Below are 57,671 nucleotides of genomic sequence, written 5' to 3' on the forward strand. Positions count from 1 at the left end.
GGTATGTCAGTTGAAATATCTTTGACTGACACACCGCATTCGCGAGCAAGCCCGCTCCCACATTTAGTTTTGTATTACCAGGTCAAGATCCAGTAACGCCGAACCCAGGCACTTGCCATGGGCATCCAGCGCCAGCGAACGGGTCACCCCTCCCCGCAAGATCCCCGGCAACACAAAGTTCAACGCCTGCACATTCGGCAGCTCATAACGCCGCACCTCGGCCCCTTGCTCCAGCAAACCGGCAAAAAACGCGGCCACGCGCTCTGCGGTGAGCTGTTCACACAGCAACGGATAATCCTGCGCCCGATACGCAATGATCGAAATGTTCGACGTATCGCCCTTATCCCCGGTGCGGGAATGGGCCAGCATCTGCAACTTCATGCTTGGATCCTCGGGTTGACCACATCACGCGGTAGCAACAGCGACGCCACCGCCACCACCTGCCGCACACTCTTACTCGCGCCGCCACCGCCGGATGGGCCATTGGTGTAGAGGGTTTCCACTTCGTTGCCAACCCGCACGGCTTCATGGCGGTCTTCACAGCGGGCCGCCACCCGCAAGCGCACTTCCCAGGGTTCCACACTGCTGCGCGGGCCGTGGAGCGAGTCCATGCCGATCAGTTCGGCGCGCACGTCCTGCATCCGCACGCCCATCAGTTCCAGGCGCTTGAGGACGACAGCCCGCGCCAACTGCGCCCGTGCGACGGCACCAGGGCCGCCGTAGGACATCTGCCCCTCGCCAATCCAACCATCCAAATAACCCACACTGACCTTCAACTGCGCGGGGCGCGCTTGGCCGTCCGCACCGTGGGCACGTACACGATCAATGCCTTCTTCGATAAAGCCCACGCGGGAAAAGTCCGCCGTCACATCCGGGGTCAAATACGCCGCCGGGTCATGCACTTCGTAGATCAGTTGTTCGGTGCAGGTGGCACGGCTGACCCGCCCACCCGAGCCGGCCACCTTGGTGATAACGGCCTCGCCCTCAGCATCGATCTCAGCCAGCGGGAAACCCAGGCGCGCCAAGTCATCCACATCCTTGAAGCCCGGATCGGCAAAATAACCGCCGCTGACTTGTCCAGCACATTCGAGCAAATGCCCCACCAACGTACCGCGCCCCAAGCGCTGCCAATCGTCGGTGGCCCAGCCAAACTCAAACATCTGCGGCGCCAGGAACAGCGACGGGTCGGCCACGCGCCCGGTGATCACTACATCGGCATCGGCGCGCAAGGCGTCGAGAATGCCATCAACCCCCATATAGGCATTCGCGGAGATCAACCGTTGCCCCAGGGAGCCCACGGTCTGGCCGTTATCCAACAAAAACTCGGGTTCTAGCACCGTCAACACGTCGTCGCCCACCACGGCGACCACCTTGAGTTCCAGGCCCAACTCGCTGGCAATACGCCGCACTTCGGCGGCTGCCGCCACCGGGTTAGCCGCGCCCATATTAGTGATCACCCGCAAACGGCGCTGGCCCTTGGCTCCCACAAACGGCAACACCCGGCGCATGCGCTCACTGAGCAGTGGGTCATAACCTCCCTGTGGATCAGTGATACGCGCCTGTTGCGCCAAAGCTATCGTGCGTTCAGCCAAGCATTCGAACACCAGGTAATCCAAATCGCCCTGTTCGGCCAGTTCCACAGCAGGTTCGATACGGTCGCCGGAATAGCCGGCGCCAGAACCGATGCGCAAGGTTTTCATCTCAAATCACTCCCAACAGCAACGCAGTCAGGGTCATCAACACCGACGCGGCAAACAGAAACGGAATGGTGAAGCGCTGGTGATCGGCGAGCTCGATCTTGCACAGGCCCACCAACAGGAAGGTCGCGGGGGTCAGCGGGCTGACCGGGAAACCGGTGGTGTGTACACCCAGTAATGAGGCCTGGGCCACTTGCAGCGGGTCGACGCCCAGGGCTTTGCCCACTTCGGCGATCACCGGCATCACGCCGAAATAGTAGGAATCGGGGTCAAACAGCATGCTCAGCGGCATGGAAATAAAGCCCACCACCGCTGGGATCAACTTGCCGTGGCCGGCGGGAATCTGCGCCACCGCCACTTCGGCAATCGCCTTGAGCATGCCGGTGCCTTGCATGATGCCGGTGAACACCCCGGCGGCGAGCAGGATGCTGGCCATGGTCAACGCGGTTTTGGCGTGGGCATCGATACGGGCACGCTGGGCGTCCACGTTGGGGTAGTTGATGCACAACGCCACCACGGTGCCGAGCATAAACATCACCACCGGGTCGACCCAGCCGGCGATCATCACCACCATTACCAGCACGGTCAGAATCAGGTTGACCCAGAACAGCCGTGGGCGGCGCAGCTTGATGTCGTCATCACTCAGTACCCGTTGCGGCATCGCATCCACGGTCGAGCCGGCGCCCAGGCCCAGGCGTTTTTCTTCGCGCCGGCCCAGCCACCAGGCGCAGGCAAACACGAAGATCAGGCCAACGATCTGCACCGGAATCAATGGCTGGAACAGGTCGGCCACCGGTACATGCAGGGCGGCAGACGAACGTAGCACCGGGCCGGTCCAAGGCAGGAAATTAACCCCGGCGGCCATCGCGCAGACACAGGCAAGGATGCGTTTGTCGATGCCCAACCGCGTATACAGCGGCAGCATCGCCGGCACCGTCACCAGAAAGGTCACTGCGCCGGAGCCATCCAGGTGCACCAGCAGCGCCAGGGTCGCGGTGCCCACAACAATGCGTGTAGGACGCGTCCCTACCGTGCGCAGGATGCGATCAATGATGGGGTCGAGCATGCCGGCATCGGTCATGATCCCGAAAAACAGGATGGCAAAGACAAACATGCCCACCACCGGGGCGACGTTCTTGATGCCGGTAATGATGAAGGCACTGGTTTGCAGGCCGAACCCGCCGAGCAGCGCGGCGATGATCGGCAAGGCGATCAGGGCCACCAGTGGCGAGAGGCGTTTGCTCATGACGGCAGCGAGCAGGCACAGGATGGTAATGACACCCAGGGTAGCGAGCATGGGTTACTCCAGAGCGGCCTTGTAGGCCGGTTATTGTTTTCCCTGGAGTATTGGAAGCGGGTTAGTCTTTGTAAATTGGAATATTCACCGGTTAGTGTTCGGAAAAACAAAATGAAAAACAGTATCCAACACATTCAGGCGTTTCTGGCGGTAGCCCGTACGGGCAGTTTCACCAAGGCAGCCAGCGAGCTGCACCTGTCACCTTCCGCGCTGACGGTGCAGGTACAACAACTGGAAGACTGGCTCGGCGTCGCGCTCCTCGACCGCAGCCCACGCCATGTGAGCATCACCGCCGCTGGCCAGGACGCCCGTGGCCCCATGGAAAAACTGCTGCTGGACCTGGACAACATCGTCACCGGCTCCCGCGACCTGGCCGCGTTGCGCCGGGGCGTGGTCACTGTCGCCGCCCTGCCCTCCGTCTGCGCCGGTAGCCTGCCGCCCGTGCTGCGCCTGTTTCGTGAACGTTTTGCCGGCATCGAGGTGCGCCTGCATGACCTGGTGGCCCATCGCATTCATGCCCAAGTACGTTCCGGCGAGGTGGATTTCGGCATCGGCGTACGCGCACGCCTCAGTCATGGCCTGGAGTTTGTGCCGGTGCTCAATGATCGCCTGTGTGCCTTTGTGCCGCTGGATCATCCCCTTACCCGCCATCGCCAACTGACATTGGAACAATTGGCAGACCAACCGATCATCCTCACCGGCCGTGACAGCAGCGTGCGTGAACAAGTGGATGCGTTGTTCGATGAAACGCGGCTGACGAGGAACCCAGGGATGGAGGCCAACTACATGTCGACGGTGTTGGCGTTGGTGCGCCAGGGGTTGGGGATCAGCGTGCTGCCGGAGTCGGCGGCGGACAGTTTGAAGGGGTTGCAGCGGATCACGATTGATCATCCGGGGGTGAACCGCGAGATTGGGTTGATCAGCCGTAGCGGGATGGGGCTGAGCCCGGCGGCGCAGCGCTGCTTCGATCTGCTCAGTGAAGAACTCTCTGACACTGCACAGAGCTAAATGTGGGAGCGGGCTTGCTCGCGAAAGCAGTGTATCAGACACGTACAAGTTGACTGATACACCGCATTCGCGAGCAAGCCCGCTCCCACATTTTGAATCAGGTTATCAATCCAGCATCGGCACATGCTTGGGATGGCTAGCCACCCGTGCCAACCACGCCTGCACCGCCGGGTACGGCGCCAGATCAAACCCACCCTCATGGGCCACATGGGTATAGGCATACAACGCAATATCGGCAATCGAATACTGCTCACCCACCAGGTACGGCGTGGCCTGCAACTGGCGCTCCATCACCTTCAACGCCTTGTAGCCGCGCTTATGGCAGGTTTTGTATTCCTCTAGGCGATCTTCCGGCATGTTCAGGTAGAACTGGATAAACCGCGCCACTGCGATGTACGGCTCATGGCTGTACTGCTCGAAGAACTGCCATTGCAGCACTTGGGTGCGCAAGCGCGGCTCAGTCGGCAAGAACTCGCTGCCATCGGCCAGGAAGTTGAGGATCGCGTTTGATTCCCACAGGCAAGTGCCGTCTTCCAACTCCAGTACCGGGATCTTGCCGTTGGGGTTCTTGGCCAGGAATTCGGCGGTCTGGGTGTCGCCGTTGAGGATGTCCACATCAACCCATTGGTAGGGCATGCCCAACAGGTTGAGCATCAATTTGATCTTGTAGCAGTTGCCCGATTTGTAATCGCCATAAACCTTGTACATGGGGCTCCCCTTATGCCGCTTGCGCGTGCTGTGCTTGACGGACCACCGTGGCCAGGCGCTTGAGGCCTTCGTCCAGGCGGGCCGGGTCGATGTGGCTGAAATTGAGGCGCAACGAACCCAGGTGTTGGTCCGGCTCGGAAAAGAATGGTTCACCGGGCATGAACGCGACGTCTTGATCGAGCGATGGAGCCAACAAGGTGCGGGTGTCCAGCGGCTGTTTCAAGGTCAGCCAGAAGAATAATCCGCCCTGGGGTACTTGCCAGTCGGCCAGTTCGCTGAAATGACGCTGCAGCGCGCATTGGAAAGCGTCGCGCCGCTCACGGTAAAAACTGCGCAGCTCGACCAGGTGCTGCTGGTATTTTTGCGTGCCGATCCACTGCATTGCCTGCCATTGACCGACACGGTTGGTGTGCAGGTCGGCCGATTGCTTGAGCTTGAGCAGGTGCGGGAACAGGTCGGGGCTGGCGATCAGGTAGCCGACACGCAAGCCTGGCAACAAGGTCTTGGAGACGGTGCCGGTGTAGATCCAACTGGCTTTTTTCAGGCGCCCGGCAATGGGTTGGGCGCTGGCGCCGTCGAAGGTCAATTCGCGGTAGGGCTCGTCTTCGATCAAGGTCACGCCGAACTCATCGAGCAAGGCGGCGACGGCTTCGCGCTTGGCTTCGCTGTAGCGCACCGCAGAGGGGTTCTGGAACGTGGGGATCAGGTAGATGAACGCCGGGCGGTGGCGTTCCAGGTTGGTACGCAACGCGGCCAGGTCCGGGCCGTCAGCTTCCAGTTGCACGGTGAGGCACTCGGCGCCGAACAGTTGGAATATCTGCAAGGCGGCAAGATAAGTCGGGCCTTCCAGCAGGATCTGCGTGCCTTTGTCGATATACAACTTGGCCGCCAGGTCCAGGGTTTGCTGGGAGCCACTGACCACCAGCACCTGGCTGGCCTGGCACGGCACGCCCAGGGCGCGGGCCTCGGCAGCGAGCAACTCGCGCAGTTGTGGTTCGCCTTCGCTCATGCCGTATTGGCCGATGTTCAGCGGCATGTCATCCCAGTTCAGCGCCGGCAACATGGCTTCGGCCGGCAGGCCGCCGGCGAACGACATCACTTGCGGACGCTGGGCTGCCGCGAGGATTTCACGGATCAAAGAGCTTTTGAGGCGCGTAACACGTTCAGAGAAGGCCATGGGGTCACCGGTAGCAAAGACTGTGGGAAATACGTCAAACTGGTTGACCGAAATTACGACAACTTCCACGGATACGTCAACATGCTTGACCTTAAAAACCAGACCGCTCAGCAACAAGCCATGGAAGCGTTCTTCTTCGGTTACCAGGCGTTTACCGCCAAAGCCGACGAAATGCTTGAGCGCCGCGGCCTGAGCCGGGTGCACCAGCGCATCGTATTTTTTATCGCGCGCTACCCGGCCCTGAGCGTGAAGCAACTGCTGGAATTGCTTGGCGTGAGCAAGCAGGCACTGAACATGCCGCTGCGCCAATTGCAGGAAATGCACCTGGTGAACAGCGTTGCGTCCGAGACCGACAAGCGCAAACGCCTGCTGGAGCTGAGCGAAGAAGGCCTGCGTTTCGAGCAGTCGCTGCGTCGTGAACAGGTGAAGTTGCTGCAACGGGCGTTCAGCGAGGCCGGTGAAGAAGCGGTGGCCGGATGGCTGGCCGTTAACCAGGCCCTCTGCGAAAAACTGTAGGAGCGAGCTTGCTCGCGAAACACCTGAGGGCGCCGCGGGGTGTCAGGTTTAGCGCGTTATCGTTAACGATTTTCGCGAGCAAGCTCGCTCCTACATCGCGCACATATGAGAAAACATTATTTGCTTTATTTGTATACAAAAGCATAATTCGCCTCGTGCGAGTTCCTGACCTATTGGTCAACAAAACCCGCCAGTACCTCACGGCGCCCACGTGCCGGCCATAACAATAAAATGCTTGAGGAGTACTCGCTGTGGATAGCCGCAAATCCGAAGCCTCACCCCTGGACCTCCAACCCACCCGCAACGGCTGGCTGGAACGCCTGTTCAAACTCAGCTTGCACGGCACCACAGTGAAGACCGAGCTGATCGCCGGCCTCACCACCTTCATCACCATGGCCTACATCATCTTCGTCAACCCCAACATCATGGCCGACGCCGGCATCGACCACGGCGCGGCGTTCGTCGCCACCTGCATCGCCGCCGCGCTCGGTTGCCTGCTGATGGGCCTGTATGCCAACTGGCCGGTGGGCCTGGCGCCGGGCATGGGCTTGAATGCGTTTTTCACCTACACCGTGGTCGGCACCATGGGCTACACCTGGGAAACCGCGCTGGGTGCGGTGTTTATCTCGGGCGTGCTGTTCATGGGCCTGACGCTGTCGCGGGTGCGTGAATGGTTGCTCAACAGCATTCCGGTGAGCCTGCGCCATGCCATGGGTGCAGGGGTTGGTTTGTTTCTCGGCGTGATTGGCTTGAAAACCGCCGGCATCATCGTCGACAGTCCGGCCACGCTGATCAAGCTCGGTTCGCTGCATGAGCCGGCGCCGCTGCTGGCGGCGGTGTGCTTTTTGCTGATCGCCATCCTCAGCTACCACCGCGTATTCGGCGCAATCCTCATCAGCATCATCGCCGTGACCCTCGTCGGTTGGAGCCTGGACTTGGTGCATTACAACGGGATTATGTCGACCCCGCCCAGCCTGGCGCCGACCTGGATGGCGATGGATGTGAAAGGTGTATTCAATGTCAGCATGATAAGTGTTGTTTTTGCCTTTCTTTTTGTACACATGTTCGACACCGCAGGTACACTGATGGGCGTCGCACAACGGGCCGGGCTGGTGAATGCCGATGGCAAGATCGATAACCTGTCCCGTGCGTTGAAGGCTGACAGCGCTTCGAGCGTATTCGGCGCAATGGTCGGTGTACCTCCCGTGACAAGCTACGTGGAAAGCGCCGCCGGTGTTGCGGCGGGTGGCCGTACCGGGCTGACCGCCGTAACCGTGGGCGTGCTGTTTGTGGCCGCGATGTTTTTTGCACCGTTGGCCGGCATGATCCCGGCGTACGCCACGGCCGGTGCGTTGATCTACGTCGCGATGCTGATGATGGCGAGCATGGCCCACATCAATTGGGATGAGGCCACCGACAGCATTCCGGCGATCGTGACCGCAATCATGATGCCGCTGACCTTCTCGGTCGCCGACGGTATCGCCCTGGGCTTTATCACCTATGTGGCGCTCAAGGCGGGTACCGGCAAGTACCGCGAGATCTCTGTGAGCCTGTGGGTGCTGTGCGCGATCTTTATCGCCAAATTCATATTTCTATAAAAACGGAGCACATGATGAACCTGGAAACCTGGCTACTGTTCAGCGGCGCTGCACTGATCGTTATCCTGATCCCTGGCCCGTTGTCGCTGTTGATGATCAGCAACAGCCTCAATTACGGCCTGCGTCGCTCGTATCCAGCGTTTCTCGGTGGGGTGTTTGCCTCGATCTGTTTGCTCAGCGCCTCGACCCTGGGCCTGGGCGCTCTGCTGCTGGCGTCGGAACAGCTGTTCAGCGCCTTGAAGGTGGTGGGCGCGGCGTACCTGTTCTACCTGGCCTGGCAAAGCTGGCAGCAATCGCGGCAACCGGCCAAGGCGGCAGAAGTGCCCTACAGCGCGCCGACTCCGCGTTTTCGTGCACTGTTCGGCCGGGCGTTTGTGCTGGGCGCCAGCAACCCCAAGGACATCCTGTTTTTTGCCGCCTTCCTGCCGCAATTTCTCCACAGTGAGCAGGCATTCTTGCCGCAACTGCTGATCATGATCGCCACCTGGACCATCCTCGACCTGCTGTGCAAATTGTTCTATGGCTTGAGTGCCCACGGCGCTGCGCGTTACCTGCGCAGCGGCAAGGGCCAGGGTTGGTTCAATCGGGTAAGCGCGGCACTTTTTGCGGGCGCCGGCGGCGCGGCCTTGCTACGGATTTAAGGCTGCCGAACTTGACGAAATACACGGTGGGAGCCGCGGTAGGTGTCCATTGGATGCCCGCCACGATTTTCACCAGCCGGCCTTCGTCCATGGCGTGTTTGATCGGTGCAAACTCACTGGCATATTTCCACGCGCCGATTCGATAGGTGAACCACTCATCGCTCAGTTGCATCCCGCGCGCCGCCTGCAGTTTGACCTTGGCGGTACGGGCCCAACGCATCAACACGTAATACAAGTTGTCGGATTGCGGATGGGTACAACTGAAATCCACGGCGGCGCCCGAGCCCGCTCGCTTTTCCAGGCTGCGCACGACAAAACCCTGCTGCACCAATATGTCCCGCACGGCATGCTGCATCACGCGGGAGCGCTCGCTCAGGTTGTACTGGGTGGGATCACGCAGCGACGTCTCGGGGAGCTGGCGCAACGTAAAGTCCACGCGATCGAAGCCTGGCGTTGTGGGCTCATGGCCGATGTAAATGCTGGCGGTGGCGTTACTGTGATGAGGGCGCAGCAACTTCAGCAAGTCATCGGTCTGCCCAATAGCTGCAGGCTCCAGCCACTTTTCCAGGGTCGCCTTGAGGTGCAGCAGGTGTGTGGCGGTGAGAGGGCGGCTGCGGTCAGACAGTTCAAGCAGTCGCTCGATCAGGAACGTACGGCTATTGGCGGTCATCGACGGGAAGGCCCTGGCCAGCGAAACGCGCAATGACTCGCTGAACAACGGTCGGTGAAACGTCCAGGGACCATGGCCTGCAAAGGTCGCCGGTATGGGTTGATCGAACATGCCGGCTTCCAGCCAGAAGGCCAGATCCAGTGACGCGGCGTGCTCCAGGGGGCGGTCGCGGATGATGAAAATCAGATCGTGCGAAGACACATCCGAACCCTCGGGCAACACGCGGTAGTGGCGCCCCCCGTGCTGTACCACCCGATAGCGCTGCACAGGCGGCGGCACGGACACCTCATAGATGCCACGCTCCGGAATCGCCTCCAGCAACGTCATCGGCGTGTCGATGGCCCACGACTGAAAAGCCTGGGACGGGAGGACGGTTTGACGCATCCGCTGCTCCAGCGCAACGCGCGAAGGCGGCGCCCAATCAGTGCCGCCCACCGCTGGAAACGGTCGCCAAATGGCGGAACTCGGCCCAGGCTGCGGCGAGGGCGGCGGGGCATCCGCGCCCAGCGACCACTCGCGATCTTCGTGGATCGACAACACCAGTTCCCCCTCGGCTTCGCCGCCTGGGTTTTTAACCCGCAGCGACGGCTCATCCCCGCGTCGATACACCGGGTAGTGATGGTCACCGTCAACCACAAACAGCTCAGCGTTTTTCACGTAAACGCCCTTCTCTCCCGGCCCTTTCAAGGGGATGGCATCCACGGTGGAAAACGGTTTCCTGAAGCGCTCCAACAACGCCGCAGGGCGCGGCGCCGGCGGTAATCGAGACAAGTGCACGCCGCGACGATGCAACTGATTCAAGCCTCTGCGCAATCCACCGGACCTGCCGCTCCTGGCGGCGGGAATAAACGAAGTCAACACATCGACAAACGCCATCAGCGTCAAAAACGCGACATCCACTGCATCTTCGGGCCTGCCGCTTAGGTGGTAGCGGCGGGCGGCCAGCAGCATTTCATACAAGCTGATGCCCACGCCGATCACCGGGATAAACGATAAAAGGCCGCGTACCGTGGCATCCCATTGCTCACCCAGGCGTTGCTCACGGTACTGCGCCAGCGTCGCACCGGAAGTGGCCCGGGCGTGCGCACGCTGTTGCACCTCAAGCATGCGCGCATGGGCAAACAGGGCCTGCGCATCGCAGTGGGACGTGGGGACAATGTCCAGCCAGGCCGTGGGTTCGGCGTCGATTTGCTCCTTGATCTGCGCTTCGATGGCAGCCAAGTCGGCGGCGGGCAAGGTGTGCTTGATCTTGAAGCTGCGTACAAACCGACGGATCGCCTCGTACACCTTGAGCACGGCATAACCGGTGACTTGCGCGGGTACGACTCGGGACAAACGCATCGGCGTTTTTTTCGCCAGCAGGCCCTGCCCTGGATAACTGGATAAGGCGTCATCCTCCCAGCCCGGCGCGACCCGCTGCGCCAGCGCCTTGATGTTTTCGGCCGAGGCACCGGCCCGGTTCAAGGCGGCCCTGGCCAATTCCAGGCTGGCGTGTTCGGCCAACACTGGATGGTCCAGCGCGGCGGGCCAGTACACCAGGCAGCGCCGCGAGACTTGATCGCTGATGATCAGCACGCCAGCCAGGTGCCGGTCGTGCGCCATCGTGTGTCCGCACAGGCGTACAAAGCCCAGGCTGAGCTGATGACCGTGCAGGTTCAGGTCGGCTTGCGAGCGGGCGGCCATGGCCGTGGTGAACAGGCTTTGGCCAAGCGCGGAGAGCCCTTGCCTGGCCGCCGAATACACCTGCACCTGTGCCAGTTGCTGTGTGGCTCGGTCGATCAGCGGGCGGGAAAGCTCGCGGGAGGCAGGATGAAACGCACGTCGGATCAACGCGTTGTACTGGCCACCAATGTCCAGCGCCGACAAGGTTTTGACCAGGTAACGTGGGGTCAAACGGTCTTTCCAGGCCGGCATCAGGTAGCGTGCCCGGTTGAATCGCCATTCGGTCCAGGGCGCCTGGGGATCAAGATTATGCAGGGCCAGCTCCAGCAGGCTGAACGTTGTGCGTTCAGGGCTGGGGGACATTTTGACGTGACGGTCACCCGGCGCGCACTGGCTCGACCAGCCACAAAACTGCGCGCCGACATCATCGGGCATGTTCAGCAAAGGCTGGTCGATATCCAGTTGCGGGTAGAAGCCATCCTGTGTGAGCTGCGCAATCAGCACGTTGCGTGCAAACCCATACAGCTGCGGCAGCACTTGCCAGAGGCGGCTCTCCAGGGCCCTGGCACTGGACAGATAGCGGCGTTGCAGGCGTGTGTAGATTTCTCGCTGGACCACCGTGGCCGTTGCAAGCCAAGCCGGCTGGGTTTTCGCCCGCGCCGCCGCGAAGCGTACAAAGTCCAGGTTGCTCAGGGCCACGGTGCGTGCCTCGTTGGTCGGCACCTGCAAGCGTTCACGCAACTCTTCGGCCAGCAACAGGCGACCCAACGTCGGGTCACGCACTTCGCTGAACACGCGGGCGGGCTGATCCAACAGCTTATTCAGGCGCGCGTGGTGCTCGATCACCTCCTTGAGATCTTCATACAACACATCATGGTCAACGACGCTGTAGTCCACCTGCACCGACCTGGCCAGGGCAAACCGTGCGGCGGCGCGCACATCACGGCCGATACAGCGCCACAACACCGAACCGTCACGGCTGGCGAAGCTGGCCCGCAGGCTCCGGGACAAGTCATCCAGGGACTCAAACACCACCAACCCGCCGAAGCTGCCACCGACCACCAGGACGACAGGCTGGGCCTGGCTCGGTTCGGCCCGGGCACGCACAGTGGTAACCACAAAGGCCCCCATCAGGCGGTAACGGGTATGCGCGCCGTTACCCACGGCGACCTGCAACACACGGGAATCGCTGCTGCCACGTTGCGCCGCCAAAGGTTGGTTGAGCACCTCCAGCAGCCGCTCCAGGTGCGTCTGCTGGATCAACTTGAGCCGGTGCTCAAGCTGCGCCTCCAAACGCCAAGCCCGGCGCTGGGCGTTCAATACCTGCGTTGCGCGTTTGCGCTGAGCGTCGCCGCGTTCGCGCCAGAAACCCACCTCAAATAACCGCTGCGGCGCACCGTCGGCCAAGCGGCTGATGATCTCGGCGTGGCCTTGGCGCTCTTTTTCAAGCTGTACAAACGCCTGATAAGCCTCACTCTCCTGAGTCGGGTCGTTGCGCAACCACAGCGCCGCCAAGCCGGTTTCATAGCGTTGTACTTGCTGCTGACAATGATTGCGCGGCAGATCGGGGGACAGGCTGGCCAACAGAATTTGCGCCTGGCGCCGTTGCCGGTCCCACGCCAGCAGCTCATCCAGGCTGGACGCGAACGGCAGGCCATTGCCCAGGCGTCTGCGACCCTTTTCGATAAACCGCAGTAACCGCGCGCCCCGCTGGCTCGGCAACGGCGCCCCTTGAGCCGGCGGTTCAGCGTAGTTGAGCGACAGCACACTGGCCCATTCGTTATGCCATTGGCCGTCCAACACGGCGTTTGCGCTGTGGGCCAGGGCGTCTTGCGTGAGCGTTGCGCCAAGCTGCACTGCCGGGCGCCCCTGACGCTGGTACGGCAAGTACTGCCATAACTCACTCAACAAAGACGCCTGCACGCGCGCGGGCAACTCGGCCTGCATCTGGTGCCAGGAACAGAACTCATGAAGGGTGCGCTGCAATCCCGGCAGGTAAATGACCTGCACCCCATCCGACGCGCCTTCCCGGTAGAGATGCAACGCCCCCGGAATCGCTAGCTCCCCGACGCCCACATGGGGCCATGCCACGCTCCTTACCTGCAACGTGGCCCAGGCCCCACCGGCACGGTGACGCGCCGCGACGCTGGGCGCATCCACCAGTTGCCTGGCCATGGCGTAGCCGGCATCCGACAGCTCAAACACCTGGTGCGCCAGGAAAGCCTGGTCGGCGAACAAGTCCTTGTGCAGTTCCACCCAGCGCTCCCGACGCGACAGCCAGGAGCCATGGGCCAAGTGCTGCCAATAGTCCGTCATGGCCTGGTTGATGCGCGTCGCCAAACTTAGTTGGCTGACGCGTGCCAGCACCTGCGTGGCATTGAACGGCAGTGCGCGGCCGGGGTCGTCCTTGAGGCTCAAGGCAGTGAAGTGATGGAGGTTCAGTGGCACGCCCGGGTCGCTGAACAGCGCCAGGGCCCTGTCGGTCAAGCTGTTGACGATGCGGGCCGGCTGGGGCGGTGGCGGTTCGCTGAACAGCAGGGTCTCGGGGTCGAGGGCGAAAGCCTCAAGCAAGGCGTGGCGAATCACCGACAAAATCCGTGGCGCCCGCCCTGCCAGGTTTCCCAACTGCTTTGTGGCTTGAGTGCGGCGGGCGTGAGCGGCATGCAACTGGTTAAGCGTGCGTGAGGGATAAGGTGCGGTATTGATGCGCCGTGTCAACTGTGCGCGAATTGCTGCCAGTCGCTCGTCCCGGGTGACGGCAGGGTCGTCGAAATCAAAGGCTGACGGAATAGGATCTGGCGTGTCTGGGCTCATGGCGGCATCTTCAGGGCTGAAAACCCGAGCCTAGGTACTCACGCTTTTACCCGTGCGCTACATAGTTGCCAGACGAAAAAAAGCCCGCAGTGTGGGCGGGCAAAAAACCAACGAAGAGCTTTGGGGGTGTGAAGCGAGGTGACGCTAGCTACCGCGATAGGTGGAGTAGCTGTAGGGCGAAATCAGTAGGGGCACATGGTAGTGATCCTGTTCGGCGCTGATGCCGAAACGCAGCACCACCACATCGAGAAAGGCAGGTTCCGGCAACTGCACGCCACGGGCGCGGTAGTAGTCGCCGGCGCTGAATTGCAGCTGGTACACGCCGCTGCGGTAATCATCGCCTTGCAGCAGTGGCGCGTCGCAACGGCCGTCGCTGTTGGTCAGGGTGGTGGCAACCAGTTCCAGCTGCGCGCCTTCGACGCGGTACAGCTCAACCTTGATTGCGCTGCCAGGGCAGCCGTGCGCGGCGTCCAAAACGTGTGTGGTCAAACGTCCCATGGCGTCTACGCGCCTCCCGAAGTCAGTAGAAGAGAGATCCGCACTTTTTCAGGGCAGTGAAAAAGCCGGCGATGGCTGATTAAGACACTTTTTAAAAAAATTGTACACAATAAAAATCACAAACCTTTTGATCACCTCAGCCATATTGCTTGATCAGGCGGTTGACCTGTAATCCTTGCTTTTAAACGACCTTTTGTCCATTAGCTGACCAACCAGGCAAGTTTCTTGCTACACCCTTTGCACAGAGGCCTGCAGAAAAAATGCAGAAATGTAGGCTTACAAAGTTCGCGATAAGTTGTATACAATCACTCATCGCTAACACGACGAACAAGAAGGAAGACTGCAGTGAGCGCTGACTACCCACGCGACCTGATCGGTTACGGCAGTAACCCTCCTCACCCCCACTGGCCGGGCAAGGCGCGCATTGCGCTGTCTTTTGTACTCAACTACGAAGAAGGTGGCGAACGCAATATCCTGCACGGCGACAAAGAGTCCGAAGCCTTCCTTTCTGAGATGGTCTCGGCCCAGCCGCTGCAAGGCGCACGCAACATGAGCATGGAGTCGCTGTACGAATACGGCAGCCGTGCCGGCGTGTGGCGCGTCCTCAAGCTGTTCAAGGAATTCGACATTCCGCTGACCATCTTCGCCGTGGCCATGGCCGCCCAGCGCCACCCGGATGTGATCCGCGCCATGGTCGAGGCCGGCCATGAGATCTGCAGCCACGGCTACCGCTGGATCGACTACCAATACATGGACGAGGCCCAGGAACGCGAGCATATGCTCGAAGCGATCCGCATCCTCACCGAGCTGACCGGCGAGCGCCCACTGGGCTGGTACACCGGGCGCACCGGCCCCAACACCCGGCGGCTGGTGATGGAGGAAGGTGGCTTTCTCTACGACTGCGACACCTACGACGACGACCTGCCCTACTGGGAGCCCAACAACCCCACCGGCAAGCCGCACCTAGTGATCCCCTACACCCTGGACACCAACGATATGCGCTTCACCCAGGTGCAGGGCTTCAACAAGGGCGATGACTTTTTCGAATACCTCAAAGACGCGTTCGACGTGCTCTACGCCGAAGGCAGCGATGCCCCGAAAATGCTCTCCATCGGCCTGCACTGCCGCCTGATCGGCCGCCCTGCACGCCTGGCCTCGTTGAAGCGCTTTATCGAATACGCCAAAGGCCACGAACAGGTGTGGTTTACCCGCCGTGTCGACATTGCCCGTCACTGGCATGCAACCCACCCGTTCAAGGGAGCGGCCAAATGACTGCCTTCAAGACCCTCAAACCTTCGACCTTGAGCCGCGACGAATTCGTCGCAGCCTTCGCCGATATCTACGAACATTCGCCATGGGTGGCCGAAAAGGCCTTCGACCTGGGCCAGGACCCTTCGATCGACGAGATCGAGACCCTGCACCAGCGCATGAGCGACATCCTGTTGAGCGCCGATCACGCCAGCCAACTGGCCCTGATCAACGCTCACCCGGACCTGGCAGGCCGTGCGGCCGTCCAGGGCCAACTGACCCAAGCCAGCACCGATGAGCAAGCTGGCGCGGGGATTCACCAATGCACGGCCGAAGAGTTTTCTCGCTTCACCGAGCTGAACGATGCCTACAAGGCCAAGTTCAAGTTTCCCTTCATCATGGCGGTAAAAGGCAGCAACCGGCACCAGATCCTGGCCGCGTTCGAAACGCGCATCCACAACTCGGTGGAAGCCGAGTTCAAATGCGCACTGGCCGAGATCAACAAGATCGCGTTGTTCCGTTTACTGACCCTCTAAACGACCATCCCCAGCCACTCTATTCAAGGCAGACAAGAAGAATGAAAGCGCAACTCCTACCGTTCGAGAAGTTCGTCAACCTGGCCGACGCCCGCCTGGGCACCAAGATCCTGTCGGTGACCGACGACTGGTTCGCCGACGCCAACCGCCTGTTCCAGCCGACCCCGGCCGTGTGGAAGGAGGGCGTTTTCGATGACAACGGCAAGTGGATGGACGGCTGGGAGTCGCGCCGCAAGCGCTTTGAAGGCTACGACAGCGCGGTGATCCGCCTGGGCGTACCGGGTTCGATCAAAGGCGTGGACATCGACACTTCATTCTTCACCGGCAACTTCCCACCATCGGCCTCCCTGGAAGCTTGCTTCCTGGCCTCGGGCGACCCTGACGAGAACACCCAGTGGGTGGAAGTGCTGTCGGCGGTCGAGTTGCAAGGCAACAGCCACCACTACCACGAGATCAACAACGCCGAGGCGTTCAGCCACCTGCGTTTCAACATCTACCCGGATGGCGGCGTGGCCCGTCTGCGTGTGTACGGCATTCCGTTCCGCGACTGGTCTGCAGTGGGCGACAACGAACAAGTCGACCTGGCTTCGGCCTTGAACGGCGGCCGTGCCCTGGCGTGCTCCGACGAACACTTCGGCCGCATGAGCAACATCCTCAACCCGGGCCGTGGCATCAACATGGGCGACGGCTGGGAAACCGCACGTCGCCGTACACCGGGCAATGACTGGGTGATCGTGGCGCTGGGCCATCCGGGCGAGATCGAGAAGATCATCGTCGACACCCTGCACTTCAAGGGCAACTACCCGGACACCTGTTCGATCCAGGCCGCATTCGTGAAAGGCGGCACCGACAGCCAGATCGAAACCCAATCGCTGTTCTGGCGCGAACTGCTGCCGGCACAGAAGCTGGAAATGCACGCTGAACACAGCTTCGCCGAGCAGATCAAGGCACTGGGCCCGATTACCCACATCCGCCTGAATGTGTTCCCGGATGGTGGTGTGAGCCGCCTGCGCGTCCTCGGCAAGGTCGCTAAATAAGCGGTGAACCCTGTGGCGAGGGAGCTTGCTCCCGCTGGAGTGCGAAGCGCTCCCAAGATTTTGGGGCCGCTACGCAGCCCAGCGGGAGCAAGCTCCCTCGCCACAGGGTTCACCGCTTATTTAGCGACCTTGCCGAGGACGCGCAGGCGGCTCACACCACCATCCGGGAACACATTCAGGCGGATGTGGGTAATCGGGCCCAGTGCCTTGATCTGCTCGGCGAAGCTGTGTTCAGCGTGCATTTCCAGCTTCTGTGCCGGCAGCAGTTNACAGCCATGCGCACACTAGTGATCGAACCCCTGACCAAAGAAGCCTTCGCCCCTTTCGGAGACGTTATCGAAACCGATGGCAGCGATCACTTCATGATCAACAACGGGTCGACCATGCGCTTTCACAAATTGGCCACGGTCGAAACCGCTAAGCCGGAAGACCACGCCATCATCAGCATTTTCCGCGCCGACGCGCAGGACATGCCGCTGACCGTGTGCATGCTGGAGAGACACCCGCTGGGCAGCCAGGCTTTCATCCCGCTGCTCGGCAACCCCTTTCTGATCGTGGTCGCGCCACTTGGCGATGAACCTGTATCGGGCTTGGTCCGCGCCTTCGTCACCAACGGCAGGCAGGGCATTAATTACCATCGCGGCGTCTGGCACCACCCGGTGCTGACGATCGAAAAGCGGGATGACTTCCTGGTGGTTGATCGCAGTGGCACAGGCAATAACTGCGATGAGCATTTTTTCAAAGAGGATGAGCGGTTGATCCTCGCCCCCCACCAATAAGAGAAGGCTTGATCACCCGACAACAAGGGTGACAGGCGAGAGGTAAAGACTGTGGAAGCACATTTGATGGAATGGCTGAACCTTAGCGTGCGCTGGGTTCACATGATCACGGGCGTCGCGTGGATCGGCGCTTCTTTCTACTTCGTCTGGCTGGAAAACAACCTTAATCGCGTCAACCCCAAGAGCGGCCTGGCCGGTGACTTGTGGGCGATCCACGGTGGCGGCATCTACCACCTGGAAAAATACAAACTGGCCCCGCCGACCATGCCGGACAACCTGCACTGGTTCAAATGGGAAGCCTATTTCACCTGGATGTCGGGCATTGCGCTGCTGTGCGTGGTGTTCTACTGGAACCCGACGCTGTACCTGCTCGCCCCCGGCAGCAGCCTCAGTGGTCCGGAAGGCGTATTGCTGGGCATTGGCTCACTGTTCGCCGGCTGGTTCATCTACTCCTTCCTGTGTGACTCGGCCCTGGGCAAACGCCCTGCCCTGCTCGGGTTCATCCTGTTCGTGCTGTTGATTGCCGCCGCGTACGGTTTCAGCAAAGTGTTCAGCGGCCGTGGCGCCTACCTGCATGTAGGTGCGGTGATCGGCACCATCATGGTGGGCAACGTGTTCCGCATTATCATGCCGGCGCAACGCGCACTGGTGGCGGCGATTGCCGAGAACCGCACGCCAGACCCGGCACTGCCGGCCAAGGGCTTGCTGCGTTCGCGCCACAACAACTACTTCACCTTGCCGGTGCTGTTCATCATGATCAGCAACCACTTCCCGAGCACCTACGGCAGCCAATACAACTGGCTGATCCTGGCGGGTATCGCGGTGGCGGCGGTGTTGGTGCGCCACTACTTCAACACCCGGCACAACAGTCAGAAGTACGCATGGACCTTGCCGGTTGGCGCGTTGGCGATGATCAGCCTGGCCTACGTGACGGGCCCCAAACCCGTGGCAGAAGTGGCCAAGGCACCAGCGGCCATTGAGTACCAACCGTTGCCGGAAACCGCAGTGGGTGGTGGTTTGAAACCCGCCGCACCCGCCGCTCCAGCGGCTGAACCAGCACCCGCCCAGGCCACGATTGATTTCGACAAAGTGCACGGGGTCATCCAGGAACGCTGCGCCGTGTGCCACTCGGCCAAGCCCACCAGCCCGTTGTTCAGCACCGCACCGGCGGGTGTGATGTTCGACACCGCGGCGCAGATCCAGCAGCAAGCGGCGCGTATTCAGGCGCAAGCCGTGGCGAGCCAGATCATGCCGTTGGGCAACATCACCCAGATGACCCAGCAGGAGCGGGATTTGATTGGTACTTGGATCAATCAGGGAGCCCGTACCAACTAACAGCCTGACGCAGGTCCACATGTGGGAGCGGGCTTGCTCGCGAATGCGGTGTGTCATTCAACCAAGCATTGACTGAACGACCGCATTCGCGAGCAAGCCCGCTCCCACAGGGGATTGGCAGTGTTTGAAAGATTGCGCTCCAAATGGCAATTGAATGCCAAACAACACAACAATAAAAAAGATCCGAGGTGTTGCATGACCGAGTTAGCCGAACCGCAGATTCCTGCCGCACCCGCCATGGTGCGGCTGCCCCTCTTGCAACTGATTCTGGTAGGCCTGCAACACGTCTTGCTGATGTACGGCGGCGCAGTCGCCGTGCCCCTGATCATTGGCCAGGCCGCCGGGCTCAGCCGTGAAGAAATCGCCTTTTTGATCAACGCCGACCTGCTGGTGGCCGGCATCGCCACCATGGTGCAGTCGTTCGGCATCGGTCCGGTGGGCATTCGCATGCCGGTGATGATGGGCGCCAGTTTCGCCGCCGTCGGCAGCATGGTCGCCATGGCCGGCATGCCCGGTATCGGTTTGCAGGGGATCTTCGGGGCGACCATCGCCGCCGGGTTCTTCGGCATGCTCATCGCGCCGTTCATGTCCAAGGTGGTGCGCTTCTTCCCTCCTCTGGTGACCGGCACGGTGATTACTGCCATTGGCCTGTCGCTGTTTCCGGTGGCCGTCAACTGGGCCGGTGGCGGCAGCGCGGCGGCCACGTTTGGGTCGCCGATCTACCTGGCCATTGCCGCCTTGGTGCTGGGCACCATCCTGCTGATCAACCGCTTTATGCGTGGCTTCTGGGTGAATATCTCGGTGCTGATCGGCATGGGCCTGGGCTACGTGCTGTGCGGCCTGCTCGGCATGGTCGACCTCAGCGGCCTGGCCCAAGCGCCGTGGGTGCAGGTGGTGACGCCGCTGCACTTCGGCATGCCCAAGTTCGAGTTGGCGCCGATCTTGTCGATGTGCCTGGTGGTGGTGATCATCTTTGTCGAGTCCACCGGGATGTTCCTGGCCCTGGGCAAGATCACCGGCCAGGACGTCACCCCGAAAATGCTGCGCCGTGGCTTGCTGTGTGATGCGGGCGCATCGTTCGTTGCCGGGTTCTTCAACACCTTCACCCACTCCTCCTTCGCCCAGAACATCGGCCTGGTGCAGATGACCGGCGTGCGTTGCCGATCGGTGACGATCATGGCTGGCGCGTTTCTGATCGTGCTCAGCCTGCTCCCCAAAGCCGCCTACCTGGTGGCATCGATTCCTCCAGCGGTGCTCGGCGGTGCAGCCATTGCCATGTTCGGCATGGTGGCGGCCACCGGCATCAAGATCCTCCAGGAAGCCGATATCGCCGACCGCCGCAACCAGTTGCTGGTCGCGGTCAGCATCGGCATGGGCCTGATCCCCGTGGTGCGCCCGGAGTTCTTCGCCCAACTGCCGCTGTGGATGAGCCCGATCACCCACAGCGGCATCGCCATGGCCACCCTCAGCGCGCTGTCGCTGAATGTGCTGTTCAACATCCTCGGTGGCGCTGAACGACCGGCAGTCGAGCACGCCCACACCTGACGCCTGCCCCATTGTCGCCCTGTGCGCGCTGTAACGGCGCACTTGAGCCCAGACGTGGGAGCCAGTATTCTCCGCGCCCGCTTGAATCGACGGTGTTTTCACCGCCTTGGCGCGGCTTTTGCTGTAGCTATAAAGCTGACCAATCAGACGAGTTTTTCAGCGAACCCAAAGGCGCCACACCAGAGCGCCCGCTTAGAAAAAACATAAAACTTTAACTCGGGAGCACCGAATGAAACCTATGTTCAAAGGCCTGATGCTGGCGGGATCCCTGCTGGCCGGCGGCCAAGCCGTGGCCGGTGATTTGTTGCAGTGGCAAAACAACAGCTTGACCTACCTGTGGGGCAAGAGCTTTACCGTCAACCCACAGATCCAACAGACCGTTACCTTCGAACATGCCGATGCGTGGAAGTACGGCGACAACTTCGTGTTTGTCGACCGCATCTTCTACAACGGCAAGGAAGACGGGAATGTGGGCCCAAGCACCTACTACGGCGAAATCAGCCCGCGCCTGTCGTTCGGCAAGATCTTTGACAAGGACCTGTCTTTCGGCCCGATCAAGGACGTATTGCTGGCCTTCACCTACGAGTTCGGCGAAGGCGACAACGAATCGTACCTGCTGGGCCCGGGCTTCGACCTGAACATCCCCGGCTTCGACTACTTCCAGCTGAACTTCTACCAGCGCCAGACCGAAGGCAATCGCGCCGGTGATGGCGTGTGGCAGATCACGCCGGTGTGGGCGTACACCCTTCCTGTCGGCAACTCTGACATCCTGATCGATGGGTTCATGGACTGGGTGGTGGACAACGACAAGAACGCCCGTGGCACTTACCACGCCAACCTGCACTTCAACCCACAGGTTAAATATGACCTGGGTAAAGCGCTGCATTGGGGCGACAAGCAGTTGTATGTGGGCTTTGAATACGACTACTGGAAGAACAAGTACGGGATCGAAGATTCGGGCGCGTTCAAGACTACCCAGGACACGGCGAGCTTTTTGGTCAAGTATCACTTCTAAGCGTTCGCTGGCCCCACTGTAGGAGCGAGCTTGCTCGCGAAGATCGTCAACGATAACGCGCGCACCCTGGATGAGCGCGGTGTCCTTGAGTTTTTCGCGAGCAAGCTCGCTCCTACAGGGGATCAGGCTAAACCGAGGAATCGGGTGATTTCCTCACGCTTAGCCAACGCATCCCGCCGCCCCAACTCGATCAGCTCGCTGCAATACCCCGCCTCGAACAGCAAATAACTCAACACCCCCGCGCCACTCGTCTTGGTCGCCCCCGGTCCGCGTAAAAACAAGCGCAGCGCCGCTGGCAACTCCTGGCGATGCCGCGCAGCAATTTCATCAATCGGTTGGCTTGGCGCAATCACCAGCACCTCCACCGCCGCCAGCCCGGGCGCGGCATGGCTGAACTGGTTCAAGCGCTCCAACAGCTCGATATCACTCTCCAGGCTGTCAATGAACGTGCTGTTGAGCATATGCCCGCCGATCTGCGCCAGGCTCGGTTCCTGGCCGGTGAAGGTGCGCTGCACCGCCGGTTCATTGCCACGGGGGTTGCCGCTGACGCCCACCACCAGCACACGGCTGGCCCCCAGGTGCAGCGCCGGGCTGATGGGCGCGGATTGCCGAACGGCGCCGTCGCCGAAATACTCCTGGTCGAGCTTGACCGGTGCAAACAGCAAGGGAATCGCCGAACTGGCCAGCAGGTGCTCAACACTCAGTTGCGTCGGCACGCCAATTCGTCGATGGCGCAACCACGCATCAATGGTGCCGCCGCCCTGATAGAAGGTGACGGCTTGCCCGGATTCATAACCAAACGCCGTGACGGCAACCGCCTGCAGGTGCTTCTGGCGGATGGCTTCGTCGATACCTTCCAGGTGCAGCTTGTCTTTGAGCAATGCTTTGAGCGGCGAACTGTTGAGCAACGCCACCGGCACTTGCGCGCCCAGCCCCAGCAAACTGTGAAAAAAGAAGCCGCTGGCCTGGCGAATCACCCCTGGCCAGTCGCTGCGTAACACCAGATGGCTGCGAAAGCCCTGCCAGAACGCGGTAAGGCGTTGGATGGCAGCGGTGAAATCCATGGCCCCGCTGGCCAGGCTCACCGCATTGATGGCGCCGGCCGAGGTGCCAACGATCACCGGGAACGGGTTGGGCGCCCCCGGCGGCAACAGCTCGGCAATTGCCGCCAATACCCCCACCTGATACGCCGCTCGCGCCCCGCCGCCGGAAAGAATCAAGCCTGTAACCGGTTCAGCTGGGCGCATCGCGTCACTCCATGTGGGGAAAGTCAGTCTTTGTGGCGAGGGAGCTTGCTCCCGCTGGACTGCGCAGCAGGCCCTATCTTCTCACGCCTGGCGCCGGGGCCGCTTCGCGCCCCAACGGGAGCAAGCTCCCTCGCCACAGGTGCGTACTTCTTATCGACGGCGTTTTTCGTACAGCTTGGGCTCACCCGGCGGCCGGCTCTTGAAGCGCCGATGGGTCCACAGGTACTGCTCAGGGCACTGGCGTACCGAGGCTTCTACCCACTGGTTGATGCGCAGGCAATCGGCTTCATCGCTTTCGCCAGGAAAGTCGGTCAGCGGCGGATGGATCACCAGGCGGTAACCGCTGCCATCGGCCAGGCGCTCCTGAGTGAACGGCACCACCAACGCCTTGCCCAGCTTGGCGAACTTGCTGGTGGCCGGCACGGTCGCAGCCTGGATGCCGAAAAGAGGCACGAAAATACTTTGCTTGGCGCCGTAGTCCTGGTCCGGCGCGTACCAGATAGCGCGGCCGGCGCGCAGCAGCTTGAGCATGCCGCGCACGTCTTCGCGTTCGATGGCCAGGGAATCAAGGTTGTGGCGCTCGCGGCCACGGCGCTGGATAAAGTCGAACAGCGGGTTGCCGTGTTCACGGTACATGCCATCGATGGTGTGCTTCTGCCCCAGCAGGGCGGCGCCGATTTCCAGGGTGGTGAAGTGCAGGGCCATGAGGATCACGCCCTTGCCATCCAATTGGGCCTGTTTGAGGTGTTCAAGCCCTTCGACATGGGCCAGGCGCGCCAAACGCTGGCGCGACCACCACCAGCTCATGGCCATTTCAAAGAAGGCGATGCCAGTGGAGGCAAAGTTTTCTTTTAGTAAATGTTTACGCTCTTTGGCGGATTTTTCCGGGAAACACAGCTCCAGATTTCGCGCAGCAATGCGGCGACGTTCGCCAGCCACACGGTACATTCCCGCACCCAGCACGCGGCCAATCACCAGCAGCGCGCGGTACGGCAGCTGTGTGACCAGCCACAGCAAGCCGAGTCCTAGCCATAACAGCCAAAAACGCGGGTGAAAAAATACAGCTCGAAAACGCGGGCGATCCATTACAGATTCCGGTAAAGACAAGGGCCGCGCATTCTACAACGGTTCGACTCGGCTTGCGGCCAGTGAGTGTTCTCGTTATAAGTCTCGACACTTTTCGTGACAAGCCGCTTTTGCCGACCATGAGCCAAACCGAACCGCTAGACCAAGATCCCGTGTTCCAGCTGAAAGGCAGCATGCTCGCCATCACCGTGCTGGAACTGGCCCGCAACGACCTCGACGCCCTGGACCGCCAACTGGCCGCCAAGGTCGCCCTGGCACCGAACTTCTTCAACAATGCCCCGCTGGTGCTGGCCTTGGACAAGCTGCCCGCTGGCCAAGGCGTCATCGACTTGCCCGGCCTGATGCGTGTGTGCCGCTCCCACGGCCTGCGCACCCTGGCGATTCGCGCCAGCCGGATCGAAGACATCGCCGCCGCCATAGCCATTGAACTGCCAGTACTGCCACCGTCCGGTGCGCGGGAGCGTCCTCTGGAACCATTGGTCGGCGAGGAGAAGAAAAAACCGGAAAAACCACCGGCACCGACGATCAAGCCTACAAAGATCATCACCTCCCCCGTACGGGGCGGGCAGCAGATTTACGCCGAAGGCAGCGACCTTGTGGTGATTTCCTCGGTCAGTCCCGGGGCGGAACTTCTCGCCGATGGCAACATCCATGTATACGGCCCGATGCGCGGCCGTGCCCTGGCCGGCATCAAGGGTGATACCAAGGCCCGGATTTTTTGCCAGCAATTGACCGCTGAGCTAGTGTCCATCGCAGGCAGGTATAAGGTTTCCGAAGATTTGCGCCGTGATCCGCTGTGGGGGGCCGGGGTGCAAGTCAGCCTGTCGGGCGATCTGTTGAACATCATCCGTCTTTAACGGATACTGCCGCATTTTCCAAGCATCTCTAAACTCTGATAGCACAGCGAAACCGGCAATACTTGTGTAGGAATAACTGGAAGTTGGCGTTTGCCTCGCGCAAACCACATCTTTTTCCTACAAAGGCTGTCCGCCTGCAGCGAGTTCCAAGAGATGTTTTTCAGGGACCGAAAAGTCCTTTTTCCTTAGGGGTGAAACACCTTGGCCAAGATTCTCGTGGTTACATCCGGCAAGGGTGGTGTGGGTAAGACCACCACCAGCGCCGCTATCGGTACCGGTCTCGCTCTGCGCGGCCACAAAACAGTCATCGTCGACTTCGACGTCGGTTTGCGTAACCTCGACCTGATCATGGGCTGCGAACGCCGCGTGGTGTACGACTTCGTCAACGTGGTAAACGGCGAAGCCAACCTGCAACAGGCCCTGATCAAGGACAAGCGCCTTGAGAACCTGTACGTGCTGGCCGCCAGCCAGACCCGCGACAAAGACGCGCTGACCAAAGAAGGCGTAGGCAAAGTCCTGGCTGAGCTCAAAGACACCTTCGAATACGTGGTGTGCGACTCCCCGGCCGGCATCGAAACCGGTGCTCACCTGGCGATGTACTTCGCCGACGAAGCCATCGTGGTGACCAACCCGGAAGTGTCATCGGTACGTGACTCGGACCGCATGCTGGGCCTGCTGGCCAGCAAATCCAAGCGCGCCGAAGAAGGCCAGGACCCGATCAAGGAGCACTTGCTGCTCACCCGCTACAACCCTGAGCGCGTCAGCAACGGCGAAATGCTGGGTGTTGAAGACGTAAAGGAAATCCTTGCAGTGACCCTGCTGGGCGTGATTCCAGAATCCCAGGCAGTCCTGAAAGCCTCCAACCAAGGTGTTCCGGTCATCCTTGACGACCAGAGCGACGCCGGCCAGGCGTACAGCGATGCGGTTGATCGCCTGCTGGGCAAGACCGTGGAACATCGCTTCCTCGATGTTAAGAAGAAGGGATTCTTCGAGCGTATCTTTGGAGGCAACTAAACAATGAAATTTCTCGACTTCTTTCGGGCCAACAAAAAGCCAAGTACCGCGTCGGTAGCGAAAGAGCGTCTACAGATCATCGTGGCGCACGAACGCGGCCAACGCAGCACGCCGGACTACTTGCCAGCCTTGCAGAAGGAACTGGTCGAGGTGATCCGCAAGTACGTCAATATCGGGAACGACGATGTACACGTCGCCCTGGAAAACGACGGCAGCTGCTCGATTCTGGAACTCAATATCACCCTGCCTGATCGTTAAGCGAACAGGCGGCCGTCACGGCGGCTCGCACACCTTGCGCCCTTTACGGGAACCGGGTGGGCGAGCCGCCGTTGGCGTTTGTTACGAGGCTGTTTAATGCCGTTGTCCAACATCCACATCCTCCATCAGGACGACGCTGTCCTGGTGGTGAACAAGCCGACCCTGCTGCTCTCGGTGCCTGGCCGCGCCGACGACAACAAGGACTGCCTGATCACCCGCCTGCAGGAAAACGGCTACCCCGAAGCCCGCATCGTCCATCGCCTGGACTGGGAAACCTCGGGGATCATCCTGCTGGCCCGCGATGCCGATACGCACCGCGAACTGTCCCGCCAGTTTCACGACCGCGAGACCGAAAAGGCCTACACCGCCCTGGCCTGGGGCCAACCGGAACTGGACAGCGGCAGTATCGACCTGCCCCTGCGCTACGACCCGCCGACCAAGCCCCGCCACGTGGTGGACCACGAGTTCGGCAAGCACGCGCTGACCTTCTGGAAAGTGCTCGAGCGCTGTGGCGACTGGTGCCGTGTGGAGTTGACGCCGATTACCGGGCGTTCGCACCAGTTGCGCGTGCATATGCTGTCTATCGGTCATCCGCTGTTGGGTGATGGGTTGTATGCCCATGAACAAGCCCTGGCTGCGTGGCCGCGCCTGTGCCTGCATGCGAGCATGCTCAGCTTCACCCACCCGCAAAGCGGCGAGCGCTTGCGCTTCGAGTGCCCAGCACCTTTCTAAAGCTGCAAATACAGTCAAATGTGGGAGGGGGCTTGCTCCCGATAGCGGAGTGTCAGTCGCCGAATAGGTTGATTGTCACACCGCCTTCGCGAGCAAGCCCGCTCCCACATTTGTTCTGTGCACTTTCCGCCACCGACGGTAAACTCCGCGCATTGCTGTCTGGAGCTATTTATGCGCGAAGCGTTGAATCAAGGCCTGATCGACTTCCTCAAGGCCTCCCCTACTCCTTTTCATGCCACTGCTGCCCTGGCCCAGCGCCTGGAAGCGGCCGGTTACCAGCGCCTCGACGAGCGCGAAACCTGGACCACCGAGGCCAACGGGCGCTATTACGTCACCCGTAACGACTCCTCGATCATCGCCTTCAAGCTCGGCCGCCACTCGCCACTGCAAGGCGGTATCCGCCTGGTCGGCGCCCACACCGACAGCCCGTGCCTGCGGGTCAAGCCTCAGCCTGAGCTGCAACGTCAGGGTTTCTGGCAGTTGGGGGTGGAAGTCTACGGCGGCGCACTGCTGGCGCCGTGGTTCGACCGCGACCTGTCCCTGGCCGGCCGCGTGACCTTCCGCCGCGACGGCAAGGTCGAAAGCCAGTTGATCGACTTCAAGTTGCCGATTGCCATCATCCCCAACCTGGCCATTCACTTGAACCGTGAGGCCAACCAGGGTTGGGCGATCAATGCCCAGACCGAACTGCCGCCGATCCTCGCCCAATTTGCCGGTGACGAGCGCGTGGACTTTCGCGCCGTGCTCACCGAGCAGTTGGCACGCGAACATGGCTTGAACGCCGACGTGGTGCTCGACTACGAGCTGAGCTTCTACGACACCCAAGGCGCTGCGGTCATCGGCCTCAATGGCGACTTCATCGCCGGCGCGCGCCTGGACAACCTGCTGTCCTGCTACGCCGGCCTACAAGCCTTGCTCACCAGCGAGACCGATGAAACCTGCGTGCTGGTCAGCACCGACCATGAAGAAGTCGGCTCGTGCTCCGCCTGCGGTGCCGATGGCCCGATGCTGGAACAGACCCTGCGCCGCCTGTTGCCAGAGGGTGATGAATTCGTACGCACCATTCAGAAATCACTGCTGGTATCGGCTGACAATGCCCACGGCATCCACCCGAACTACGCCGACAAGCACGACGCCAACCACGGCCCCAAGCTCAACGCCGGGCCAGTGATCAAGGTCAACAGCAACCAGCGCTACGCCACCAACAGCGAAACCGCCGGGTTCTTCCGTCACCTGTGTATGGCCGAAGAAGTACCGGTGCAAAGCTTCGTGGTGCGCAGCGACATGGGCTGCGGCTCCACCATCGGCCCGATCACTGCCAGCCATTTGGGCGTGCGCACCGTGGACATTGGTTTGCCGACGTTTGCGATGCATTCGATTCGGGAGCTGTGTGGTAGCCATGACCTGGCGCATTTGGTGAAGGTGTTGGGGGCGTTCTACGCGAGTCGCGACCTGCCCTGATCGAAAGGCTGGTTGCGGCCAAAATGTGGGAGCGGGCTTGCTCGCGAAAGCGGTGGGTCAGTCGATTAATCTGTTGACTGACACACCGCTTTCGCGAGCAAGCCCGCTCCCACATTTGGTTCTGCGTTAACCTGACTCATATCACTCCCACTTCCAAAAATCCGGCCTAGACTTGTCACTATTCCCACTCCGACAAGGCCGTCGCACCATGATCTCCATGTCCTCCTTCCACGCCATGCTTATCCCTATTCTGATCGGCATGATCCTGCTGGCTGTGGGCTTCAACTTCCGTGACAAACCCCTCGGTGTGTTTGGCATGTGGATCGGCATGCTGTTGATCCTGGGCACTGTGGTATACAAAATCCTCGCCAAACTGGCCGAATGACCCTTGCCCTCGTACACTCGGTCAACCCGTCGTTTTCAAGGTTGACCGCCTAGTGCTCTCCCGTCTGTTTGCCCTGCCCTGCTACCTGCTGATCGCCCTGCTGACCTTGCTGCCGCTCGCGCCTGCCCACGCCGTAGGCTTGCCCAGCCTGCTCGGCAGCGGCAACAAGGCCCAACCCCAAGCCGAAGTGCCGCTGGGGCAGTCGCTGGACGAGGTGATCAAGACCCTGGAGAACGACCAGCAGCGCACCCAACTGCTGAGCGACCTGAAAAAGCTGCGCGCCGCCACGCAAAAAGCCCAACCCGCCGCCGAGGAAGGCGTTCTGGGTTTGATCGGCGGCACCCTGGCCAGCCTGGAAGCACAATTTACTGGGGATGACAGCCCGCTGGGGCGCTGGTCCAACGAGATCGATCAGGCCAAGGATGAATTCAACGCACTGATGCTGCCGGCCAACGAATGGCTGCCGATCATTTTTGGTTTTGCCCTGATCCTTGCGGTGTGGAGCCTGCTGGCCTACGCGCTGATCTGGCTCAGCCACCGCGTACGCGAACGTTTCGGCCTGCCCGAAGAACTGCCGCAACACCCACGTACCTGGGACATGGTGCGCTTCGCCCTGCGCAAACTGGGTCCGTGGCTGATCGCCCTGGTGATCACCGTGTACCTGAGCTACGCGCTGCCCTCATCCCTGGGCAAATCCCTGGCGATGGTGCTGGCCTACGCGCTGGTGGTCGGCACCTGTTTCTCGGCGATCTGCGTGATCGCCTTTTCCCTGCTCGATGGCCCCCACCGTCACCGGGCGCTTTACATCCTGCGCCATCAGGCTTTCCGCCCGTTGTGGTGGATCGGCAGTTTTGCCGCCTTTGGCGAAGCCTTGAGTGACCCACGCCTGGTCCAAGCCCTGGGCCAGCATTTGTCCCATACCGCTGCGACCGTCGCCAATGTGATGGCTGCGCTGTCCACCGGTGTGTTTATCCTGCGTTTTCGTCGGCCCATCGCCCACCTGATCCGCAACCAGCCGCTGTCGCGTCGTCTGACTCGCCGCGCCCTGAGCGACACCATCGAAATCATTGGCTCCTTCTGGTACATCCCGGCGTTGCTGCTGGTGGGCATCTCGCTGTTTGCCACGTTTGTTTCTGCTGGCGACACCAGTACCGCGTTGCGCCAATCGCTGTTGTGCACGGTGTTGTTGGTGTTGTGCATGGTGATCAACGGCCTCGTGCGCCGGCACGCTCTCAAGCCGCAGCGTGGGCACAAGCGCCACGCGCTGTACTCGGAGCGATTGAAGAGCTTCGTCTACACCCTGGCACATCTGGTGGTATGGCTAGTGTTTATCGAGCTCGGCCTGCGGGTGTGGGGCTTGTCGCTGATTCGCTTTACCGAAGGCGATGGCCACGAAGTCAGCGTCAAGCTGTTCGGCCTGGCCGGCACATTGCTGTTTGCCTGGCTGATCTGGATCCTCAGCGACACCGCGATCCACCACGCCCTGACTCGATCGCGCAAAGGCCTGGCCAATGCGCGCGCACAGACCATGATGCCGCTGATCCGCAACGTGCTGTTCGTGACCATTTTTATCATCGCGGCCATCGTGGCCCTGGCCAACATGGGCATGAACGTCACGCCGTTGCTGGCCGGTGCTGGTGTAATCGGCCTGGCCATCGGCTTTGGCGCGCAGTCGCTGGTGGCGGACTTGATCACCGGCCTGTTCATCATTATCGAGGACTCCCTGGCTATTGATGACTACGTGGATGTGGGCGGCCACTTGGGCACCGTCGAGGGCCTGACCATCCGCACCGTGCGCCTGCGGGACATCGACGGCATCGTGCACACCATCCCGTTCAGCGAGATCAAGAGCATCAAGAACTACTCGCGGGAGTTTGGCTACGCGATCTTCCGCGTGGCGATCCCGTACAACATGGAGATCGACGACGCGATCAAGCTGATGCGTGATGTCGGCCAGAAAATGCGCAACGATCCGCTACAGCGCCGCAATATCTGGTCGCCGCTGGAGATTCAGGGGGTAGAGAGTTTTGAGTCAGGCAGCGCGATCCTGCGGGCCCGTTTCAAGACGGCGCCGATCAAGCAGTGGGAAGTGTCACGGGCGTTCAACCTGTCGTTGAAGCGGCATCTGGATGAGGCGGGGTTGGATCTGGCTACGCCGCGTTTGAGTGTGCAGGTGGTGACGGCGGGTTCGGGCGGATTAGACAAAGAGAAGAATACCTAGAAGGCACCACCGTCCCAATGTGGGAGCGGGCTTGTGTGGGAGCGGGCTTGCTCGCGAAGGCGGTGTGTCAGTTTGCATAGATTTGACTGACACACTGCCTTCGCGAGCAAGCCCGCTCCCACATTTTGATCGGCGTTGTTTACGCGATCGCAGCGCTGTCCATCTTCTGGCGCAGGCTCAACGGACGCATGTCGGTCCACACCTCTTCAATGTACGCCAGGCATTCCTTCTTCAGGCCGCTCTTGCCCACGGTGCGCCAGCCTTCCGGCACGGCCTTGTAGTCTGGCCAGATGGAATACTGCTCTTCATGGTTGACCACTACCTGAAACAGGATGTCGTCGCGGTCGAATACTGAGGTCATTGCTGTTCTCCATCGCTAAAAAGTCGGCTGCGCGATACGCGCAGCGCTGATATCTGTAGAAACGTACCAAGGCGTGAAAAAATTAGAGGCTGGCGACCGCGGCCGCCAGGGCACGTCCGAAGATCTCGGCCACGCGGTCGACTTCGGCGCCGGTGATCACCAGCGGTGGCAGGAAACGCACCACACTGCCATGCCGGCCGCCCAGCTCCAGGATCAGGCCGCGCTTGAGGCATTCACGCTGCACCAGCGGCGCCAATTGACGATGCACCGGTGGGTGGCCCTGGATGTCTGGCGTGCCGTTCGGGTCCACCAATTCGACGCCCAGCATCAGCCCACGACCACGGATATCCCCCAGTTGCGGGAAGTCGCGTTGCAGGATGCGCAGGTGTTCGCCGAGGCGCTCGCCCATGGCCGCCGCGTGGCCGGCCAGGTCATGCTCCTTGAGGTAGCGCATCACCGCCGAACCCGCTGCCATTGCCATCTGGTTGCCACGGAAGGTGCCGGCATGGGCGCCCGGCAACCAGGTGTCGAGCCAGTCGCGGTACACCATCACCGCCAGCGGCAGGCTGCCGCCGATGGCCTTGGACATCACCACCACATCCGGAATGATGCCGGCGTGCTCAAAGGCAAACATCTTGCCGGTGCGCCCGAAACCGCTCTGGATCTCATCGACGATCAGCGCCACGCCAGCCTGCTCGGTGATGCGACGCAGGCCGCGTAGCCAGTCAAGATCCGCTGGAATCACCCCGCCCTCGCCCTGCACCACCTCAACAATCACCGCTGCGGGCAACGCCACGCCGGCTTCCGGGTCATTGAGCAGGTTTTCCAGGTAATGCAGGTTGACCCGCACACCTTCTGCGCCGCCCAGGCCAAACGGGCAACGGTAGTCGTAGGGGAATGGCAAGAATTGCACGCCGCTGCTGAGCAAGGCGCCCAAGGGTTTCTTCGGCCCCAGGCTGCCCATCAGGCTCAGGGCACCCTGGCTCATGCCGTGGTAACCGCCCTGGAACGACAACACGGTGCTGCGGCCCGTGGCGGTGCGCACCAGCTTCAAGGCGGCTTCCACCGCATCGGTGCCGGTGGGGCCGCAGAACTGGATCTTGGCTTCCCGTGCGAATTCGGCCGGCAGCAGGCCGAACAGGTCCTGGACGAACTGGTCCTTGACCGGGGTGGTCAGGTCCAGCGTGTGCAACGGTAATTCGTCGGCCAGCACTTGCTGGATCGCCTCGATCACCGCCGGGTGGTTGTGCCCCAACGCCAGGGTGCCGGCGCCGGCCAGGCAGTCGATAAAGGTGCGGCCTTCGACGTCTTCGACATAGATGCCCTTGGCGCGCTTGAGCGCCAGGGGGATCCGCCGAGGGTAGCTGCGGGCGTTGGACTCCTGCTGGCGCTGGCGGGCCAGCAGCGGGGTTTCTTCGAACTGGTAGAGCGTTTCGTGAAGCTGGGTGTCTTCGATATGGCTGATAGCGACGGACATTACTCGATCCCTCATCTGATTCCTGTTCTGGAAACGCACCAGCACGGGAAGGATTTAGGGACGATGGTCGCTAACTGATGGATATGAGCCAACCACTGTAGGAGCGAGCTTGCTCGCGAAAAACTCCAAGGCACCGCGTTTATCCAGATTCCACGCGTTATCGTTGACGTTTTTCGCGAGCAAGCTCGCTCCTACAGGTTGATCACCTTACTTAAAGACCACGGTATTTTTCATTCAGGGCGTACAAAATCGCGCAGGTTTCTGCATCCAGGAACCCGCAATAATCCCTGGGCCGGAAGTGCATCTGAAAGGCCCGGGTCCTGAGTTCAAACGCCTGGCGATTTTGCGCCGGTTTGTACCCATAGCGCTGAAACGCGCGCTCCACCTCGACCTCCGGCGGCAACCCAACGCAAAACCTGCGCTGGTACATCGCCCGCGTCGGCTCGTCAAACCAGGCCCCCACGCCCGCTGCATGCAGGCACCGCCACGGCAACCGTGGCCCCGGGTCGCTCTTGCGCCAGTACGCCACGTCCGAATGCCCGAGGATGTCCGTAGGACCGATCTGCGGATAGCGCCCGAGTATGTCGCGAAGCAGCGCGGTCAGCACCCGGATCTGTTCTTCGCCATACGCCGGAAAGCTGAACACGCCAGCGTCATCCCGCGCCAGGTTGACGATCTCAATGCCAATCGCGCGGCTGTTGAGGTTATCGCCCCCAGCCCAGTGGCTGACCCCGGCATGCCAGGCGCGCTTGCCCTCGTCCACCAGGCGAAAGGCGCGCAGTTCGTCATAACCGGCGGCGCGGTAGCCGGGTTCATCGGGGTCGGGAAGCAAATAGTGCGCGCTGACCCCGTCCTGGGTCAGGGTGCGCAGGGAGGAGGCAAAGGGTGCCGCGGTGTAATGCAGGACCACCTGCCGCACCGTTTCACCATTTCGTTCGTTGAAGCCCCGGGCAGGAAAACTGGTATCGATGACCAACATAAGAACCGTCCTTTTCAATTCAGGCCGAGTCTTTCGGCCCGTTCAAGCGCAAAAAAATTACCGTCATCCTGAAGGCTTGAACTTGAGGAGGGCGGTAACTATTTGTGGGTGCTTGAGAGAAAGACAATCAGTGTCGCAGTGGCATACCCAGGTCTACGCGCAAGCCATCGGCCTGGCTGTCGAAGGTCAGCGAGCAGGAACAGCGCTGGACAATCGCTTGTACGATGGCCAACCCCAGGCCACAGCCTTCGCTGCTGCCGTTGCGCCAGAAGCGTTGGGTCAGGTATTGCAGGTCCTCGGCAGATATCTGTTGGCCATGGTCACGCACGCGAAACACCACCTGTTTGTCGGCGGTCAAGACATGAAGCTGCACGCGGGTGTCCGCCGGGGTGTGGCGCAGGGCGTTATCCAACAGGTTACGCAACGCCGCAACGGCCAGGCCCACCGGCATTTCCACCGGGGTGTCGCTGAGGTTGTCCGGCAGGATCAGGTCGATGCGTTGGTTGTCACCGGCATTGGCATCTTCGATGGCCAACCGTGCAACGTCCTCGGCACTGCACTGCACGCCATCGTCGAACGACAGGCTGCCCTCGACACGCGCCAGCAACAGCAATTGCTCCAAGGTACGGTGCAGGCGATCGGCGCCCTCCTCGGCATGGGCCAGGGACTGGTCGCGGGCGGCGCCGTCGGTCATGCGTGCCACTTGCAGGTGGGTCTTGATCGCCGTCAACGGGCTGCGTAGCTCATGGGCGGCGTCGCCGGTGAGGCGGCGCTCACGCTCGATGGTTTTGGCGATGCGTTGCAACAGTTGGTTTTGGGTGTCCAGCAGTGGCTTGAGTTCGCTGGGCAGCGGGTGGATCTGCAACGGTTCCAGGGAGTCGGCGCTGCGCCGCATCAGCGCGTCACGCATACGGTTGAGGGGCAGCAGGCTCTGGCCGATGCCCAGCCACAGCAGGCACAGGCAGCCCAGCATGGCCACGCCCACCGGCACCGAGGCCGCCAGCAGGATCGACAGGTTCAACGCCTCACGCTCAACCTGGCGGTCGGCGGTGGTGATCAGCAGGTCGCCACGGGACAGGGTAAAGCTGCGCCAACCGACACCGTCTATGACCTGATCATGAAAGCCGCTCCTGCGCGACTCCAGGCCCTCGTCCGGCGTGGCATGGCTGCGCGCCAGGATTTCGCCACGCAAGGAGCTGACCTGGCACGCCATGCCGCCCGGTACATTCAGTTGGGCAGAGTGAAAGTGCGTGCTACTGCTTACGCTGGCCAGGCCCGGCATCTGCTCAGTGAGCCCCGCCACCATGCGTGCGGAGGCCACCAGGCGTTGGTCGAGGGAAAACATCATCTGGTTGCGCAAGTCGTTGAGCATCCAGGCCGCCGCCAGGGCCCAGATCAACACAAACGCGGCGCCCAGCTTGAATGTGAGGCGCAGGCGCAGGCTTTTCACGAGACGTCTTCTCCACCATCCGCCGGGCCCAGGCGGTAGCCAAGGCCGCGCACAGTCTCGACGATGCCATTGCCCAATTTGCGCCGCAGGTGGTGGATGTGCACGTTCAACGCATTGCTTTCCAGCTCATCGTTGAAGCCGTAGACGCTGTCCTTGAGTTGCTCACTGGACAGCACGCGGCCCTTGTTGTGCAGCAGTGCTTGCAGCAGGGCCTGTTCGCGGCGGGACAGGTCCACCGGCTCGCCACCCAAAAAGGTTTCGCGGCTACTCGGGTCGTACGCCAGGCGGCCATGTTCGATCAGGTTGACACTGCGCCCCGCCACGCGCCGCAGCAGGGTTTGCAGGCGGGCGGCAAGTTCGCGCAAGTCGAAGGGCTTGAGCAGGTAGTCATCGGCGCCGGCTTGCAGGCCGTCGACGCGGTTGGTCACCGAGTCCCGGGCAGTGAGGATCAGCACCGGAATCTCCAGGCCCTGGCTGCGCTGTTGTTGCAGCAGCTTGAGGCCGTCCTCATCCGGCAAGCCCAAATCCAGCACCATGATGTCGAACGTGGCAGCCTTGAGCATGGCCCGCGCTGCCGACGCCGAGCCTACGCGCTCCACGGTAAACCCCTGGGCGGTGAGGCCAGCCACGATGCCGCTGGCGATCAGTTCGTCGTCTTCACAGACCAGTACGTGCATGCTGAACCCTTCATGAAAGATGGGGGGATTAAACGGCCAATGGATTAAGCGCAGATTATGCCGCTAAACGCGCCACACTCCCTCTAGAATAGCCCCGGTTAATCATCGGTTAATCAACGCCACACATTGTGTGCCTCACTTGCATCGAACTAAGGCTTGACCATGCGGCATCTTTTTACCTTTCTGCTGGTGTTGTTCGCGGGATTCGCCCAGGCGTCACCGGGCAACCCGTTTGAAACAAAACCTGACTTCCTCCCGGTGGGCAAGGCCTTCACCTTTACCTCCGAGCGCCTGGAAAGCGGCGAGACCCAGCTGTATTGGCAGATTGCCGATGGTTATTACCTGTACAAGCAGCGTATGAAGTTCGACGGGCTCGCCGAACAGCCGACGCTCCCCCAGGGCGAAGCCCATAGCGATGAGTTCTTCGGCGAGCAAGAGGTGTATCGCCAGGGGCTGGAGGTGAAGATCCCCGCCGGCGTCACCGGCCAAGTCAAACTCGGCTGGCAAGGCTGCGCCGATGCAGGCCTGTGCTACCCGCCGCAGTCGATGACCGTGGACCTGGGTGGCAACCCGGCTGTCGCGGCCACCGCTCAAGCCCAGGACCAAAGCCTGGCCAGCGGCCTGCAACAACGCAGTCTGGGCTGGAGCCTGCTGGTGTTCTTCGGCCTGGGCCTGTTGCTGGCGTTTGCACCGTGTTCGTTGCCGATGTTGCCGATCCTGGCTGGCCTGGTAGTCGGCAGTGGCGCCAGCCCGCGTCGCGGTTTTGCCTTGGCCAGCAGCTATGTGGTGTGCATGGCGCTGGTGTACGCCGTGCTGGGTGTGTTGGCCGCGCTGGCCGGCAGCAACCTTGCCGCGCTGCTGCAGACTCCGTGGATCCTTGGCAGCTTCGCCGCGCTGTTCATGATCCTCGCCCTGCCGATGTTTGGCTTCTTTGAACTGCAATTGCCTGCCTTCCTGCGTGACCGCCTGGACAACGCCAGCCGCCTGCAAAGCGGCGGCAGCCTGGTAGGTGCCGGGATCCTCGGCGCCCTCTCCGGCCTGCTGGTGGGCCCGTGCATGACCGCGCCCCTGGCCGGCGCCCTGCTGTATATCGCCCAAAGCGGCAATGCGCTGCATGGCGGCCTGATCCTGTTCGCCATGGGTATTGGTATCGGCATCCCGTTGCTGTTGCTGGTCACCGTAGGCAATCGCTTCCTGCCCAAGCCCGGCACCTGGATGAACGTGCTCAAGGGCATCTTTGGCTTCCTGTTCCTGGGCACCGCCGTGCTGATGATTCGCCCGGTGGTCGATGCCAGCCTGTGGATCGGCCTGTGGGGCGCATTGGCCCTAGTCATGGCGTACTGCGGCTGGACGCTCGCCCGTGAATACGGCTTGGTCGCCAAGGTGTTCGGGGCCGGCGCCTTGTTGCTGGGCCTGTGGGGCGCAGTGCTGGTGGTGGGCGCAGCGGGCGGCAGCGATGACCTGTGGCAACCGTTGAAGGTCTACAGCGGCTCGCGGATTGCCGCCGGGCCCAGCGCTCACGACGCCTTCATGACCATCAGCGATCCCGCCGTGCTGCAAAGCCAGCTCGACAGCGCCAAGGCCCAGGGCCAGTGGGTGCTGGTGGACTATTACGCCGACTGGTGCGTCTCGTGCAAGATCATGGAAAAACAAGTATTCGGCAAACCCGAAGTGATGGACGCCCTCAAAGGCGTGCGCCTGCTGCGCCTGGACGTCACCGCCGATAACGCCGCCAGCCGTGAGCTGCTCGGCCGCTACAAGGTGCCAGGGCCACCGAGTTTCGTGTGGATCGGCCCGGACGGTGAAGAACGCCGTGCCCAACGCATCACCGGCGAAATGGACGCCACCGCCTTCCTGCAACGCTGGACGCAAACCCGAGACGCGCTCTGATGCTGACACTCACCATCGGCACCTTCGCCATCGCCCTGAATCACATCCTGCTGATCAGCGCGCTGATTCTCGCCACCCTGGTGGGCTGGCGCGTGGCCAAGCGTGGCGGTGAAAACCCCGAATCGGTGCTGTTCAGCCTGTTCTTGCTGGGCATGCTGGCGGCGCGCATCAGCTTTGTGCTGATGTACTGGAGCGAATACCGCAACGACTGGCTGCAGATGGTCGACCTGCGCGACGGCGGTTTCCTGGCCTGGCCCGGCGTGATCGTGCTGGTGCTCGGTGCGCTGGCCTACGGCTGGCGCCGCCCGGCCCTGCGCAAACCACTGAGTGCTGGGGTGCTCACCGGCCTGGTGTTCTGGGGCATGACCAGCCTGGCGCTGAACCTGTATGACAGGGGCACGCAGCTACCGGATATCACCCTGCGCAACGCCAACGGCGACGTGGTGCAACTGGCCGATTACAAAGGTGGCCCGCTGGTGGTCAACTTGTGGGCCACCTGGTGCCCGCCGTGCCGGCGCGAGATGCCGGTGCTGGAACGCGCACAACACCAACGCCCTGACGTGACGTTCCTGTTCGTCAACCAGGCCGAAAGCATGCAGAGCGTCAGCACCTTCCTGGCCACCCAGGGCCTGACCCTGGACAACATGCTGTTCGACGGCAGCGGCCGTCTCGGCCAGGCCGTGGGCTCCATGGCCCTGCCTACTACATTGTTCTATAGCGCTGACGGCCGGCTGATCAACAGCCACCTGGGCGAGTTGTCCCAGGCCAGCCTGGCCCGCGCCCTGGAACCCTTCGACACTGCGACACAAAGGAAACCCACATGCCAAGCCTCCGCCACCTGCTGACCTTGCTGCCACTGACGCTTGCAGCCACCCTAGCCCATGCCGAAGACTGGCCGGCACCGATCAAACAGATCGAGGCCAAGGGCGCCAAGATCCTCGGCAAGTTCGATGCCCCCAGCGGCCTCACCGGCTACGCCGCGCAATACCAGAACCGTGGCATGGCGCTGTACCTGACCGCCGACGGCAAAAGCGTGCTCGCCGGCAACCTGTACGACGCCCAAGGCAACGACCTGAGCAGCGCGCCCCTGGAAAAACTGGTGTACGCGCCGATGGCCAAGGAAGTCTGGGCCAAGATGGAAAAAAGCAGCTGGATCCAGGACGGCGACAAAAACGCGCCACGCATCGTCTACCTGTTCAGCGACCCCAATTGCCCTTACTGCAACATGTTCTGGGAACAGGCCCGCCCGTGGGTGAAGGCTGGCAAGGTGCAGTTGCGCCACATCATGGTCGGCATCATCCGCGAAGACAGCGCGGCCAAGTCCGCCGCGCTGTTCGCAGCCAAAGACCCGCAAAAAGCCCTGGAAGAACACGAAGCCGCCGGCAAGGGCAGCAAGTTGCAGGCACTGGCCAAGATCCCGGCGGATATCGAGGCCAAGCTCGATGCCAATATGAAGTTGATGGATGAACTGGAGTTGTCGGCGACGCCGGCGATTTTCTATCTGGATGACAAGGGTGGGTTGCAGCAACAGCAGGGGGCGCCGTCGCCGGATAAGCTGGCCAAGATCATGGGGCCTAAATAAGCGGCGCCTGGGCGGACGCTTTCGCGAGCAAGCCCGCTCCCACATTGGATTGGGTTCACACATTTCTATCTGTGAACACCGTCAAATGTGGGAGCGGGCTTGCTCGCGAAGAGGCCCTATCAAACGATGGAGATTAAAGCCCCTCCAGCTCAGCCATCAAATCACTCAACCGATCCACCTTCTCGGCACTGATCTCATTGGCCGCCAACCCGTCGATATACTCGGCCAACTCCGCCACCGTGCTGCACTCAAACATCGCTCGCAGTGGCACATCCCGCTGCAAGGTCTTCTGCACCCGCGACGCAATCTGCGTGGCCAGCAACGAATGCCCGCCCAGTTCGAAGAAGTTGTCCTGCACCCCTACCCGCTCAACCTTCAACACCTCAGCCCAGATTGCCGCCAAGGTGGTCTCCAGTTCGTTGCGCGGCGCCAGGTAGTCCTGGCTGCATAACTGGCCGATGTCCAGGTCAGGCAGCGCCTTGCGGTCGAGTTTGCCGTTGGCATTCAGGGGCAGGCGCTCCAGCCACAGCCAGTGCAGCGGCACCATGTACTCCGGCAGTTCGGCGCGCAGGCGCTGTTTGATGCGGTCCAGGCGTTCGCTTGGGTTCAGCGCCTCATTGGCAGCCACCAGGTAGCCGACCAGGTGCTTACCGTTGACGCCCTCCTGCACGCCCACTGCTGCATCGCGTACTTCCGCCTGCTCATGCAGACGCGCCTCGATTTCACCCAGTTCGATGCGATAACCGCGAATCTTCACCTGATGATCGATCCGCCCTACGTACTCCAACACACCATCACTGCGCCGCCGTGCCAGGTCACCGGTGCGATACAAGCGCTCCCCCGGCGCGCCGAACGGGTTCGGCACAAACACCGGCGCGGTGCGCAGCGGGTCGCTGACGTAACCACGGCCCACGCCAGTACCCGCGACACACAGTTCCCCCACCGCACCTTGCGGCACCAACTCCAGCGCGCCATCGAGCAGGTACAAGCGGTTGTTGTCCGTTGGCGTACCAATCGGCAGGTAGGTGCCACGGGTCGATGCCAGGTCGACGCGGTAGAACGCCACGTCGTCCGAGCATTCCGCCGGACCATAGGCGTTCACCAGGCCAATCTCTGGGTAACGCTGCAACCACTGGTGCGCCAACTCCGGCGGCATCGCTTCACCGGTCGGCAGCATCCAGCGCAGGCCGTCGAGGCGGATACGGTCCTGGGCGAGCATGCCCTGGATCAGTGATGGCACGCTCTCCAGCACGGTGATGCCTTGTGCCTGGACATGCTCCAGCAACCCTTGCGGATCATGGGCCAGCGCGTTCGGCACAATGTCCACCCGTGCGCCAAACAGCGGCGCGGCGAGGAACTGCCACACGGAAATATCGAAACTTTGCGACGCGGTTTGTGCGATCACATCCGCATCGCTCAGGTCCAGATACGGCACCTTGCTCAACTGGTTATTGAGCATGCCGCGCTGTTCCACCATCACGCCTTTGGGCAGGCCGGTGGAGCCCGAGGTGTAGATCACATAGGCGAGGTTGTCCGGGCCGCTGTAGATACCGGGGTTGTCGTCATGCTCATCCAATACCTCCCACACCAACAGCTTCGGTCTCCCAGCGCAGGAGAACTCATCCAACAGCACCTGCGCCTGTTCGCGACACGCCTCGGTGCACACCAGCAACGGCGTGCGGCTCAAATCGATGATGCTGCGCAGGCGCTGGCTTGGCAGGCCAGGGTCCAGCGGCAAGTAACCGGCACCGGCCTTGAAGCTGCCGATGATCATGCCGAGCAAGTCCAGGCTGCGTTCAGCCAGCAAGGCCACCGGTTGATCCAGGCCCACACCCGCCTTGATCAACGCATGCCCCAGGCGGTTACTGCGCCGGTTCAGCTCGGCATAGCTCCATTGCTGGTCCAGGCAACTGGCAGCAATGCGCTGTGGATGCTCGCCCACCTGCGCTTCAAACAGCTCGATATAGCTGCGCTCCAGCGGGTAGTCATGCTCACTCTGGTTGCAGCCGTCCACCAGGAACTCACGTTCCTGCGCGCCAATCAGCGGCAGGTCGGCCATGTCGCCATGGAAGCCCTGCACCAGCGCCAGCAGCAGGCGCTTGAACTCGCCGAGCATGCCTTGCACGGTGGTTTCATCGAAGTAGCGCTGGTCATAGGACAGGTGCAAGCCCAGGTCATCGCCGGGGTAGCACACCGCCGTCAGCGGGAAGTTGGTGTGAGTGCGGCCAGAGTCCGAGGTGGCATTCAGGCTTTGGGCGCGGTCCAGCACCGAGACTTCCACCGGCGCGTTCTCGAACACGAACAGGCTGTCGAACAGCGGCTGGCCCTTGGGCAGTTCGCTGTGTTCCTGGAGGGTCACCAGTGGTAGGTATTCGTACTCGCGCAGTTGCATATTGCTGTCGAGCAAGCCGCTCAGCCACTGGCGCACGCTGCACGGTTGATCGTCCTCGGGCAGCTGCACCCGCAGCGCGATGCTGTTGATAAACAAGCCGACGGTGCGTTGCATCTCGGGCATTTCCACCGGGCGACCGGCCACGGTAACGCCGAACAGCACGTCACGGTCGCCGCTCAACCGACGCAGTACCAACGCCCATGCTGCCTGGGCAAAGGTGTTGACGGTCAGTTGATGGGCCTGGGCCAGTTCACGCAGTTGCGCGCCGTCACGGGCATCGAGGCGGGTGTAGCAGTCGCCCACCACCATGCCACCGTGGCCGGCGTGTTCACGCAGGAACGGGCGGTCACTCGGGATCGGCGTGGTGCGCTCGAAGCCTTGCAGGTTCTGCTGCCACCACTGGCGCGCCTCATTGAGGTTCTGGCGTTGCAGCCAGGCGATGTAGTCGCGATAACGCGGCGGTGTAGCCAATTGTGCCTCGCGGCCTTCGCCCATGGCCATGTAGATATCGAAGAAGTCATTCATCAGCAGCGAACGGCACCACGCATCGATGAGGATGTGGTGGTTGCTCATCATGAACCAGTAACGCTCGGCACCGACGCGAATCAGGCGCAGGTGGAACGGTGCCTGGTTGAGCAGATCGAAGCCGGCTTCGCGCTCTTGCTTGAGCAAGGCTTGCAGGCGCGGTTCCTGTTCGCTTTCTGGGTCAGCACTCCAATCCAGATACTCAATCGGCGTGCTGCCCGGCTTGTGGATCACTTGCAGCATGTCTTCGCCGACGTTCCAGCAGAATGACGCACGTAGGGCTTCGTGACGGGCGATCACCGCTTGCCAGGCCTGGGCGAAACGCTCGGGGTCTAGGGCGCTGTTGATGCGGTAACGGTCCTGCATGTAGTACAGGCCGGTGCCCGGCTCCAGCAGGGTGTGCAGCAACAAACCTTCCTGCATCGGCGTGAGCGGGTACACGTCTTCAATAGCGCTGGCCGGCACCGGCAAGGCATCCAGTTGCGGCTGGGTCAGGCGCGCCAGCGGGAAGTCGGACGGCGTCAGGCCGCCAGCATCGTCCTTGAGGCAATGGGCAACCAGGCTTTGCAGCTCGGCAAGGTAGGCCTCAGCCAGTTCGCGGATGGTGTGTTGATCGTGGCGTTCACGGCTGAACGTCCAGCGCAGCACCAGCTCACCGCCGTACACCTGGCTGTCGACGCTCAGTGCATTGGGCAGCGGCGCGTCCGGGTCATGGGCGATGCCCGCCGACGCGTCCAGCGGATGGAACAGCGCCTCGCTGCCAAAGCTCTGGTCGAACTGGCCGAGGTAGTTGAAGGTGATCTCGGCGCGCGGCAGCGCGGCCATGCTCTGTTGGATCAGGTCGTCTGCTAGATAACGCAGCACGCCATAGCCCAAGCCTTTGTGCGGCACGCCGCGCAGTTGCTCCTTGATCGCCTTGATCGACGCGCCCTGCTCCACCTGTGGGGTCAGCCGCAGCGGATAGGCGCTGGTGAACCAACCGACGCTGCGGGTCAGGTCGATGTCATCGAACAGGGTTTCACGGCCATGGCCTTCCAGTTGGATCAACGCCGAGGCGTGGCCGCTCCAGCGGCACAACACGCGGGCCAGCGCGGTCAGCAACAGGTCGTTGACCTGGGTGCGATAAGCGCTTGGGGCCTGTTGCAGCAATTGGCGGGTGTGTTCGGCATCCAGGCGCACGCTGACGGTGTCGGCATCGCGGTTGCGCAACGCGCCCTGAGGACGGTCCACCGGCAAGCCCACCGCAGGGCCGGCCAACTGGTCTTGCCACACGCTCAGTTCTTCGCGCAGGGATTCGCTGCCGGCATAAGCCTGCAAGCGTGACGCCCAGTCGCGCAGCGCGCTGGTCTTGGCCGGCAAGCTGACGGACTGGCCGTCGCTCAACTGGCGGTACACCGTTTGCAGGTCTTCGAGCAGTACGCGCCACGACACGCCGTCCACCACCAGGTGATGGATCGCGATCAGCAGGCGTTGCTGGCCTTCGGGGCCGTCTACCAACAAGGCGCGCAGCAGCGGGCCGTGTTGCAGGTCAAGGCTGCGTTGGGTGTCGGTGAACAGCGCGGTGCACTGCGCCAGGTCACGCACCTGGGCCTGCATCAGCACGCCGCCTTGAGGCACAGCCAAGTGTTCGGCGTGCCACTGGCTGTCGCGCGGGGTGAAGCTCAGGCGCAGGGCGTCGTGATGCTCCAGTACTGCCAGCAGCGCTTGCTCCAGGCGATGGGGTTCCAGCAGTTGCAGCGGCTTGAGCAACAACGCCTGGTTCCAGTGCTGACGCTGGGGAATGTCGGTGTCGAAGAACCAATGCTGGATCGGCGTAAGCCCCGAGCTGCCGGTCAGCACGCCCTGCTCCGCCGTGACCTTTTCGGAGCGCGTGGCAACGGCGGCCAGGGTTTGCACGGTCTGGTGCTGGAACAAATCCCGCGGGCTGAAGTGAATGCCCGCCTGCCGCGCACGGCTCACCACTTGGATCGACAGGATCGAGTCGCCGCCGAGTTCGAAGAAGTTATCGTCGAGGCCGACTTGCTGCACGTTCAACACCGCCGCCCAGATCGCCGCGAGGGTGTGCTCCAGCTCGTTGCGTGGCGCCACGTACTGTTGACGATTGGCCTCGGGGTCGGGTTCTGGCAAGGCACGACGGTCGAGTTTGCCGTTGGCGGTCAGCGGCATGCTGTCGAGCACGATCAGGTGCGCGGGCACCATGTAGTCCGGCAGTTGCGCCTTGAGATGAGCTTTCAACGCATCGCGCAGAGCGCCCTGCTCAGCATCGCTGACCAGGTAGGCCACCAGCTGTTTGCCGCTCGGCGAATCCAGCGCCAGCACCACCGCTTCACGCACCGCTTCGTGTTCCAAAAGACGGGTTTCGATTTCCCCCAGTTCGATGCGAAAGCCACGAATCTTTACCTGATGGTCGATCCGCCCCAGGTACTCCACCAAACCGTCGGCGCGTTGGCGCACCAGGTCGCCGGTGCGGTACAGACGGCCGCCGTTATTGGTAAACGGATCGGCGACAAAGCGCTCGGCCGTCATGCCGGGGCGCTCGTGGTACCCCTGGGCCAGCCCGGCGCCGCCGATATACAACTCGCCGGTCGCGCCTTGGGGCACCAATGCCAGGTCGGCATCAAAGATGTAGGCCACACGGTCGCCGATAATGCTGCCAATCGGCACACTGCCCGCGCCTTCCTCCAACTGCTCCGGAGCCAGGCTGGCCAGCGGCATCACCACGGTTTCGGTCGGGCCATAGGCGTTGAAGAATACCTTTGGCTGAAACGCCGCACGGATGCGCGCCAAGTGTTCACCGGTGAGCGCTTCACCGCCGGTGATGCACATGCGCACCGGCAAGGTCTGTTGCTGGGTCGCCAGCCACTGCGCCAACTGGCTGCCGTAGCTTGGGGTAAAGCCGAGGATATTGATGCGATGGGTGCGGATCAGCCCGCAGATTTCTTCGGCATCCCACTGGCCCTGGGCACGCAATACAACCTGCGCACCGCTGAGCAGCGGCACCAGCAGACGCTCGGTGGCGGCGTCGAAGTTGATCGAATAAAAATGCAATTCGCAGTCGTCCGGGCGCATGCCGAAACGCTCGATCACCGCCGCGCAATGCATGGCGATTTCGCCGTGGGACACCACCACGCCCTTGGGTTTGCCGGTGGAGCCGGAGGTGTAGATCAGGTACGCCTGGTGCTGTGGCAGGCTGATAAATGGCAACTCGCCCGACGGGTAATTGGCGAGTACCGGCAGGTCATCTTCCAGGCACCAGCAGGCTACGGTGGCGGGCAATTCGCCGAGGGCTTCGAACATCGCCGCATCGCTGAGCAACAGGCCGATGCCGCTGTCTTCGATCATGTAATGCAGGCGGTCCAGCGGGTATTCCGGGTCCAGCGGCACGTAGGCGCCGCCAGCCTTGAGGATCGCCAACAGGCCGATGACCATTTCCAGCGAGCGCGGCAGCGCCAGGCCGACGCGCACCTGCGGGCCGACGCCACGCTCACGCAGCATCCAGGCCAGGCGGTTGGCGCGTTCGTCCAGTTCGCGGTAGCTCAGGGTTGCCCCGGCGAAAGTCAGCGCGGGTGCATCGCCACGGGTCGCGGCTTGCTGGCTGAACAGCGTGTGGATGCACTGGTCGAGGCGATGCTCGCCCTTTTCGATACCCAGGCTGTCCTGCAAGGCGCGTTGTTCGTCCTGCGTCAGCAACGGCAATTCGCTCAGGCGCTGCTGCGGGTTGGCGATCAGGGCTTCCAGCAGGTTGCGCCAATGTTCAGCCATGCGCGCGATGCGTGGCTCGTCGAACAGGTCGGTGCTGTAGGTCAGGCAGCAACCCAGGCGATGGTCGAGGTCGGTGACTTCCAGGTTGAGGTCAAACTTGGTGGCACGGGCATCGTTGGCCAGGTATTCCACGGTCATGCCGGCCAGTTGGCGGCTTTGCTGAAACTCCCAGCGCTGCACGTTGCACATCACCTGGAACAGCGGGTTATACGCCGCACTGCGTGGCGGTTGCAGGGCTTCCACCAGGTGGTCGAACGGCAGGTCCTGGTGGGACTGGCCTTCGATCACGGTGTGGCGCACTTGCTCGAACAGCTCGGCCACATTCATCTGCCCATTGAGCTGGCAACGCAGCACCTGGGTGTTGAGGAACGCACCGATCAGCCCTTCGCTTTCCGGGCGGATACGGTTGGCCACCGGCGCACCGATGCGCAGGTCGGTCTGGCCGCTGTAGCGGTAGAGCAATACGGCCAGGGTGGCGGTCATGGTCATGAACAGGGTGAGGCCGCGCTCGGCATTGAAGGCACGTACGCGGGCGGCCAGGTCATCGCTCAAATCGAAGCGGTACAACTCGCCCTGGTGGCTTTGCACCGGCGGGCGCGGGCGGTCGCCGGGCAGTTCCAGCAGCGGGTGTTCGTTGCCCAGTTGCGCGGTCCAGTAATCCAGTTGGCGCTGGCGCTCGCCAGCCTCCAGCCACTGGCGCTGCCACACGCTGTAATCCAGATACTGCACCGGCAACGGCGCCAGCGGCGAGGTGCGCTCATCGATAAAGGCTTCGTACAACGCGCTGAGTTCACGGGCAAAGATGTCCATGGCCCAGCCTTCGGTGACGATATGGTGCAGGGTCAGCACCAGGTAGTGTTCCTGCTCGCCGGCCTTGACCACACAGGCGCGCAGCAGCGGCCCGGTTTCCAGGTTGAACGGGGTGTGGGCCTCGTGATCGGCCAGTTGCTGCAAGCGCAACTGGCGCTCGGCTTCACTGAACGCCGAAATGTCCTGCCAATCCATGCGCAGCCCGGTTTGCGCCGAGACCTTCTGATAGGCCACGCCATCCACGCTCGGGAACGTAGTGCGCAGGGTTTCGTGACGCATGATCAAGGCCTGCAACGCCGCCTCAAAACGCCCCACATCCAGCACACCGCGCAGGCGCGCCATGCCGCCGACGTTGTAGGCTGGGCTGTCCGGCTCCATCTGCCACAGGAACCACATGCGCTGCTGGGAATAGGACAGCGGCACCGATTGACTGCGGTCGACCTTGGCAATGGCGGTTTGCTGGTTACGCTGGCCCGACGCTTGGATCAACCCGACCTGCTCGGCAAACGCGCCCAGTTCACTGGCCTCGAACAGGGTGCGCAGCGGCAGCTCGACGTCACACGCCTGGCGGGTGCGGGAGATGATTTGCGTGGCCAGCAACGAATGCCCACCGAGGGCGAAAAAGTCATCGTGCAGGCCGATGCGTGGTAGGCCGAGGACTTCGCGCCAGATCGCGGCGATCTGCTGTTGCAGCGCGGTTTCGGGCTCGATGTGTTCGCGGGTCTGCCACACAGGTGCAGGCAGTGCGCGACGGTCCAGTTTGCCGGCGGGGCTCAGGGGCATGGCGTCCAGGCGCATCAACAGCGCGGGCACCATGTACTCCGGCAATTCGGCGGCCAGGGCGGTTTTGACCTGATCTTCATCCAGCTCGCCATGGGCGGTGTAGTAACCGATCAACTGCGCGTCACGCACCAGCACCACCGCCTGGGCGATACCGTCCAGGGCCAACATGCGCGCTTCGATTTCTTGCGGCTCCACGCGGAAACCGCGCAGCTTGACCTGCTGATCGAGACGGCCAAGGTATTCGAGCACACCATCAGCGCTCCAGCGCGCGCGGTCGCCAGTGCGATACAGGCGTGTGCCCTGGTGGTCGGCGACAAAACGCTCGGCGGTCAACCCGGCACGGCCGAGGTAACCCCGGGCCAGGCCAAGGCCACCGATGCACAGCTCACCCGGCACGCCCAGCGGTACAGGGTTGAGCTGTTCATCGAGCACACGGCAGATCACGTTGCCCAACGGCCGGCCAATCGGCGAGCGCTCGCCGTCTTCAGCGCGGCAATGCCAGTGGGTCACGTTGATCGCGGTTTCGGTCGGGCCATAACGGTTGTGCAATTGCACCGCTGGTAGCTGCGCCAATACGCGGTTGCGCAACTCGGCGGGCAAGGCTTCGCCGCCAGAGAACAGGCGCCGCAGGCTGGTGCATTCGGCGGCCAGCGGCTCGTCGATAAACAGCGCCAACAGCGGCGGCACAAAGTGCAGCGTGGTCACGCCATGCTGCTGTACAAGCTGCGCGATGCGATGCGGGTCGCGGTGCTCGCCGGGGCCGGCCAGTACCAGGCGGCAACCGGTGATCAGCGGCCAGAAGCATTCCCACACCGACACGTCAAAACTGATCGGTGCCTTTTGCATCAGCACATCGGTTTGATTGAGTTGGTAAGTGGCCTGCATCCACTGCAAGCGCTCGGCCAGGGCCGCGTGGGTGTTGCCTACGCCCTTGGGCTGGCCGGTAGAGCCGGAGGTGTAGATCACGTAGGCGAGGTTGTCACCGTGCAGGTGCAGGCCCGGTGGCTGGGTCGGCCAGCTGTCCAGGTGCAGGCTGTCCATGGCGATCACGCCCACGCCTTCGGTGGCGGGCAGCTGTTCCAGCAGTGAAGTCTGGGTCAGCAGCAGGTGCACGCCGCTGTCCTTGAGCATGTAGGCCAGGCGGTCGGCGGGGTAATCCGGATCCAGCGGCACGTAGGCGCCGCCGGCCTTGATGATGGCCAGCAGGCCGATCAGCAGTTGCGGCGAACGCTCGGCGGCGATAGCCACGCACACGTCCGGGCCGACGCCTTTGTCACGCAGGTAATGGGCCAGGCGGTTGGCCTGGGTGTGCAGCTGGGCAAAGGTCAGGCTGCCGTCTTGCCAGACCAGTGCGGTAGCGTCCGAGGTTTGCTGGTTAAGCAGCTCGGGCAACCATTGCTCGGCGGGCGCGCACGGTGCCTGGCTCCAAACTTGCTGCTCGTCTTGTTGCATCAGCTGGAGGTCGCCAATGGCGTGCTGGGGTTGCTCGCACACGGTTTGTAGCAGTTGGGTGAAGTGCTCGGCCAGGCGCTGGATGGTGCGGGCTTCGAACAGTTCGTCGGCGTAGTCAAATGACAGGCTCAGGCGCCCGTTGCGGTCTTCTTCGCTGTGCAGTTGCAGGTCGAACTTGGCTTCGCGGCTGTGCCATGGCAGCTCATCGGCGAGCATGCCTGGCAGACGGCGCAGGGCGCTGAGGTCGCGTTGCTGGTGGTTGAACATGACCTGGAACAGGCCTTGTTCGCGGGCCTGGGGGAAGGCTTCCAGCAGTTGTTCGAACGGCAGGTCCTGGTGGGCCTGGGCGGCCATGGCCGTCTCGCGGGTGGAAGCCAACAGTTGATCGAATGGCAAGCGCCCATCCAGCTCGGCGCGCAACACCAGCGTGTTGATAAAGAAGCCGATCAGGCCCTGGGTTTCCTGGCGCGGGCGGTTGGCATTGGGCACGCCGATGCGGATATCGCGCTGGCCGCTGTAGCGGTAGAGCAAGGTCTGGAACGCGGCCAGCAACAGCATGAACGGCGTGGACGCGTTGGCCTGGGCGGTCTGGCGAATCGCGTCGCTGAGGCCGGTGCTCAGGCGTACGGTATGGCGTGATGCGCTGTTGCGGTGGTGCGCCGAGCGCGGATGGTCGGTGGCCAGGCTGAGGGTGGGGTGCTCTTCACCCAACTGCGTTTTCCAGTAGGCCAGTTGGCGCTGGCCTTCGCCCTCGGCCAGCCATTGGCGCTGCCAGCTGCCGTAATCGGCGTATTGCAAAGCCAGGGGTGGCAATTCCAACGCTTGGCCTTGGCTCGCAGCCGCGTACAGGCGCGAGAATTCGTCGATCAAAATGTTGAGCGACCAACCATCGGCAATGATGTGGTGCAGGGTCACCAGCAGTTGGTGATCCTCATCGTCCAGGCGCACCAGGGTCACCCACAGCAGCGGGCCTTTTTCCAGGTCGAACTGGGTGTGGGCTTCGTCCTCGCGGATCTGCTGCGCGCGGGCCTCACGCTCGGCGACGGGCAGGTCGCTGAGGTCGATGACTTGCAGCTCGAAATCGGCCTTGGCGTCGACACGCTGGAAGGCTTGGCCATCGCGCTCATAGAAACGGGTACGCAGCGCTTCGTGGCGCTGGACCAACTGCTGGAAGCTGGCACGCACCGCGTCTTCGTCCAACTCGCCGCGCAGGCGCAGTGCGCCGGGGATGGTGTAGGCGCTGCTGTGGGGGTCCAGTTGCCAGGTGATCCACAGGCGGTTCTGGGCCAGGGATTGGGGCAGTTCGTCCTGGCGCGACAGGCTGTGGATTGCGCCTTGGGCAACGCCACCGTCGTGCTGCAATTGCGCGACATGGGCGGCGAACGCCGAGAGCACTGGCGCTTCGAACAGCATGCGCAGGTTCAGCTCCAGACCCAACTTATCCCGCAGGCGCGCCACCACCTGAGTGGCGGTAATGGAGTTGCCGCCGAGCAGGAAGAAGTGGTCATCAGCCGCAACGGTTGTGACGTGCAACTGTTCGCACCAGATCGCAGCAATCTGGTTTTGCAGTTCGGATTCCAATGCAGCATCATCGGCCTGGGCCTGCACATCGGGGAACTGCGCATAGCTATCGAGGCTGCCATCGGCATGGCGCAGGCCACACGCTGCACGTTGCACTTTGCCGCTGGAGGTCTTTGGCAACGCGCCGGGATTGAGCAGCACTACCACGCTTGGCGCCTCTTGATAGGCCTCGGCGACGGCTTGGCGAATCGCCTTGATCAGCGCTTCGGGCGGCAGGATTTTCTGCACGCTGCGGCTGATTTCCGCCGCAATGCCGATGCCTTCCAGGCCTTGGTCATTCACGGCAAACGCCGCCACCCGGCCCTTGCGCACCACTTCCACTTCGCGCTCGATGGTTTGCTCGATGTCCTGGGGGTACAGGTTGTGGCCGCGCACGATCAGCAGGTCTTTCAAGCGGCCGGTGATGTACACCTCGCCAAAGCGCATAAAGCCCAGGTCACCGGTGCGCAACCAGGTGCGACCTTCGTGCTGCACGAAGGTCTTGGCGGTGGCTTCGGGGTTGCGCCAGTAGCCGTGGGCGATGCTCGGCCCGGTGGCCCACAGTTCGCCGACGTTGTTGTCGGGTAGCTCTGCAAGGGTATTGGGATCGACGATCAGCACCGCGTGTTCCGGCTGGCTGGTGCCGCAACTCATGATCGCCGTGCCCTGCCCTGGCTCGGCGCGGTTGGCGGCCAGCGCCTGCTCATCCATGCGCATGGCCGGAATGCCGTGGCCACGGCTGCCACCGGCGACGAACAGGGTCGCTTCGGCCAGGCCGTAGGAGGCGAAGAAGTTGTCTGGGGTAAAACCGCAGGGGGCGAACTTGTCGGCGAAGCGTTCCAGGGTGTCGAGACGGATCGGCTCGGAGCCGGAATAGGCCACGCGCCATTGGCTCAGGTCCAGGCGTTCCAGGGCCGACTCGCTGACCCGTTCGCTGCACAGGCGGTAGGCGAAATCCGGGCCACCGCTGATGGTGCCGCGGTATTCGCTGATCGCCTCCAGCCAGCGCAACGGGCGGCCGAGGAAGTAGGCCGGCGACATCAACACGCACGGCACGCCGCTGAAAATCGGTTGCAGCAGGCCGCCGATCAGGCCCATGTCGTGGTACAGCGGCAGCCAACTGACGATCACGTCGTCGGGGTTGAGGTCGATACCAAAACCACGGCGGATCAGCACTTCGTTGGCCACCAGGTTACCGTGGCTGACTTGCACGCCCTTGGGCAACGCGGTGGAGCCGGAGGTGTACTGCAAAAAGGCGATGTCGTCAGGTTGCAGGTCGGGGGCGACCCAATTGCCGGCGCTGTCCAAGCGGTCGACGATCAACACCGGCGGCGCATTTTCGATCTGGGCCAGGCCCTCGGCGAGGCTGGCGATGGTCAGCAGCAGGCGCGGCTCGGCATCGCTGATGATCGACAGCAAACGCTCCTGGTGATGACGACGGGTGGACTCCGGCGGATAGGCCGGCACGGCGATCACCCCGGCGTACAGGCACCCAAAGAACGCCGCGACATAATCCGGGCCACTGGGGAACAGCAGCACCGCTCGGTCGCCCAGTTCAGCATTGGCTTGCAAGGCGGCGGCGATGGTACGGGCGCGGCTGTCCAGGTCGCGGTAGCTGAGCACAACGTTCTGCTCGGCAGACTCGGCCAGGAAGCGCAGAGCCACCTGGTCCGGGGTCTGTGCGGCACGACGTTGAAGGGACTGGACCAGTGTGCGGGGAAGTTCGAAGGCGTCCATCATGGGGTTCCTGCCTGAAATCGGCTTACGGGGAAATCGGGGCTTACTTGAAAACAGAGAGCGGGGGCGTTCAGCCGGCGATCAGTTGCCGCGCCACGCCATTGCGCCAGCGGGCCAGGTGCTCGTCGGCGTAGCGGCGTATGCAGCGCAACACCGCGCTTTCGTGCTGCACCAGAAAGAAGTGGTGACCGTCGAACATGTCCAGGGAAAAACCGCTGGAGGCGTCGGCTTGCCAGTCGAGCAACTGGTCGGCGCACACGCTGTCTTGTTTGCCGCCGAACACATGGATCGGCATGCCCAGCGGCTCGCGCTCGCCGTAGGTGAAGCTGCCGCACAGCAAAAAGTCGGCACGCAGGATCGGCAGCATCAGCGCCATCAACTCAGGGTTGGCCAGCGCTTCTTCGGCAGTGCCTTGCAGTTCACGCAGGCGGGCGATCAGTTGTTCATCGGTCTTTTCGATGGCGTATTCGCTGACATCGCGATGGGCCGGGCCGGCGGTGCCGGAAGCGAACAACGCCAAGGGTGCGGGGGCGTTGCGGACCTTGAGTGCGTGGGCCAGCTCAAACGCCAGCAGGCCACCAAGGCTGTGGCCGAACAACGCGTAGGGGGTGCTCAGGTCGCGGCTGATTTCGTCGGCCAGTTGTGCTGCCAGGGCCTTGATGTCGCGCTGCAACGGCTCGTCCATGCGCATGCCACGCCCCGGCAGCTCCAACGGGCACACCTGCAACCAGGCCGGCATTGCCCGGCGCCAACGCGCATACACCATGGCACTGGCGCCCGAGTAAGGCAGGCAAAACAGACGCAGTCGAGTCGGCGCGCTCATCGCGGGAAGACTCCACACTGAAACACGCCCTCTGCACGATAGAAACCCATCTCGCCCTCCTGCGGGTGCTGATCCTTGGCCGTTTTACTAACGAGCCTGTCACCCATGAGAACGGACGGCGCTGGCAAATAATTAGTCGCGGGGATCAGCGAGAGCGGGTTCACACCTTCCGGGAAGGCATAAGATTAGTTCGTCTTCTCATTTGACAATCATTATCATTAAGCCTAATTTGTTGCCCGATGTGTAGGAGGCCTCAGCAAGGACGCCCTCCCCTAACCTCTTTAGCAACAAGGTGAATTCCATGACGGAACCAGTATCCACAGGCAGGTGTGACTCACCTCTTCTCCAGGCATTTGTCGACAATCGACTCATCCTGGTGAAGATCGCAGCACGTATTACCGGCTGCCGCTCTCGCGCCGAAGACGTGGTGCAAGACGCGTATTTCCGGTTGCAATCAGCACCGACGATCACCTCCTCGTTCAAGGCCCAGCTCAGCTACCTGTTCCAGATCGTGCGCAACCTGGCGATCGACCACTACCGCAAGCAGGCGCTGGAACTCAAATACTCGGGGACCGAAGAGGAAGGCTTGAATGTGGTCATCCACGGCGCTTCACCGGAAACCTCCCACATCAATTTCAACACCCTGGAAAACATCGCCGACGCTTTGACCGAGCTGCCGCAGCGCACTCGATATGCGTTCGAGATGTACCGCCTGCACGGCGTGCCGCAAAAGGACATCGCCAAGGAACTGGGGGTGTCGCCGACGTTGGTGAACTTCATGATTCGCGATGCGCTGGTGCATTGCCGCAAGGTGTCGGGCAGCCATAGCGATACGTTTGCGCGGCGGGTGTAGAGACTTCGAAAAACTGTAGCGAGGGAGCTTGCTCCCGCTGGACTGCGCAGCAGTCCCAGTCTTTGGGTAAAAAACTGGGGCCGCTTCGCGACCCAACGGGAGCAAGCTCCCTCGCCACAGGTCATTTGCCAGTGCGGATCAGACCAACCCACACCGATCAAAAAACCGCTCACGTCCCAACATCATCAGCGCCGCACGCTTGTGGGGGAAGTCGAATTCCTTCTCGCAGTGGAAACACTGGTTCTGCATATGCCCGATCATCTTCGCGTTGTCGGCACGCGGTTCCGCCACCACCCGCTGGGTGCGTGGGTCATCCAGGAACAGGTAGTGCACCAGCGCCGACAGCCAGCTCGCGACTTTATGCGGGCCACGGTGATGTTCCTCCCCCACCAACATGTGAATGCCACGGTCGTAGTCGGCGGCGTCGTAGAACGGTGCGATGCGGTCTTCCTTGGCCCAGTAGGCTTCGAAATACGCAAAGGGCTCGTCGTCGAAGCAACCGATCAGCGTGAGGGTGTGGGGATCGGCCTCCAGCTTGTCCAGGTATTCGCGGTGTTGTTCGAGGCTGCCGCTTTCCTGCCAGAAACTGGCGACGCGGGCGCTGTTCTGCCAGCGGTTGAAGCGCGCCAGGTCCACGTCGATCTCCACGGTGCGCAAGGAAATCCATGCCCCCAGGCGTGCGTCATAACGCCGGTAAACTTCACCACGGGGCTTGGGTGCACGAGCTGGGTGGCGCTTGCTATTACTGATGACCATCTGCTGCGGGTAGCTGCCATTCACAGATTGCCCAAGCCACGGCTGGGGCAGTTGCCAGAACAGCGTGCGCTCGCAATAGAACTGGCCGGCCACTTCGGTGGCGACCAACAGGCCACTGCGCAGCGCATCGTCGGCCGCATGCTCAAGGTGCCAGACCAGACGCTGGCGGGCCGGCTCCTTGACGAACAACCAGTAACTGGCCGCCCACAAGGCACGCACCGGTGCGACGTGATTGGCGTCCTGCAAATACACATGCAATTCATCGCCCCGCTCAAGACGCAGGCGCGCCAGCGGCTGGCCTTCCAGCGTCAGGCTCAGGTGGCTTTGGGTTTCATCGGCATTCAAGGCAGGCCCGGCCGGCAACGGCAGGAGCGACAGGTCATTCAGATTGGACATGGGAGGGGCTCACGATAATCGTCGACAGATAGAGAAGTGACGTGAGCCAAGCGCGCAAATTTAGCCCCATCAGGGCGTGGGCATCACATCGATGCGGTAGGGTTCGAAAATTTTCAGCATCTCGCCGCTGTCCCGCAGGCGCTTGAGCAATCCGGCAAACGCCTCGCCGCTAATCGGCGCCTTGGGCCGTAACAACGCGTAGTGGTGATACACCTGGTCAATGCGCTCCGACACCATGAACTGCCCGGACATCTCGGCATTGCGCACCATGAAATCGCTGAGGTACGAGCGGGTCACCAGTGCGATATCCGCACGCCCCCGCGCGACCATCAACAGGTTGCTGTCATGGGAGTAGGTCAATGTGGCGTTGAAGTGCTCGGCCATGTATTTGGGGTCGGGGTTGAAGTTGGCGAAGGCGTAGTGATAGCCGCTGAATACCGCCAGGCGCTTACCGTTTAGGTCGGCGAAATAATCCTGGCTGCGGCCAGGCTCACGTTGGGCGACGAATATTTCTGCGTCTTCCAGGCCCATATCGACGCTGGTGTGGGGGATTTTCTGCCAACCCCAGGCGGGGTTTTCGAAAATGGCCATATCGACCCGACCCTGCTCGAAATCCCTGAAACGCCGGGGGATCGAGGTGGGCACCAGCACAAACTGGTAGTCGGTTTGCGAGGCGTTAAGGGCTTCGACCAGTTGCGGCAGCAACCCGGTGTCGGCGCCCTGCTCGGGGCGCACGGTGTAGGGCGGGAAGTGCGCCGCGCCGATGCGTACCAGTTGCGCCGCCGTTGCCGGTAGCCACCATGCGGCGCCCAGTGCCCATAAAGTCAGTCCTGCAGCCAGCCGCCATGGCGAAAACATTAAGGCACACACCGTTCGATACTCTGATGGCGATAAGCTAGGCGTTTTCGTCCGGCGAGACAACTTTCCACCGTCAAATTAATAGCTTGCGCCTCAGTCGGCTTTCAGAACCATTAGCAAGGCTTCCTCGGCCAGTTGCTCAAGGGTCAGGCTGCCCTCGGCACGGAACCAGGTGGTGGTCCACGACAAGGCCCCTGTGAGGAAACGCCGCGTGATAAACACATCACCCTTGATATAGCCCGCCGCCTTGGCCTCCCCCAGCACTTGCAGCCAGATCTGCTCATACACATCGCGCAACGCCAGCACCTGGGCCTGGCCCTCGGCCGACAGCGAGCGCCACTCGTACACCAGCACCGCCATGGCCTCGCCGCTACCGCCCATGATCGACTGCAATTCGCAGCGGATCAGCGCCAACACGCGTTCGCGCACGTTCGCCGCTTCTTCGAGGGAGGCGCGCATCATCGCGGTGTTGTAGTGGATGGTTTCCTCCATCACCGCCCGCAGGATCTCGTCCTTGCTCTTGAAGTGATGAAAGATGCTGCCCGACTGGATACCCACCGCGCTGGCCAGGTCGCGCACGGTGGTGCGTTCAAACCCTTTATTGCGAAACAAATGAGCCGCGGTTTGCAGCAGCTTGCCCCGGGCACTGTCGGGGTCGGTCAATTGGCCGCCATCGACCATGGTGCGCATCACCCGCAGGGCTTTTTGCTCATCCATGCTGCTCTCCTCACCTTCACTTCTACCGACGTCTTGGCCGGCAATTTAGGCCGTGGCCGCCACCCAAGCAAGCGCTTGGCTGAAACTTGTGTCCGCAGTTTACAAACCAAGCGCTTGCTTGGTAGTCTCGACAATAGCCACTTGGAGACGGATTTCTCATGAGCAAGACGGTTCGTATCGGCTGCGCCAGCGCCTTCTGGGGCGACACCTGCACCGCCGCCGCCCAATTAGTGCACGGCGGTGCCTTGGATTACCTGGTGTTCGACTACCTGGCGGAGGTCACGATGTCGATCCTCGCCGGTGCACGCATGAAAGACCCCCAAATGGGCTACGCCACGGATTTTGTCGAGGTGCTCACGCCGCTGCTGGCAGATATCCAGCGCCAGGGCATCCGCGTGATCAGCAATGCCGGCGGCATCAACCCCCAAGCCTGCGCCGCCGCCCTGCAAGCGGCCTGCGACACGGCCAATGTCCCGCTGAAAATCGCCGTGCTGCTGGGGGACGACCTGCAACCCCAGCTCAAAAAACTCCACCCCATCACCGACATGTTCAACGGCACGCCGCTGCCGCCCCTGTGCGTATCGGCCAATGCCTACCTCGGCGCACCGGGCATTGCCCAGGCGCTCGAACTGGGCGCCGATATCGTCATCACCGGGCGCGTGGTGGACAGCGCCGTGGTCAGCGCGGCGCTGGTGCATGAATTCAACTGGTCGTGGCACGACTACGACCGCCTCGCCCAGGCCGCACTGGCCGGGCATATCATCGAATGCGGCGCGCAGTGCACGGGGG

General features: G+C 62.0%; 42 protein-coding genes and 2 pseudogenes (1 of these 44 running past the window's edge). 23 read left to right on the plus strand and 21 right to left on the minus strand.

Annotation, left to right across the window (positions count from 1 at the left end):
- Nucleotides 1-63: 63 nt before the first annotated feature.
- Genes ACLD1Y_RS26800 through ACLD1Y_RS26810 form a run of 3 tightly spaced genes read right to left on the minus strand, consistent with a single transcriptional unit; the run spans nucleotide 64 to nucleotide 2,994 of the window.
- Nucleotides 64-381 carry an AtuA-related protein gene (locus ACLD1Y_RS26800; RefSeq protein ID WP_429480730.1) on the minus strand — a complete coding sequence of 106 codons (318 nt, stop codon included), beginning with the start codon at nucleotides 379-381 and terminating at the stop codon, nucleotides 64-66.
- A complete protein-coding gene (locus tag ACLD1Y_RS26805; RefSeq protein WP_429480731.1) occupies nucleotides 378-1,700 on the minus strand; it encodes an acyclic terpene utilization AtuA family protein in 1,323 nt (440 codons plus the stop codon). Before ACLD1Y_RS26805 ends, ACLD1Y_RS26800 begins: the two co-directional genes overlap by 4 nt.
- Before the next feature lies 1 nt (nucleotide 1,701).
- Nucleotides 1,702-2,994, minus strand: coding sequence for a CitMHS family transporter (locus ACLD1Y_RS26810; protein WP_124529506.1), 1,293 nt, complete (start codon nucleotides 2,992-2,994; stop codon nucleotides 1,702-1,704).
- 111 nt (nucleotides 2,995-3,105) lie between these two features.
- Here ACLD1Y_RS26810 and ACLD1Y_RS26815 point away from each other — a divergent pair, with 111 nt between their 5' ends.
- The gene (locus tag ACLD1Y_RS26815) at nucleotides 3,106-4,002 is read left to right on the plus strand and encodes a LysR family transcriptional regulator (protein WP_429480732.1); all 897 of its coding nucleotides are present in this window, start codon (nucleotides 3,106-3,108) and stop codon (nucleotides 4,000-4,002) included.
- 105 nt (nucleotides 4,003-4,107) lie between these two features.
- Here ACLD1Y_RS26815 and ACLD1Y_RS26820 read toward each other — a convergent pair whose 3' ends face one another.
- Nucleotides 4,108-4,710 carry a glutathione S-transferase family protein gene (locus ACLD1Y_RS26820; RefSeq protein WP_429480733.1) on the minus strand — a complete coding sequence of 201 codons (603 nt, stop codon included), beginning with the start codon at nucleotides 4,708-4,710 and terminating at the stop codon, nucleotides 4,108-4,110.
- A 10-nt stretch (nucleotides 4,711-4,720) separates the two neighbouring features.
- Entirely contained in the window at nucleotides 4,721-5,887 is a 1,167-nt protein-coding gene (locus ACLD1Y_RS26825; RefSeq protein ID WP_429480734.1) for a PLP-dependent aminotransferase family protein, read from the minus strand.
- Between the two features lie 81 nt (nucleotides 5,888-5,968).
- Here ACLD1Y_RS26825 and ACLD1Y_RS26830 point away from each other — a divergent pair, with 81 nt between their 5' ends.
- The 3 genes from ACLD1Y_RS26830 to ACLD1Y_RS26840 all read left to right on the plus strand — a co-directional run bounded on the left by ACLD1Y_RS26830 (nucleotide 5,969) and on the right by ACLD1Y_RS26840 (nucleotide 8,642).
- Nucleotides 5,969-6,403 (plus strand): MarR family winged helix-turn-helix transcriptional regulator, encoded by a 435-nt coding sequence (locus ACLD1Y_RS26830; protein WP_429480735.1) that lies wholly within the window; start codon nucleotides 5,969-5,971, stop codon nucleotides 6,401-6,403.
- Between the two features lie 251 nt (nucleotides 6,404-6,654).
- Nucleotides 6,655-8,001 carry an NCS2 family permease gene (locus ACLD1Y_RS26835; protein WP_429480736.1) on the plus strand — a complete coding sequence of 449 codons (1,347 nt, stop codon included), beginning with the start codon at nucleotides 6,655-6,657 and terminating at the stop codon, nucleotides 7,999-8,001.
- 14 nt (nucleotides 8,002-8,015) lie between these two features.
- Nucleotides 8,016-8,642 (plus strand): LysE family translocator, encoded by a 627-nt coding sequence (locus ACLD1Y_RS26840; RefSeq protein ID WP_429480737.1) that lies wholly within the window; start codon nucleotides 8,016-8,018, stop codon nucleotides 8,640-8,642.
- Here ACLD1Y_RS26840 and ACLD1Y_RS26845 read toward each other — a convergent pair.
- Both ACLD1Y_RS26845 and uraH read right to left on the minus strand, forming a co-directional pair.
- The gene (locus ACLD1Y_RS26845; RefSeq protein ID WP_429480738.1) at nucleotides 8,581-13,788 is read right to left on the minus strand and encodes a dermonecrotic toxin domain-containing protein; all 5,208 of its coding nucleotides are present in this window, start codon (nucleotides 13,786-13,788) and stop codon (nucleotides 8,581-8,583) included. The two genes, ACLD1Y_RS26840 and ACLD1Y_RS26845, sit on opposite strands and share 62 nt — an antisense overlap.
- 144 nt (nucleotides 13,789-13,932) lie before the next feature.
- Nucleotides 13,933-14,286 carry a hydroxyisourate hydrolase gene (uraH, locus tag ACLD1Y_RS26850; RefSeq protein ID WP_038847464.1) on the minus strand — a complete coding sequence of 118 codons (354 nt, stop codon included), beginning with the start codon at nucleotides 14,284-14,286 and terminating at the stop codon, nucleotides 13,933-13,935.
- A gap of 345 nt (nucleotides 14,287-14,631) precedes the next feature.
- Here uraH and puuE point away from each other — a divergent pair, with 345 nt between their 5' ends.
- Genes puuE through alc form a run of 3 tightly spaced genes read left to right on the plus strand, consistent with a single transcriptional unit; the run spans nucleotide 14,632 to nucleotide 17,107 of the window.
- Entirely contained in the window at nucleotides 14,632-15,558 is a 927-nt protein-coding gene (gene puuE, locus ACLD1Y_RS26855; RefSeq protein WP_429480739.1) for an allantoinase PuuE, read from the plus strand.
- Nucleotides 15,555-16,070: a 2-oxo-4-hydroxy-4-carboxy-5-ureidoimidazoline decarboxylase gene (gene uraD / locus ACLD1Y_RS26860; protein ID WP_429480740.1), complete on the plus strand. Its 516-nt coding sequence runs from the start codon at nucleotides 15,555-15,557 to the stop codon at nucleotides 16,068-16,070. Before puuE ends, uraD begins: the two co-directional genes overlap by 4 nt.
- 41 nt (nucleotides 16,071-16,111) lie before the next feature.
- Nucleotides 16,112-17,107, plus strand: a complete 996-nt coding sequence (gene alc, locus ACLD1Y_RS26865) for an allantoicase (RefSeq protein ID WP_429480741.1) — start codon at nucleotides 16,112-16,114, stop codon at nucleotides 17,105-17,107.
- A gap of 116 nt (nucleotides 17,108-17,223) precedes the next feature.
- Here alc and ACLD1Y_RS26870 read toward each other — a convergent pair.
- Nucleotides 17,224-17,373, minus strand: a pseudogene (locus ACLD1Y_RS26870) (allantoicase); the annotation flags it as partial.
- Nucleotides 17,374-17,382: 9 nt separating this feature from the next.
- Between ACLD1Y_RS26870 and ACLD1Y_RS26875 the strand changes: the two are divergent.
- From ACLD1Y_RS26875 to ACLD1Y_RS26890, 4 genes are all read left to right on the plus strand, one after another.
- The gene (locus ACLD1Y_RS26875; RefSeq protein ID WP_105694926.1) at nucleotides 17,383-17,886 is read left to right on the plus strand and encodes an ureidoglycolate lyase; all 504 of its coding nucleotides are present in this window, start codon (nucleotides 17,383-17,385) and stop codon (nucleotides 17,884-17,886) included.
- Between the two features lie 51 nt (nucleotides 17,887-17,937).
- Nucleotides 17,938-19,221, plus strand: coding sequence for a urate hydroxylase PuuD (locus ACLD1Y_RS26880; RefSeq protein ID WP_429480742.1), 1,284 nt, complete (start codon nucleotides 17,938-17,940; stop codon nucleotides 19,219-19,221).
- Between the two features lie 195 nt (nucleotides 19,222-19,416).
- A complete protein-coding gene (locus ACLD1Y_RS26885; protein WP_429480743.1) occupies nucleotides 19,417-20,766 on the plus strand; it encodes a nucleobase:cation symporter-2 family protein in 1,350 nt (449 codons plus the stop codon).
- Between the two features lie 229 nt (nucleotides 20,767-20,995).
- Entirely contained in the window at nucleotides 20,996-21,781 is a 786-nt protein-coding gene (locus tag ACLD1Y_RS26890) for an outer membrane protein OmpK (protein ID WP_429480744.1), read from the plus strand.
- 122 nt (nucleotides 21,782-21,903) lie between these two features.
- On the opposite strand, the gene ACLD1Y_RS26895 is transcribed toward ACLD1Y_RS26890, so the two are convergent.
- Both ACLD1Y_RS26895 and ACLD1Y_RS26900 read right to left on the minus strand, forming a co-directional pair.
- Nucleotides 21,904-23,028: a patatin-like phospholipase family protein gene (locus ACLD1Y_RS26895; protein WP_429480745.1), complete on the minus strand. Its 1,125-nt coding sequence runs from the start codon at nucleotides 23,026-23,028 to the stop codon at nucleotides 21,904-21,906.
- A 150-nt stretch (nucleotides 23,029-23,178) separates the two neighbouring features.
- Nucleotides 23,179-24,114: a lipid A biosynthesis lauroyl acyltransferase gene (locus ACLD1Y_RS26900; protein ID WP_429480746.1), complete on the minus strand. Its 936-nt coding sequence runs from the start codon at nucleotides 24,112-24,114 to the stop codon at nucleotides 23,179-23,181.
- 119 nt (nucleotides 24,115-24,233) lie between these two features.
- Between ACLD1Y_RS26900 and minC the strand changes: the two genes are divergently transcribed.
- From minC to ACLD1Y_RS26935, 7 genes are all read left to right on the plus strand, one after another.
- Nucleotides 24,234-24,971, plus strand: coding sequence for a septum site-determining protein MinC (gene minC, locus ACLD1Y_RS26905; protein ID WP_429480747.1), 738 nt, complete (start codon nucleotides 24,234-24,236; stop codon nucleotides 24,969-24,971).
- Between the two features lie 201 nt (nucleotides 24,972-25,172).
- Entirely contained in the window at nucleotides 25,173-25,985 is an 813-nt protein-coding gene (minD, locus tag ACLD1Y_RS26910) for a septum site-determining protein MinD (RefSeq protein WP_153838076.1), read from the plus strand.
- A 3-nt stretch (nucleotides 25,986-25,988) separates the two neighbouring features.
- Nucleotides 25,989-26,243, plus strand: coding sequence for a cell division topological specificity factor MinE (gene minE / locus ACLD1Y_RS26915; RefSeq protein ID WP_003175252.1), 255 nt, complete (start codon nucleotides 25,989-25,991; stop codon nucleotides 26,241-26,243).
- A 96-nt stretch (nucleotides 26,244-26,339) separates the two neighbouring features.
- Nucleotides 26,340-26,975: an RluA family pseudouridine synthase gene (locus ACLD1Y_RS26920; RefSeq protein WP_005789965.1), complete on the plus strand. Its 636-nt coding sequence runs from the start codon at nucleotides 26,340-26,342 to the stop codon at nucleotides 26,973-26,975.
- Nucleotides 26,976-27,146: 171 nt separating this feature from the next.
- On the plus strand, nucleotides 27,147-28,436 hold the full coding sequence (locus ACLD1Y_RS26925) for a M18 family aminopeptidase (protein ID WP_429480748.1): 1,290 nt from the start codon (nucleotides 27,147-27,149) through the stop codon (nucleotides 28,434-28,436).
- A gap of 208 nt (nucleotides 28,437-28,644) precedes the next feature.
- Nucleotides 28,645-28,821 (plus strand): hypothetical protein, encoded by a 177-nt coding sequence (locus tag ACLD1Y_RS26930; RefSeq protein ID WP_406597629.1) that lies wholly within the window; start codon nucleotides 28,645-28,647, stop codon nucleotides 28,819-28,821.
- 52 nt (nucleotides 28,822-28,873) lie between these two features.
- A complete protein-coding gene (locus tag ACLD1Y_RS26935) occupies nucleotides 28,874-31,042 on the plus strand; it encodes a mechanosensitive ion channel family protein (protein WP_429480749.1) in 2,169 nt (722 codons plus the stop codon).
- Between the two features lie 139 nt (nucleotides 31,043-31,181).
- Here ACLD1Y_RS26935 and ACLD1Y_RS26940 read toward each other — a convergent pair whose 3' ends face one another.
- The 6 genes and pseudogenes from ACLD1Y_RS26940 to ACLD1Y_RS26965 form a co-directional block, all read right to left on the minus strand.
- Complete coding sequence (locus ACLD1Y_RS26940; protein ID WP_058424653.1) at nucleotides 31,182-31,403, minus strand: MbtH family protein; 222 nt, start codon at nucleotides 31,401-31,403, stop codon at nucleotides 31,182-31,184.
- 82 nt (nucleotides 31,404-31,485) lie between these two features.
- The gene (locus ACLD1Y_RS26945; protein ID WP_429480750.1) at nucleotides 31,486-32,880 is read right to left on the minus strand and encodes an aspartate aminotransferase family protein; all 1,395 of its coding nucleotides are present in this window, start codon (nucleotides 32,878-32,880) and stop codon (nucleotides 31,486-31,488) included.
- Nucleotides 32,881-32,973: 93 nt separating this feature from the next.
- Nucleotides 32,974-33,063, minus strand: a pseudogene (locus ACLD1Y_RS26950) (outer membrane lipoprotein carrier protein LolA); the annotation flags it as partial.
- Between the two features lie 28 nt (nucleotides 33,064-33,091).
- Nucleotides 33,092-33,859, minus strand: coding sequence for an N-acetylmuramoyl-L-alanine amidase (locus ACLD1Y_RS26955; protein ID WP_429480751.1), 768 nt, complete (start codon nucleotides 33,857-33,859; stop codon nucleotides 33,092-33,094).
- 127 nt (nucleotides 33,860-33,986) lie between these two features.
- A complete protein-coding gene (locus ACLD1Y_RS26960) occupies nucleotides 33,987-35,309 on the minus strand; it encodes an ATP-binding protein (protein WP_429480752.1) in 1,323 nt (440 codons plus the stop codon).
- A complete protein-coding gene (locus tag ACLD1Y_RS26965; protein WP_429480753.1) occupies nucleotides 35,306-35,986 on the minus strand; it encodes a response regulator in 681 nt (226 codons plus the stop codon). Before ACLD1Y_RS26965 ends, ACLD1Y_RS26960 begins: the two co-directional genes overlap by 4 nt.
- Before the next feature lie 162 nt (nucleotides 35,987-36,148).
- On the opposite strand from ACLD1Y_RS26965, the gene dsbD reads away from it, so the two are divergent.
- The 3 genes from dsbD to dsbG are packed head-to-tail and all read left to right on the plus strand — an operon-like array spanning nucleotide 36,149 to nucleotide 39,458.
- A complete protein-coding gene (gene dsbD / locus ACLD1Y_RS26970; RefSeq protein ID WP_429480754.1) occupies nucleotides 36,149-37,876 on the plus strand; it encodes a protein-disulfide reductase DsbD in 1,728 nt (575 codons plus the stop codon).
- Complete coding sequence (locus ACLD1Y_RS26975; protein ID WP_429480755.1) at nucleotides 37,876-38,721, plus strand: prolipoprotein diacylglyceryl transferase family protein; 846 nt, start codon at nucleotides 37,876-37,878, stop codon at nucleotides 38,719-38,721. Before dsbD ends, ACLD1Y_RS26975 begins: the two co-directional genes overlap by 1 nt.
- A complete protein-coding gene (gene dsbG, locus ACLD1Y_RS26980; protein ID WP_429480756.1) occupies nucleotides 38,697-39,458 on the plus strand; it encodes a thiol:disulfide interchange protein DsbG in 762 nt (253 codons plus the stop codon). Before ACLD1Y_RS26975 ends, dsbG begins: the two co-directional genes overlap by 25 nt.
- Before the next feature lie 133 nt (nucleotides 39,459-39,591).
- Here dsbG and ACLD1Y_RS26985 read toward each other — a convergent pair whose 3' ends face one another.
- Both ACLD1Y_RS26985 and ACLD1Y_RS26990 read right to left on the minus strand, forming a co-directional pair.
- Nucleotides 39,592-52,482 carry a non-ribosomal peptide synthetase gene (locus ACLD1Y_RS26985; protein ID WP_429480757.1) on the minus strand — a complete coding sequence of 4,297 codons (12,891 nt, stop codon included), beginning with the start codon at nucleotides 52,480-52,482 and terminating at the stop codon, nucleotides 39,592-39,594.
- A gap of 67 nt (nucleotides 52,483-52,549) precedes the next feature.
- The gene (locus ACLD1Y_RS26990) at nucleotides 52,550-53,302 is read right to left on the minus strand and encodes a thioesterase II family protein (protein ID WP_429480758.1); all 753 of its coding nucleotides are present in this window, start codon (nucleotides 53,300-53,302) and stop codon (nucleotides 52,550-52,552) included.
- Nucleotides 53,303-53,603: 301 nt separating this feature from the next.
- Here ACLD1Y_RS26990 and ACLD1Y_RS26995 point away from each other — a divergent pair, with 301 nt between their 5' ends.
- Nucleotides 53,604-54,155 carry an RNA polymerase factor sigma-70 gene (locus tag ACLD1Y_RS26995; RefSeq protein ID WP_003192867.1) on the plus strand — a complete coding sequence of 184 codons (552 nt, stop codon included), beginning with the start codon at nucleotides 53,604-53,606 and terminating at the stop codon, nucleotides 54,153-54,155.
- 138 nt (nucleotides 54,156-54,293) lie between these two features.
- Here ACLD1Y_RS26995 and ACLD1Y_RS27000 read toward each other — a convergent pair whose 3' ends face one another.
- From ACLD1Y_RS27000 to ACLD1Y_RS27010, 3 genes are all read right to left on the minus strand, one after another.
- Nucleotides 54,294-55,307 carry a GNAT family N-acetyltransferase gene (locus ACLD1Y_RS27000; protein ID WP_429480759.1) on the minus strand — a complete coding sequence of 338 codons (1,014 nt, stop codon included), beginning with the start codon at nucleotides 55,305-55,307 and terminating at the stop codon, nucleotides 54,294-54,296.
- Nucleotides 55,308-55,376: 69 nt separating this feature from the next.
- A complete protein-coding gene (locus ACLD1Y_RS27005; RefSeq protein ID WP_429480760.1) occupies nucleotides 55,377-56,165 on the minus strand; it encodes a substrate-binding periplasmic protein in 789 nt (262 codons plus the stop codon).
- Nucleotides 56,166-56,258: 93 nt separating this feature from the next.
- Nucleotides 56,259-56,882: a TetR/AcrR family transcriptional regulator gene (locus tag ACLD1Y_RS27010; RefSeq protein WP_429480761.1), complete on the minus strand. Its 624-nt coding sequence runs from the start codon at nucleotides 56,880-56,882 to the stop codon at nucleotides 56,259-56,261.
- 158 nt (nucleotides 56,883-57,040) lie between these two features.
- On the opposite strand from ACLD1Y_RS27010, the gene ACLD1Y_RS27015 reads away from it, so the two are divergent.
- A protein-coding gene (locus ACLD1Y_RS27015) for an acyclic terpene utilization AtuA family protein (protein WP_429480762.1) crosses the window boundary here: on the plus strand, nucleotides 57,041-57,671 show its 5' end (the start). Its footprint extends 1,148 nt past the window's final position; 631 of the gene's 1,779 nt are visible here — the first part of the coding sequence; it begins with the start codon at nucleotides 57,041-57,043; the stop codon falls past the right edge of the window.

The sequence above is a fragment of the Pseudomonas sp. 18175 genome, from assembly GCF_050432925.1.
Lineage (GTDB): Bacteria > Pseudomonadota > Gammaproteobacteria > Pseudomonadales > Pseudomonadaceae > Aquipseudomonas.

Bases quoted from the DNA above. Each gene is read 5' to 3' on its own strand.
- dsbG (WP_429480756.1), top strand. From the start codon at position 38,697: ATGCCAAGCCTCCGCCACCTGCTGACCTTGCTGCCACTGACGCTTGCA.
- ACLD1Y_RS26900 (WP_429480746.1), bottom strand. From the start codon at position 24,114: ATGGATCGCCCGCGTTTTCGAGCTGTATTTTTTCACCCGCGTTTTTGG.
- ACLD1Y_RS27010 (WP_429480761.1), bottom strand. From the start codon at position 56,882: ATGGATGAGCAAAAAGCCCTGCGGGTGATGCGCACCATGGTCGATGGC.
- ACLD1Y_RS26995 (WP_003192867.1), top strand. From the start codon at position 53,604: ATGACGGAACCAGTATCCACAGGCAGGTGTGACTCACCTCTTCTCCAG.
- ACLD1Y_RS26830 (WP_429480735.1), top strand. From the start codon at position 5,969: ATGCTTGACCTTAAAAACCAGACCGCTCAGCAACAAGCCATGGAAGCG.
- ACLD1Y_RS27005 (WP_429480760.1), bottom strand. From the start codon at position 56,165: ATGTTTTCGCCATGGCGGCTGGCTGCAGGACTGACTTTATGGGCACTG.
- ACLD1Y_RS26810 (WP_124529506.1), bottom strand. From the start codon at position 2,994: ATGCTCGCTACCCTGGGTGTCATTACCATCCTGTGCCTGCTCGCTGCC.
- ACLD1Y_RS26840 (WP_429480737.1), top strand. From the start codon at position 8,016: ATGAACCTGGAAACCTGGCTACTGTTCAGCGGCGCTGCACTGATCGTT.
- dsbD (WP_429480754.1), top strand. From the start codon at position 36,149: ATGCGGCATCTTTTTACCTTTCTGCTGGTGTTGTTCGCGGGATTCGCC.
- ACLD1Y_RS26930 (WP_406597629.1), top strand. From the start codon at position 28,645: ATGATCTCCATGTCCTCCTTCCACGCCATGCTTATCCCTATTCTGATC.
- ACLD1Y_RS26800 (WP_429480730.1), bottom strand. From the start codon at position 381: ATGAAGTTGCAGATGCTGGCCCATTCCCGCACCGGGGATAAGGGCGAT.
- ACLD1Y_RS26965 (WP_429480753.1), bottom strand. From the start codon at position 35,986: ATGCACGTACTGGTCTGTGAAGACGACGAACTGATCGCCAGCGGCATC.
- ACLD1Y_RS26825 (WP_429480734.1), bottom strand. From the start codon at position 5,887: ATGGCCTTCTCTGAACGTGTTACGCGCCTCAAAAGCTCTTTGATCCGT.
- alc (WP_429480741.1), top strand. From the start codon at position 16,112: ATGAAAGCGCAACTCCTACCGTTCGAGAAGTTCGTCAACCTGGCCGAC.
- ACLD1Y_RS26940 (WP_058424653.1), bottom strand. From the start codon at position 31,403: ATGACCTCAGTATTCGACCGCGACGACATCCTGTTTCAGGTAGTGGTC.
- ACLD1Y_RS26895 (WP_429480745.1), bottom strand. From the start codon at position 23,028: ATGCGCCCAGCTGAACCGGTTACAGGCTTGATTCTTTCCGGCGGCGGG.
- ACLD1Y_RS26820 (WP_429480733.1), bottom strand. From the start codon at position 4,710: ATGTACAAGGTTTATGGCGATTACAAATCGGGCAACTGCTACAAGATC.
- ACLD1Y_RS26890 (WP_429480744.1), top strand. From the start codon at position 20,996: ATGAAACCTATGTTCAAAGGCCTGATGCTGGCGGGATCCCTGCTGGCC.
- ACLD1Y_RS26975 (WP_429480755.1), top strand. From the start codon at position 37,876: ATGCTGACACTCACCATCGGCACCTTCGCCATCGCCCTGAATCACATC.
- ACLD1Y_RS26805 (WP_429480731.1), bottom strand. From the start codon at position 1,700: ATGAAAACCTTGCGCATCGGTTCTGGCGCCGGCTATTCCGGCGACCGT.
- uraD (WP_429480740.1), top strand. From the start codon at position 15,555: ATGACTGCCTTCAAGACCCTCAAACCTTCGACCTTGAGCCGCGACGAA.
- ACLD1Y_RS26875 (WP_105694926.1), top strand. From the start codon at position 17,383: ATGCGCACACTAGTGATCGAACCCCTGACCAAAGAAGCCTTCGCCCCT.
- ACLD1Y_RS26925 (WP_429480748.1), top strand. From the start codon at position 27,147: ATGCGCGAAGCGTTGAATCAAGGCCTGATCGACTTCCTCAAGGCCTCC.
- ACLD1Y_RS26885 (WP_429480743.1), top strand. From the start codon at position 19,417: ATGACCGAGTTAGCCGAACCGCAGATTCCTGCCGCACCCGCCATGGTG.
- ACLD1Y_RS26990 (WP_429480758.1), bottom strand. From the start codon at position 53,302: ATGAGCGCGCCGACTCGACTGCGTCTGTTTTGCCTGCCTTACTCGGGC.
- uraH (WP_038847464.1), bottom strand. From the start codon at position 14,286: ATGGGACGTTTGACCACACACGTTTTGGACGCCGCGCACGGCTGCCCT.
- ACLD1Y_RS26985 (WP_429480757.1), bottom strand. From the start codon at position 52,482: ATGATGGACGCCTTCGAACTTCCCCGCACACTGGTCCAGTCCCTTCAA.
- ACLD1Y_RS26815 (WP_429480732.1), top strand. From the start codon at position 3,106: ATGAAAAACAGTATCCAACACATTCAGGCGTTTCTGGCGGTAGCCCGT.
- minE (WP_003175252.1), top strand. From the start codon at position 25,989: ATGAAATTTCTCGACTTCTTTCGGGCCAACAAAAAGCCAAGTACCGCG.
- ACLD1Y_RS26945 (WP_429480750.1), bottom strand. From the start codon at position 32,880: ATGTCCGTCGCTATCAGCCATATCGAAGACACCCAGCTTCACGAAACG.
- ACLD1Y_RS26955 (WP_429480751.1), bottom strand. From the start codon at position 33,859: ATGTTGGTCATCGATACCAGTTTTCCTGCCCGGGGCTTCAACGAACGA.
- ACLD1Y_RS26845 (WP_429480738.1), bottom strand. From the start codon at position 13,788: ATGAGCCCAGACACGCCAGATCCTATTCCGTCAGCCTTTGATTTCGAC.
- ACLD1Y_RS27000 (WP_429480759.1), bottom strand. From the start codon at position 55,307: ATGTCCAATCTGAATGACCTGTCGCTCCTGCCGTTGCCGGCCGGGCCT.
- ACLD1Y_RS26920 (WP_005789965.1), top strand. From the start codon at position 26,340: ATGCCGTTGTCCAACATCCACATCCTCCATCAGGACGACGCTGTCCTG.
- minC (WP_429480747.1), top strand. From the start codon at position 24,234: ATGAGCCAAACCGAACCGCTAGACCAAGATCCCGTGTTCCAGCTGAAA.